The following is a 57,671-nucleotide window of genomic DNA, read 5'->3' as shown; positions in this document are numbered from 1 at the left end:
TGTTAAAGTTAATAATTTTAGTATAAATCTTCTTTGCATAACTTTTAATATCTGTATACGTATGCTTAAAAGTTTTCATATTTTGTATGCCTACAAGTTTACCCCAAATACCTTTATTCTTCGCCAATTCATGCAATAAATTAGCAAAATAATCTATTTCATTATTCGTATCCAAATGAAGAATAGCGGTAACAAAATGTTCATTATCTCGCACTTGAATTTCAATTAGCCAAAATGTTTTTCCGCAATATTCAATTTTACCAAATAAGACTTTACGTCTTGTCTTACTTTTGGAATCCAAATAAGACCATTGAGCTTTATTTCTTGAGCCAATAAAAGGAACAAAATCACAGCTTTCATTATTAAATAAATGAATAATAGCCTGAATATTGGCATAATGCTCATTCAAATATTCAATCGCTAAAACGGAATTTTCAAAAGTTGCAGCCAATACTTCTCTATGCTGCTTTTCAGGCAGTATATTGAGTGTACTAGGCGCAATTGTGGTGCACCCAGTTGTACCTAAATCAGTTCCTAAATCTATGGCGGAGGTTTCAATATTGACAATACAATAACTAGATTTGTACTGGTTAAATGGCTTTTCAGGTTTCTCAATTTCTTTATTTGCTAAATCTAAAAAGCAATCTTTATTCAATGTAAATTGTAGCGGTTTAGTATAAGCAGCAGATTCTTCTTCGCTTTGAATAGCAAGATTATCTTTTTGTTCTGCGGTAGGTTGCTCACGTTGATAAGTTTGCTTATCTTCATCAGAAATATCAGTTTCTTTATTGGCTTTACAACCGTCATTATCTCTATCTACTATTACATTAGGAAATGGCGCAGAACAAGAACAAATTTCTGTAACAAAAAATCTATCGTGTATCTTAATGCCACGAACCGCTAGCTTAGTTAAGCAAGTAAAAGGAAATTGGCTTTCCAAGAATGATATTGCTTTTGAGTTAATTCCTAATTTCATCAATGAATTTCTAATTTTTTCAAATCCTGCAAATGCAGTTTCATTAGACAAAATTCGTGCCAAAATAAAGGCTTCATTATCGGTGTATTTTTGTGGAAGTTTCAGAGTAACTTTATGATTTTCTTCATCTACTGAATAATAAATTTTTGAAATTTCATGAGGACTGGAAAATGCCAAATGTGCTAATCTAGTAGAGCAAGCATAATAAAAACGGATTATTTCCGTTACTGGAATAATAATACCGTCTATATAATCATCATGTTGGATTTGTAAACATGAAATTGGTTTTGAATAATCCAGCCCAAAATAACTGAAAGGAATTAACCGACTGTCTTTTTCTTGGTTATATCTGTCAAAATATTTAATTTTTTTATTGCTATCAATAAATTGAATATTTTGGTTGGTAATGTTTACATTTTGAACAGAAACAGTTTGACTAATGGCGTTATAAGATTCTAATTGCCCATTTTTCCATATAGAGCCAACTATTAGAATAGGTAATTGCCCAATATTCACTTGGCAAGAGATACGTTATTGCCAGTCTTCATAAATAGTTGTTTTTTTATCTTGATAGTAAGTACTGGCGAATTGATTAAGTGTACTTTGTAAAACTGGGCGCAAATTGACTTCAATCATAAGATTATTATTGTTTCCCAGTTTAGATGAAATCGTACCTAAACTGTCTATCCGCCACAATCTATTGTCATGTGGAAATTCGGCAATTTCAATAATTGGTTGTTGAGTCATATTTACACCCAGTCGCATTTGTCGTTGTTAAATTCGCAAATAGCGATGTTTAGTCGCAAATAGCGTTAGAGTTTACAGCCGTGGCTTTCGCGCAAGGCTTCCGCCGCCTGTTCGTCGGCGTGGTAGCTGGAACGTACCATCGCGCCGATGGCGGCATTGGTAAAGCCCAATTCGTATGCTTCTTTTTCAAAAACCTTGAATTGGTCAGGCGTTACATAGCGCAAGACGGGCAGGTGGCCGTCTGAAGGTTGCAGATATTGGCCGATGGTAATCATCTCGATATTGTTGGCACGCATATCGCGCATGATTTCGCGTACGTCCTCGTCTGTTTCACCCAAGCCGACCATGATGCCGGATTTGGTCGGGATATGGGGCATCATTTCTTTGTAGCGGCGCAGAAGCTCGAGGGAATGTTGGTAGTTGGCACCCGGACGGGCTTTTTTATACAGGCTTGGATGGGTTTCCAAGTTGTGGTTCATCACGTCGGGTGGTGTTTCTGCCAAAATTTCCAGTGCGATATCCAGACGGCCGCGGAAATCGGGAACAAGGATTTCAATTTTGGTATTCGGGCTGGTTTCGCGGATGGCTTTAATGCAGTCGGCGAAGTGTTGGGCGCCGCCATCGCGCAGGTCGTCACGGTCGACGGAAGTAATCACGACATAGCGCAGGTTCATGGACTTGACGGATTCGGCCAAGTGTTTAGGCTCGTCAGGATCCAACATATTGGGGCGGCCATGGCCAACATCGCAGAACGGGCAGCGGCGGGTACAAATATCGCCCATAATCATGAATGTAGCCGTACCCTTGGTAAAGCATTCGCTGATATTTGGACAAGATGCTTCTTCGCACACGGTATGCATTTTTTGTTCGCGAAGAATATTTTTGATTTCAAAAAATTTCTTGCCCGGTAATTTGGCGCGGATCCATTCGGGCTTTTTCAATTTTTGTTCCAATGGAACAACTTTAATCGGAATGCGTGCAGTTTTGTCTGCGCCTTTTAGTTTGATGCCGCGTTTAGGGTCATTTTTTACTTCTTCACTCATGGTGATGTGTTCTTTCTGTCGTTATAAAGGCCGTCTGAAAAGCTTATCGTAGTCTTTATGACCTAAGGGCTTGTGGGTTCAGAGGGGCAGTTAAAAGGTGGCGTTGGGGCTGAATATTTTCAGACGGCCTTATACCAGCTCTTTTTGTAAATGCTTGGTCAGTTTGTCTGAAACTTCTGTCAAACCGGGTGCCGGAGAGACGTAGTCGGCAATTTGGGTCATTTCCATACCGGCATAACCGCAGGGGTTGATATGGGTAAACGGACTTAAATCCATGTTCACATTAAGCGCCAAGCCGTGGTAAACGGAGCCGTCTTTGATACGCAGGCCAAGGGAAGCGATTTTACGCTCGCCGACATAAACGCCGGGACGTTTGGGGTCGGCGGCTGCTTCGATGCCGTATTCTGCCAAGGTGGCGATGATGCTGTTTTCAAGTGCGGAAACGATATGGCGGACACTGGTTTTACGGCGCTTGAAATTGATCATTGTATAGACGACCAGTTGACCGGGTCCGTGATAGGTAATTTGACCGCCTCTGTCAATTTGGACAACGGGAATATCGTCGCGGATGAGGAGGTGTTCGGGTTTGCCGGCCAAGCCTTGGGTAAATACGGGCGGATGTTCGACCACCCATAATTCGTCTTCGGTATTTTCGTCACGTGAGGCATTAAATGCCTTCATGGCTTCGAAAGTCGGCAGGTAATCGACCAAGCCTTTGTGCACGATTTTCATTACAGCACCACTTTTACCAATTCGTGTGAGGTCAGGTCGCGGTAGATATTGTCGAGCTGCTCTTGGTTGTCGACATTTACTTTGACGGTTGCGCCGGTGTAGTTGCCTTTGCTGCTTGGGCGCGTAGTAATGTGGTGCGGCTCGGTATCAGGAGCGTGTTTGCGCACGGTTTCCAAGATGGCGGATTCAAATTCGGGATGAACTGCGCCCATAACTTTCAAGGGGAAAGTGCAGGGAAATTCAATCAGTGATTTTTTTTCAGTTGAGTCTGTCATGGTTTACTGCCTTGTTTGGTTTGCTCGGGCTGTCTGAAAAGTTTTCAGACAGCCCGAAATCCGATATATTTTATCGTAAACGTTCATATCGGGCTATTAAAAATGATGTTTTCGAAAATAGGTGCGGATAAGCTGTTTTCAAGTCTTGAAATGCAGCGCTTCAGCCCAATTTTGAGCTACATTCTGATTTAACAATGATTGAGATTTCTAACTATGCCGACAAAAGACAAATATTTCGAGGAATACAGTGCGCTGGCTACCTTGCCTTTACGCGATGTCGTGGTGTATCCGCATATGGTATTGCCGCTGTTCGTCGGTCGTCCTAAATCGATTGCGGCCCTTGAGACGGCAATGGCCAATGATGATCCGGTTTTCCTGTTGGCCCAGCTTGACCCTAATACAGAAGACCCTAAAGCTGAAGACTTGCACCAGACCGGTACAGTCGCCCAAGTTTTGCAGGTTTTGAAGCTGCCTGACGGCACCGTTAAAGTATTGGTAGAAGGTATCCGTCGTGCGCGCGCGTTGACGGTTGATGAAACAGGCGGATTGTTTTTGTCTCATGTTGAGGCGATTGATGAGAATAGCGACAAGGACAATCCTGAAATTGAGGCCTTGCGCCGTACTCTGCTGACTCAATTTGAGCAATATGCGAAGTTGAACAAAAAAATCCCTGCCGAAGTCATCAGTACCATCAGCAGCATTGATGACAACAGCCGCCTTGCCGATACCGTTGCCGCGCATTTGCAGCTGAAATTGGAGCAGCGTCAATATGTATTGGAGACTGCCGGCATTGTTGACCGTTTGGAATTTCTGCTGGCGCAGTTGGAAGCCGAACTCGACATTATGCAGGTCGAGAAACGCATCCGTGGCCGCGTGAAACGTCAAATGGAAAAATCCCAACGCGAGTATTACTTGAATGAGCAAGTGAAAGCGATTCAGAAAGAGTTGGGCGAAGAAGACGAGCGCGGCGAGCTGGATGCGCTGGAGAACAAAATCAAAGAAGCAGGCATGAGCAAAGAGGCTGAAGAAAAATGTCTGTCTGAATTGAAAAAACTGAAAATGATGCCGCCGATGTCTGCGGAATCGACCGTCGTGCGCAACTATATCGATACTTTGCTTGAGCTGCCATGGAAGAAAAAATCCCGTGTCAGCAAAGATATTGCCAAGGCTGATTTGATTTTGAATGCAGACCACTATGGTTTGGAAAAAGTCAAAGAGCGGATTTTGGAATATTTGGCCGTTCAAAAACGTATGGACAAGCTCAAAGGTCCGATTTTGTGTCTGGTGGGTCCTCCGGGGGTGGGTAAAACTTCCTTGGGTGAATCGATTGCCAAAGCGACAGGCCGCCAATATGTGCGTATGGCGTTGGGCGGCGTGCGTGATGAAAGCGAAATCCGCGGCCACCGCCGTACCTATATCGGCTCTATGCCGGGCAAAATCCTGCAAAACATGGCGAAAGCCGGCGTGAAAAACCCATTATTCCTGCTTGATGAAATCGACAAGATGGGCAGCGATTTCCGCGGCGATCCGGCCAGTGCTTTGCTTGAGGTGCTGGATCCTGAGCAAAACAACAAGTTCGCCGACCACTATGCCGAAGTCGATTATGATTTGAGCGATGTGATGTTTATTGCCACTTCAAACAGCTTGAATATCCCGACTCCGCTGCTTGACCGTATGGAAATTATCCGTCTGTCCGGTTATACGGAAGACGAAAAAATCAATATCGCCATGCAATACCTTGTGCCGAAACAAATGAAGCGCAATGGTGTGAAAGAGGGTGAGTTGGTGGTTGATGAAAGTGCGGTGCGCGATATTATCCGTTACTACACCCGCGAGGCCGGTGTCCGCTCGTTGGATCGCGAAATTGCCAAAATTTGCCGTAAAGTGGTCATGCAGGTTACCTTGAATGAGGACAAGAAAAAAGCGTCCAAATCCAAAACAGTAAGCAAGGCCAAGCCTAAAGCGATTAAAGTTACCGAGAAAAATCTGCATGACTATCTGGGCGTACGCCGTTTCGACTATGGTGTGGCCGAAAGTGAAAACCGTATCGGTCAGGTAACCGGTTTGGCTTGGACCGAAGTCGGTGGCGAGTTGTTGACTGTTGAGGCGGTTGCATTGCCGGGCAAAGGTACGATTCAATGTACCGGCCAACTGGGCGATGTCATGAAAGAATCGGTATCGGCCGCATGGTCGGTTGTCCGTTCCCGTGCTGAATCAGTGGGTTTGGCTCCTGATTTTTACGAGAAGAAAGACATTCACGTCCATGTGCCTGAAGGTGCGACGCCGAAAGACGGCCCAAGCGCAGGTATCGCTATGACTTTGGCGATGGTTTCTGCCTTCACCAAAATTCCGGTGCGTGCGGACGTGGCGATGACCGGCGAAATCACTTTGCGTGGCGAAGTCTTGCCGATCGGCGGTTTGAAGGAAAAACTGTTGGCTGCTTTGCGCGGCGGGATCAAGCATGTATTGATTCCAAAAGACAACGTCAAAGATTTGGAAGAAATCCCTGAAAATGTCAAAACCGGTCTGACCATTCATCCGGTCAAATGGATTGATGAAGTGTTGGCTTTAGGCTTGGAAACTCAGCCTGAGCAATGGGCGGCTGAATTGGCGGTTGCCGAGACCCCGCAAACTTCTAAGGCGAAGTCAAGAACAAAAGCAACCAAGCATTAAGTTGGCCGTCTGATGTTGCAAAAAATGTGGTTTTGCCCTGAATGCCACAAAAATAGGGCAATTCCACATCTTTTACTTGACATGATAATTTCAGAATTGCTATAAAGTGCGTATGTGCTTTAAAAGTGCTTAAGCCCCGAGTATTCGGGCATTTCATCATTTTTTACGATAGGAAGGGACTAATTGTGAACAAGTCTGAATTGATCGAAGCAATTGCTCAAGAAGCCGGCATTTCCAAATCTGCTGCGCAAAAAGCTTTGGATGCTACTACTAATGCCGTAACCAACGCATTGAAAAACGGCGACACTGTTACTCTGGTCGGTTTCGGTACTTTCTACGTCGGCGAACGCGCCGAACGTCAAGGCCGCAACCCTAAAACCGGCGAGCCTTTGACTATTGCTGCCGCTAAAACTCCTAAATTCCGTGCCGGTAAAGCATTGAAAGACGCTCTGTAATTTAGAGTCTTTCCCTGAATGGGAATAAAAACCGATTTGATTCGGTTTTTTATTTTGAAGGCCGTCTGAAAGTTTTCAGACGGCCTTCAGTTTGTTGAGTGCATAAAAAGGCTGAAACCCTAATGATAAAAGGATTTCAGCTTTTTAGTTTATCTTGTTACATTTGATTTTATATTAATACGCCTTATCATTAGCGGAAACAATAACAGTATTCAAAACAAACCGCACTTATCGAAAGAAGAGGCAAATAGCCAGTCATAACCAATCTTTCAAATGCGCCGCACATTCGTCACACTTCTCACGTTTTTTCAATAATCTATATGACTCAATATATTATCGTCGGCTTGATTATGCTCGCCTGCGTATTCTTCCTCTTGCGAAAATTCGTGTTCAAACCGAAAAAACGCGATTACAGCAGCGGCTGCGGCAAATGCGGCGGTTGCGGTTAAATATGGATAACCGGAAAGAAGAAAGGTCGTCTGAAAAGAGGTTTCAGACGACCTTTTTAACGCAAACCGTTATAATAACGCCCCATCCGTTTCCACAATACATTCATTCCATAAAGTCATGAAAACCCTGCTCCAACTCCAAACCGCCGCACAAAACTTCGCCGCCTACTACAAAGACCAAACCGACGAACGCCGCGAGAAAGACACCTTCTGGAACGAATTTTTCGCCATTTTCGGCATCGACCGCAAAAACGTCGCCCACTTCGAATACCCCGTCAAAGACCCTGCCGACAACACCCAATTCGTCGATATATTTTGGGAGGGCATCTTCCTTGCCGAACACAAATCCGCCAACAAAAACCTGACCAAGGCCAAAGAGCAGGCGGAGCGTTATTTGCAGGAAATCGGGCGCACCAAGCCCTCCGCGCTGCCCGAATATTACGCCGTCAGCGATTTTGCCCATTTCCACCTTTACCGCCGCGTACCTGAAGAAGGCACGGAAAACCAATGGCAGTTCCCTTTGGAAGAATTGCCCGAATACATCACGCGCGGCGTTTTCGACTTCATGTTCGGCATCGAAGCCAAAGTCCGCCAAATTCAAGAAGAAGCCAACATTCAAGCGGCGGCGGCCATCGGCAGGCTGCACGACGCGCTCAAAGAAGAAGGCATTTACGAAGAACACGAGCTGCGCCTCTTCATCACGCGCCTGCTTTTCCTCTTTTTTGCCGACGACAGCGCCGTTTTCCAGCGCAACTATCTCTTTCAAGACTTTTTAGAAAGCTGCAAAGAAGCCGACACGCTCGGCGACAAGCTCAACCAACTCTTTGAATTTCTCAACACACCCGACCAAAAGCGCAGCAAGACCCAAAGCGAAAAATTTAAAGGTTTCGAATACGTCAACGGCGGCCTGTTTAAAGAACGCCTGCGCACCTTCGACTTCACCGCCAAGCAGCACCGCGCCTTAATCGACTGCGGCAATTTCGACTGGCGCAATATCAGTCCAGAAATCTTCGGCACGCTCTTCCAATCCGTCATGGACGCGCAAGAGCGGCGCGAAGCAGGCGCACACTACACCGAAGCCGCCAACATCGACAAAGTCATCAACGGCCTTTTTTTAGAAAACCTGCGTGCCGAATTTGAAGCCGTCAAAGCCCTCAAACGCGACAAAGCCAAAAAACTCGCCGCCTTCTACCAAAAAATCCAAAACCTGCAATTCCTCGACCCGGCCTGCGGCTGCGGCAACTTCCTTATCGTCGCCTACGACCGCATCCGCGCCCTTGAAGACGACATCATCGCCGAAGCGCTCAAAGACAAAGCAGGCGGCCTGTTCGACAGCCCGTCCGTCCAATGCCGTCTGAAACAGTTTCACGGCATCGAAATAGACGAATTTGCCGTCCTCATCGCCCGCACCGCCATGTGGCTCAAAAACCACCAATGCAACATCCGCACGCAAATCCGCTTCGACGGCGAAGTCGCCTGCCATACGCTGCCGCTCGAAGACGCCGCCGAAATCATCCACGCCAACAGCCTCCGCACACCTTGGCAGGCGGCGGACTACATCTTCGGCAATCCCCCCTTTATTGGCTCGACCTACCAAACCAAAGAGCAGAAAAACGACCTCGAAAGCATCTGCGGCCATATCAAAGGCTACGGCCTGTTGGATTACGTCTGCAACTGGTACGTCAAAGCCGCCGGCATCATGGCACAGAATCCCCAAGTTCAGACGGCATTTGTTTCCACCAATTCCATCTGCCAAGGCCAGCAGGTCGAAATCCTCTGGGGCAGCCTTTTAAACCAAGGCATCGAAATCCACTTTGCCCACCGCACCTTCCAATGGACGAGCCAAGCCGCAGGCAAAGCCGCCGTCCACTGCATCATCGTCGGCTTCCGCCAAAAGCCGCAAATGCCGTCTGAAAAAACCCTCTACGACTATCCCGACATCAAAGGCGAACCCGTAAAACACACCGCGGCCAACATCAATCCGTATCTGATTGACGCGCCCGATTTGATTATTGCCAAGCGCAGAAGCCAAATCAGCGGGGAAATTGAAATGCTTTATGGTAATAAGCCAACCGACGGCGGCAACCTTATCCTCTCAACCGCCGAAAAAGACGCCCTGATTGCCGCCGAACCCTTGGCGGAACAATACACCCGCCCCTTTGTCGGCGCAGAGGAATTTATCAACGGCAAAACCCGTTGGTGCCTGTGGTTTCACGGCGTCCCCGATGTTAAACGCAACCATGACTTGAAACAGATGCCCCAAGTTCAAGCCCGTATTCAGGCGGTCAAAGCCATGCGCGAAGCCAGCAGCGACAAACAAACTCAAAAAGATGCAGCAACCCCGTGGCTTTTTCAAAAAGTCCGCCAGCCTTCAGACGGCAATTTCCTGATTATTCCACGCGTTTCATCCGAAAGCCGCCGTTTCATCCCCATCGGTTATCTGTCGTTTGAAACAGTTGTCAGCGATTTGGTATTTACCCTTCCAAACGCCACCCTCTACCACTTCGGCATCCTCAGCTCCACCATGCACAACGCCTTTATGCGTACCGTTGCCGGCCGTCTGAAAAGCGATTACCGCTATTCCAATACCGTCGTGTACAACAACTTCCCATTCCCCGAAAGCTGCCGGATGCCGTCTGAAAACGACCGCCCCGACCCGACCCGCGCCGCCGTCGAAGCCGCCGCCCAAGCCGTCCTCGACGCGCGCGGACAATACCGCCGAGAAGCGCGGGAAGCCGGTTTGCCCGAGCCGACCCTCGCCGAACTCTATGCGCCCGACGCAGGCTATACCGCCCTAGACAAAGCCCACGCCGCCCTCGACAAGGCAGTCGATAAAGCCTACGGCTACAAAACAGGCAAAAACACCGACGACGAAGCCGAACGCACCGCCTTCCTGTTTGACCTATACCGAAAGGCAATAGAAAGCGAAAACACCAAGCCGCCCAAAAAATCCAAATAAAGGCAAACGGCAAATCCGGCTTGGTTTATAACCAAACCTGATTCGCCGGAAATATCGGTTTTTCCCCATCTCATTACTTCACAACCAAAAGGCCGTCTGAAAACCAAATTCCGGTTTTCAGACGGCCTCAATCATTCAAAACTTTCAATAAACCATTATTTCAACGCTTCCAGCAGCTTTCCGTGTATTCCGCCGAAACCGCCATTGCTCATGACCAAAATATGGTCACCGGCTTCGGCATTTTTCACGATTTCGGCAACAAAGGCATCGAAGTCTTTGCCGACGTGCAGCTTGCCGCCCAAAGGTGCGAGGGCTTCGGCGACGTCCCAGTCCACGCCGCCGGCGTAGCAGAACACTTGGTCGGCATCTTTGAGGCTTTCGGGCAGGGCAGCTTTCATGGTGCCGAGTTTCATGGTGTTGGAACGCGGCTCGAGGACGGCGAGGATGCGGGCGTTTCCGACGCGCTGGCGCAGGCCTTCGATGGTGGTTTCGATGGCGGTCGGATGGTGGGCAAAGTCGTCGTAAACGGTGATGCCGTTCACCGTGCCTTTGATTTCCATGCGGCGTTTGACGTTTTTAAACGCGCTCAAGGCTTCGCAGGCCGTCTGAATATCGACGCCGGCATGGCGTGCGGCGGCGATGACGGCGAGCGCGTTCATGCGGTTGTGTCCGCCCATCAAATCCCAAGCGACGTGTCCGGCTTTTTTGCCGTCAAGCAACACATCAAACGAGCCGTCGGCATTGACTTCACCGACCTGCCAGCCGTGTTCCGTGCCGAATTTTTCCACCGGCGTCCAGCAGCCTTTGTCCAAAGTGTCTTGCAGGCTTTGCTGCTGTCCGTTGCAGACGATTAAGCCTTCAGACGGTACGGTGCGCACGAGGTGGTGGAACTGGGTCTGTATCGCGCCTAAGTCGGCAAAGATGTCGGCGTGGTCGAATTCCAGATTGTTCAACACGGCGGTACGCGGACGGTAATGCACGAATTTGGAGCGTTTGTCGAAAAAGGCAGTGTCGTATTCGTCGGCTTCGATAACGAAAAACGGCGACTTGCTGTTCGAGTCTTGACGTGGCGTTTGCGGCAGACGGGCGGAAACGCTGAAGTTTTCCGGTACGCCGCCAATCAGGAAGCCCGGCGCGAGTCCGGCATATTCCAAGACCCAGGCGAGCATGGAGGCGGTGGTCGTTTTGCCGTGTGTGCCGGCTACGCCGAGTACCCAATGATGGTGTAATACGTTTTCAGCAAGCCATTGCGGGCCGGAAATATAAGGCAGGCCTTTGTTCAAAATCGCTTCAACTACATCCATGCCGCGTTTGGCAACATTACCGATAACGTAAATATCGGCTTTAAATTCGTCTAATTGAGCGGCATCAAAACCTTCGTGTACGTCAATGCCCAAGGCTTCAAGCTGGGTACTCATCGGCGGATACATCTTCGCGTCGCAACCGCTGACTTTAAAACCTGCTTCTTTGGCAATAGCCGCTACGCCGCCCATAAATGTGCCGCCGATACCGATAATGTGGATGTGTTTCATGATAAGACTGTCTTGGGAATGAATTAATTTTAAAGCCGTCATTATAACGGAGTTTGGATAAAGGGGTCGTCTGAAAAGTAAAGCGGCAATAAGAATGGGGGAGAGATAGATGCTTTGAAAGTAGGCGGAAAAAATCTGCTCGAATTTCTTAATGCTTGATGGCGTGGGATTTTGGGTAGATTGAGCCTAAGTCAATCATAGAAAACTGATACATAAAATGCCGCTTGAGTGATAAGCGGCATTTTTATTATCTATGGTTTCTATGTTTATTCATGTAGATAGTGATGGTTTTGGATCTTAGAAAAGTTGTGGCTGTAATTGTGAAAATAATGCCGTCTGAAAAATAAGTCCTGAGCAAACCACGCTACGACTTATTTTTTCAGACGGCATTTGTATTCTGTATTTTGCGATTTCTATTAAAGCGCTGCTTCTGAGCGTTCTCCTGTACGGATACGGATGGCTTCTTCAACCGGATAAATGAAGATTTTACCGTCACCGATTTTGCCGGAATGTGCGGTTTCTAAAATGGCGTCAACAGCCTGATCGACTTTGTCGTCAGCCAATACCAATTCAATTTTTACTTTAGGCAGAAAATCGACTGCGTATTCCGCGCCGCGATAAATTTCCGTATGGCCTTTTTGGCGGCCGAAGCCTTTGACTTCGCTGACGGTCATGCCGGTAATGCCGATTTCAGTCAGGATTTCGCGTACATCGTCGAGTTTGAAAGGTTTGATAATAGCTTCGATTTTTTTCATATTGAGTCTCCTTGTTTGCGAAAAGGCCGTCTGAAACATTCAGACGGCCTTTGTTCCATCAAGTTCGTTCAAATTTTATTTGAGTGAACTTATTTCTTTTTCTGAGCAGGCAGGTCGGTACATACGCCCAATGCCACTTCCGCAGCCATACCGATGGATTCGCCAAGGGTTGGGTGTGGGTGGATGGTTTTGCCGATGTCGGCCGCGTCGCAGCCCATTTCGATGGCCAAGCAGACTTCGCCGATCATGTCGCCGCCGTTAGGACCGACGATACCGCCACCGATGATGCGGCCGGTTTCAGCATCAAAAATCAGCTTAGTGAAACCATTGTCGCAACCGTTGGCAATCGCACGGCCGGAAGCAGCCCATGGGAAGTTGGCTTTGGTGATTTTGCGGCCGGAGGCTTTGGCAGACAACTCGGTTTCGCCCACCCATGCCACTTCAGGAGAAGTGTAAGCAACGCCCGGAATAACGCGTGCGTCGAAGTAGGCTTTGTGGCCGGCGCAGTTTTCAGCGGCAACGTGGCCTTCGTGAACGGCTTTGTGCGCCAGCATAGGCTGACCGACGATATCGCCGATAGCGTAGATGTGCGGCACGTTGGTACGCATTTGTTTGTCCACTTCGATGAAGCCGCGATCGGTTACGGCAACGCCTGCTTTTTCCGCGCTGATGAGTTTGCCGTTGGGCGCGCGGCCGGCAGCAACCAATACGGCATCGTAGCGTTGCGGCTCTTTCGGTGCGTTCGCACCTTCAAAGGTAACGTAAACGCCGTCTTCTTTAGGCTCGACGGCAACAGTTTTGGTGTTGATCATGATGTTGTCAAAACGGTATTCGTTTTGTTTTTGCCATACTTTCACTAAGTCGCGGTCTGCGCCTTGCATCAGGCCGTCCATCATTTCAACAACATCCAGGCGAGAACCCAGCGTGCTGTAAACCGTACCCATTTCGAGACCGATAATACCGCCACCGATAATCAGCAGTTTGCCCGGTACTTCTTTCAGAGCCAATGCGCCGCTGGAGTCGAAAATTCGAGGATCTTCAGGGATGAAAGGCAGTTTGGTTACGCGGCTGCCTGCTGCAATAATACAGTTTTTGAAGGCAACGATTTTTTTCTCGCCGGTAGGCGTAGCTTGTTCGTACACTTCGCTGGATGTCAAAGAAACTTCCAAGTGGTGTGGATCCAAGAATTGGCCGTCGCCTTGGATAACGTCCACTTTACGGCCTTTCGCCATACCGGCCAAACCGCCGGTCAGGCGGGAAACCACGCCGTCTTTGTAGGCGCGCAGCATATCGATATCAAGTTCCGGCTCGGGGTATTTGATACCGTTGGCAGCCAAGTGGCGCACTTCGTCGATAACGGCGGCATTGTGTAACAGGGCTTTGGAAGGGATACAGCCGACGTTCAGGCAAACGCCGCCCAAAGTTTTGTAACGTTCAACGATGGCAACTTTCAAGCCTTCATCGGCAGCGGCAAATGCAGCAGAATAACCGCCGGGGCCGCCGCCCAATACGACCACGTCGTACTCGGCATCGGCAGAACCGCCGAATTGAGCAGCTTGAGGAGCTGGAGCGGCTGCTTTAGGTGCTTCTTGTGTAGGAGCGGCAGGCGTTTCGGCTTTAGGAGAGGCAGCTGCACCTTCGGCCTCAACGACAACAATCAAACCGCCTTCGGAGATTTTGTCGCCGACTTTAACTTTAACTTCTTTGACTACGCCTGCAACTTCGGCAGGTACGTCCATAGTCGCTTTATCGGTTTCCAAAGTAATCAGGGTATCGTCCACAGCAATGGTATCGCCCACATTTACTTCAACCGCAATAATATCTACATTTTCGTGACCGCCGATGTCGGGCACTTTCAATTCAACTAAGCTCATGTCTAATCTTTCTGAATGATGTTCGGACTTCTTTTTTCAGACGGCCTTTTTATTCAGGCCGTCTGAAAATGCTCGGATTACAGAGTAATGCGGCGGAAGTCTTTCAACAGGTTAGCCAGGAATACGGTGAAGCGCATACCGGCAGCACCGTCGATGACACGGTGGTCAAAGGACAGGCTCAACGGGCACATCAGGCGAGGAGCAAATTCTTTGCCGTTCCAAACCGGTTTGATTTGGGATTTGCACACGCCCAAGATAGCAACTTCAGGAGCATTCACAATCGGCGTGAAGCCTGTACCGCCGATACCGCCCAAGCTGGAAATGGTAAAGCATGCGCCTTGCATTTCTTGTGGTTTGAGCTTGCCTTCGCGGGCTTTTTTAGACAATTCGGTCAACTCTTGGCTGATTTGTTTCAAGCCTTTTTGATCTACGTCTTTAATCACTGGAACAACCAAGCCGTTTGGCGTGTCTGCTGCGAAACCGATGTTGAAGTAGTTTTTCAGCACCAAGTTGTCGCCATCCAGAGAAGCATTGAATTCAGGGAAGGCTTTCAGCGCAGCAACAGAGGCTTTGATAATGAACGCCAATGGGGACAGTTTCACGCCTTCGCGTTCCCATTCTTTGTTCAGTTGTTTGCGGAATTCTTCCAATTCGGTCATGTCCGCTTCTTCGTGTACGGTAACGTGAGGAATCACAACCCAGTTGCGGGACAGGTTTTGACCGGAGATTTTCTTAATGCGAGACAGTTCTTTAACTTCGACATTGCCGAATTTAGAGAAGTCCACTTTAGGCCATGGCAACAAGTCCAGACCGCCGCCCAAAGAAGCAGCGGCAGGTTTGCCTGCACCGCTTTGCATAACGGATTTAACGAAGGCTTTAACGTCTTCGCCCATGATACGGCCTTTCAGACCGGTACCTTTAACTTGACCCAAGTCCACGCCCAATTCGCGCGCCAGTTTGCGTGCGGAAGGACCTGCATGAGCTTTTGCGAATGCAGCTTCGTCGATTTTGGCAGCAGCAGGTGCAGCAGGTGCAGGCGCGGCGGCCGGAGCGGCAGGAGTCGGAGCGGCAGCCGGTGCAGGTGCGGCAGCTTGAGCGGCAGGAGCCGGAGCTGCTGCGGCAGAGCCGGCGGTTTCTACCTCGATAATAGCAGAGCCTTCGGATACTTTGTCGCCGACTTTCAGGAATACGGCTTTAACGACACCGGCGGCGGTACAAGGTACGTCCATTGTCGCTTTGTCGGTTTCCAAAGTAATCAGGGTGTCGTCAACGGCAACAGTGTCACCAACTTTAATTTCAACGGCAATAACGTCTACGTCAGAGTGGCCGCCGATATCCGGTACAACAACTTGTACGGTAGCGCCACCGGCAGGAGCAGCTGCAGGCGCAGCAGCTGGAGCAGCAGGGGCTTCTGCTGCAGGAGCAGGAGCGGCATCAGCAGCGGCAGCACCGGTTTCAACGGTCAGAATAACGCCGCCTTCAGAGATTTTATCGCCCACTTTAACTTTAACTTCTTTAACAACACCGGCTGCATCAGCAGGTACGTCCATAGTGGCTTTGTCGGTTTCCAACGTAATCAGGGTGTCGTCAACGGCAATAGTGTCGCCTACTTTAACTTCTACAGCGATGATGTCGACGTTTTCATGACCGCCGATATCAGGGACTTTGATTTCTACGATACTCATTTGAGTTCCTTTAATATTTTCAGTTTGATGCCGTCTGAAAATTTGTTTCACACGGCATCGGTACAGTTTGTTCAAACCATTCAAGCATTCGGTTTTCAGACGGCCTGATGTCTGAATGAAGCAAACAGGCCGTCTGAAACATCAATTAGCGTTTCCAGCTAGGAGCTGAATCGGCTTTGATACCATATTTTTCAATGGCTTGTTGAACGGTTTCTTTGCTGACTTTGCCTTGATCGGCCAATGCGCTCAATGCAGCAACGGCAACGTTGTAGCGGTCAACTTCGAAGAAGCTACGCAGGTTGGCACGGCTGTCGGAGCGGCCGAAGCCGTCAGTACCCAAGACGTGGTAGTCGTTAGGGATGTAGGCACGGATGCGGTCGGCATAGCTACGGATATAGTCGGTAGCGGCAATCACCGGGCCGTCATGACCTTGCAGTTGAGAAGTAACAAACGGTACTTTTGCAGTTTCCAAAGGATTCAGGCGGTTGAAACGTTCTGCTTCGACAGCGTCGCGATGCAACAGGTTGAAAGATGGGCAAGACCAGATGTCTGCTTCTACGCCGAAGTCGGCTTTCAGCAGATCGGCACCGGCAATCACTTCTTGCAGGATGGTACCGGAACCCATCAGTTGGACTTTCTTGTCACCTTTGCCGCCGGCTTTCAGCAAGTACATACCTTTGAGGATGTCTTGTTCCGCACCTTCCGGCATATCCGGGTGAGCGTAGTTCTCGTTCATCAGGGTGATGTAGTAGAACACGTCTTCATTATTGGCATACATACGGCGCAGACCGTCTTGTACGATGACGGCGACTTCGTATTGGAAGGTCGGGTCGTAAGAAACGCAGTTCGGAATCAAATCTGCTTGAATATGGCTGTGGCCGTCTTCGTGTTGCAGACCTTCTCCGTTCAGCGTCGTACGGCCGGCAGTACCGCCCAACAGGAAGCCGCGTGCGTGCATATCGCCTGCCGCCCAAGCCAAGTCGCCGATACGTTGGAAACCGAACATAGAGTAGTAGATGTAGAACGGAATCATCGCAAAGTCGCTGTTGGCGTAGCTGGTCGCAGCCGCAATCCAGTCGGCCATCGCGCCCGGCTCGTTAATACCTTCTTGCAAGATTTGACCGTCGACGGATTCTTTATAGAACATCAGTTGGTCTTTATCTTGAGGGGTATATTGTTGGCCTTTAGGATTCCAAATACCGTATTGGCGGAACATACCTTCCATACCGAAAGTACGGCTTTCGTCAGGAACGATAGGTACAACGCGCTTGCCGATTTTTTTGTCTTTCAACAGAGTAGACAGGATGCGTACGAAAGCCATAGTGGTTGAGAATTCACGGTCACCGCTGGATTTCAGTTGAGCATCAAATGCAGACAGTTCAGGAACTTCCAGAACGTCTTGGGTGGGGTTGCGTTGAGGCAGATAGCCACCCAAAGATTCGCGGCGTGCGTGCAGGTATTTGTATTCTTCGCTGTCGGGGGCAAAGGTCAGGTAAGGCAGGTCGCCGCTGTCGATTTGCTCGTCGGTAACAGGAATGTCAAAGCGGTCGCGGAATTGTTTCAGAGACGCTTTGTCCATTTTTTTGGCTTGGTGGGCAACGTTTTGACCTTCTCCGGATGCGCCCATACCGTAACCTTTAATGGTTTTCGCCAAGATGACGGTAGGTTTGCCGTCTGCATGGTTCGCTGCACGGTCGTAAGCGTTGTACACTTTTTGCGGGTCGTGGCCGCCACGGTTCAATGCCCAAATTTCGTCATCGGTCATATCGGCGACCAATGCTTTCAGTTCGGGCGTATTGAAGAAGTGTTCGCGAACGTATGCACCGTCTTTGGATTTATAAGTTTGGTAGTCACCATCCAAACATTCTTCCATGCGTTTGCGCAGGATGCCGTCTTTGTCTTTAGCCAAGAGGCGGTCCCAACGGCGACCCCAGATGACTTTGACGACATTCCAACCGGCGCCGGCAAAGTTGCCTTCCAATTCTTGAATGATTTTGCCGTTACCGCGTACCGGACCGTCCAAACGTTGCAGGTTACAGTTGATGACGAATACCAAGTTGTCCAAGCCTTCGCGTGAAGCCAGAGCAATAGCACCTTGGCTTTCAGGTTCGTCCATCTCGCCGTCGCCACAGAATACCCATACTTTACGGCCTTTGGTTTTAGCCAGACCGCGAGATTCCAAGTATTTCAGGAAGCGTGCCTGGTAGATTGCCATCAATGGGCCAAGACCCATAGATACAGTTGGGAATTGCCAGAAGTCAGGCAACAGGTGAGGGTGAGGGTAAGAAGGCAGGCCTTTACCGTCAACTTCTTGACGGAAGTTGTTCAATTGGTCTTCGGTCAGGCGGCCTTCGACAAAGGCGCGGGCATAGATGCCCGGGGAGGCGTGTCCTTGGAAAAAGACCAAATCGCCTTCTTCGCCTTCGCCTTTGGCTTTCCAGAAGTGGTTGAAGCCGACTTCGTACATGGTGGCGGCAGATTGGAAAGATGCGATGTGCCCACCCAGCTCCAAATCTTTCTTGCCGGCGCGCAATACGATGGCGGCGGCGTTCCAGCGCACGAATGCGCGGATGCGGTGTTCGATGTTTTGGTCGCCAGGGATGCCTTTTTCGTCTTCAACGGAAACGGTGTTCAAGTATGGAGTAGTGGTGCCGTGAGGCATACGGATGCCTTTATCACGGCTGTATTTGACCAAACTTTCCAGCAGGTATTGGGCGCGCTCGCTGCCTTCATATTCTAAAACAGAGCTTAACGCGTCTAACCATTCTTTGGTTTCAATTGGGTCAACATCGTGTAATTGGGTGGACATAATATCTATCCTTGTGTTGAGTGTTTTTCAATGACGGAGTATTACTCCGATATTTTCGTTTGCGAACAGATGTGAGTTAAAAACGAAAATTCCTAGAGTCAAATCCGAAAAAGTTTTAATTACTGAAATATTTTCAATACGTTATAACCATTGATGAAAAATCAGAAAGAATTGAACTTTTTGCGAATTGGCTAACCTGCAAATGCTATCAGTAATTGGGCAAACTGGCAAATCATGCTGTAGATATTGATAGGATGTAGAGGTTGGAATTAGGATTTTTTAAAAGAGTTATGGAACTTGTTTTTAAATCGAGATATTAAGTGAATACAGTAAAAAAAGCATCAGATATTTGAGAAAGTTTATTCGAATACGAAAAAATATTTTTCAAATTTTGTTGTAAATTGAAAATTTGGATTGGATTTAGGGTTTGAAAGGGAAGATTTTGATTATCTGATTCTTTACAAAGAGAATAGGCCGTCTGAAGACTTTAAAGAGATTAAGAGGGAATGGGATTTGAAGATGACGATTATTGAGGAAGGGTGAATGAAAAAATGACATGTACAGGCTGTTTAGTTTAGCTCTGACATGTCATTTATGTAGGAAGTTAGAATTTTAGACGGCCTTTAAGCAGCAGAGGTTTTTTGAGCGAATTGTTTCCATTGAGCCAAAAGCTCTTTAAGAACGTCTTGCTGTTCATGTCCATGTTGGATGGCTTCTTGCAGCCAGAAACAAGCACTATTGATGTCTTTTTCTACACCCATACCGTGATAATACAGGCAGGCAAGATTATATTGAGCCATCGTGTCTCTTTGTTTGGCCGCTGCTTCAAACTATTTTGCAGCTTGGGCATAGTCGACAGGTACACCTTATCCACTGTAATACATCATGCCAAGATTGGTTTGGGATTTGCTGTGCCCACGTTCTGCGGATTGGTGGTATAAATCCAGTGCTTCAGTGTAATTTTGTTGGCGTTTTAAGCAATAGTGCGCTGCAAATGCCAGCTTGTACAAACGTTCAGCCTCCTGACGTTGGAGGGAGATTTCTTTCGTCAATACCGGATTATACTTGGCATCATCATCAGGATACCGGACGTATGCAGCTTGTACCTGAAGAAAAACATTCACCGACCGGGCATATCGGCAGTAGGGCAATGGATAAAGGAAAATGATTATGTTGGGGCTTACACGGAACAATTGTTATGATTTGGGATTTGCTATATTGTGTTATGAATGCAATGCAGCCGACAAAAAAGAATTCTTGGATTGGTTATATGGAATTGTCAGGACTGTCCCTGTCGAAAGTTTTCCAAGGTATCTGATAGAGTTAATAGATTGTTTGGAATCAGATGATTGTTCTATAAATATATACGATATTATTGGCTTTGTTCCAACTACCGGTATGACGAAAAAGGAAAAAGATGCCGTATATGGCATTACCTATATACGGAATCAAGAGTTTTATGATATTCCGATTACCAGGGAGAAGGCGTTAAAAGCCTTAGAAAAACATCCTGAAATTTATCAGAAGTTTCAGCATTTCTTCCCATTTGTAGAACTGCCTCCGCTTTAAACAGTCAAAATGCCGTCTGAAATGATATTCGGCGTTCAGACGGCATTTTTTGATACAAAGCAGGTAACCAAAAGAGTGTTTGACGGCAAAGGAAGATAATTATGTGGAAAATTATAAAAGAGGATAGTAATGATTTAGGATTCGCAATTAAATGCTTATTCTCTCAATCTATTGATTTAAATGAATTCAAAAGCTCATAGTTTTGCTGGTTATTCAATGCGCTGTCAGACAGAAGTTTTTGGTAAGCGACAAGATTACCTAAATCAGCCGAGCGTTGATAATATTGACGCGCGGTGTCTGCATCAACTGCTTGTCCCAATCCGTAGCGATAGATATCACCTAAAAGGCGCAATCCTTCCGGATCATTTTGATCCGCAGCAAATTTAGCGTGCTGATAGGCCTTTTGAGGAGCTCGTTAGGTATTTTTGCCCAAAAGATAGATTTCGGCAAGTGCTACATGCGCGTTGCTGTCACCTTGTTCGGCAGCTTTTTCAAACCATTTCAGTGCTTCAGCAGGATTTGATGCGGCTAAGAGTTCTGCAAGAGAAGTTTGCGCTGGAACAATGTCGTACTTCCGTGGCCGAAGCAATGCGCCCCACCAATCCGTCCTGTGCGGCACGTTTGGCCAGCGCAGCGAAATGGCGCACCAGCAGGAACAGCAGCATTTCGCGCTCTTCCGGTTTTTTCCCGCGCTTCCGCCTTGGTGTTCTTGGCATCTTCGTGGGCGAAAACGAAGCCGTTTTTCACCATATCGCGGTCTTGGTATGATTTTGTAATTTTGAGGTTATTTACAAAAACAGGCAACCGTATTTGTATTTTTATACTTAGAATAATGGAATAATTTGTTTTATGCTGCATAAATACAACAGAAGGATATGATAAAGTAGATTGAGAAAATACTTCTGCTGTTTATTCGGTTTAAATTATTCATCGTCCGGTTTTTTACGCCACAAAACAAGTAATTTGCCGATATGTTGCACCAGTTGAGCCCCCAGTGTTTCACACAGGGCATTGCAAATTTCAATACGTTCGGCGCGATCATCGCCAAAAACACGGACTTTAATCAATTCATGCGCTGTCAATGCGGCATCGGTTTCTTTGATGACTGAGTCGGTCAAGCCTTGTTGGCCAACCATAACGACAGGGTGAAGGTGGTGTGCTTGGGCTTTCAAGGCCAAAATTTCTTTGGTGCTTAATTTGTTGTCGCTCATATTAATAAGTATCCAATTAAAAAGTATAATGGCCATATTGTACGCGATTTAGAACATTTACGGGGGAAATAACGTACAATACTGATTTTAACTTAAGCATTTCAAATCAAGATGGCTGTACGCTCAAAATCTTCAAAAGCATGGCTGCATGAGCACGTCAACGATCATTATGTCCATATGGCACAAAAGGACGGATATCGTGCCAGAGCGGCTTATAAATTATTGGAAATCAATCAAAAAGACAAATTAATCAAACCAGGTACGGTTTTGGCAGATTTGGGCAGCGCTCCGGGAAGTTGGTCACAGGTTGCGGCCAAGCTGGTCGGTAAAACAGGGGCAGTGTTTGCTTTGGATATTTTGCCGATGGATGCTATTGAAGGCGTGTCGTTTATTCAGGGCGACTTTAGGGAAGATGCTGTTTTGGAGCAGTTTGAAGCCTTATTGGATAATCGTCCGTTAGACCTTGTAATCTGTGATATGGCACCCAATATGTCAGGCAATGCCGTAACCGACCAGGCACGCAGTTTTTATTTGTGTGAACTGGCTTTGGATTTTGCCTCCCAGCATTTGAAAACCGGAGGCAGTTTTTTAGTGAAGGTGTTTCAAGGCGCGGGTTATCAAGAGTATACGGCGACTATGCATGAAATTTTTGCCAGTGTACAAACTCGAAAGCCGGATGCTTCCCGCAATCGTTCCAGTGAGATTTACCTATTAGGTAAAAATAAACGCTGACAATGTAGGGTGGGTGCTTTAAAATTCTTTCCCTTGATTTTATTTATTTTGTAACCATGGAGCCTGTTCAGTGGGGAATACCATTAAAAACATATTAGTCTGGGTAGTGGGTGGTGCTATGCTTTTAGCAGCATTCAATGCGCTCAGCGATAAGCAGGAAGATAAACAGCAAATCGAATATTCTCAATTTATTCAGCAAGTTAATAGTGGCGAAGTATCCAATGTCAATATTGAAGGATCTGTTTTCAGCGGCTATCTGATTAAAGGTGAGCGCACCGATAAAACTGCCTTCTATACCAATGCGCCTTTGGATGACAACTTGGTTAAAACACTGTTGGACAACAAAGTACGCGTCAAAGTGACTCCGGAAGAAAAACCAAGCATGCTGGCCAGTCTGTTTTACAGCCTGCTGCCTGTTTTGTTGTTGATCGGTGCATGGTTCTACTTCATGCGCATGCAAAGCGGTGGTGGCGGTAAAGGCGGTGCATTCTCTTTTGGTAAGAGCCGTGCACGTTTGTTGGACAAAGATTCCAATAAAGTTACTTTTGCCGATGTTGCCGGTTGTGATGAGGCTAAAGAAGAAGTACAAGAAATCGTGGATTACCTGAAATCGCCTAATCGTTACCAAAGCCTGGGTGGTCGCGTACCGCGCGGTATTTTGTTGGCCGGTAGCCCTGGTACGGGTAAAACATTGCTGGCTAAAGCGATTGCTGGCGAGGCCGGTGTGCCATTCTTCAGTATTTCAGGTTCTGACTTCGTAGAAATGTTTGTCGGTGTCGGTGCGAGCCGTGTCCGCGATATGTTCGAGCAGGCTAAGAAAAACGCGCCATGTATCATCTTTATCGATGAAATTGATGCGGTTGGCCGTCAGCGCGGTGCCGGTTTGGGTGGTGGCAATGATGAGCGTGAGCAAACATTGAACCAATTATTGGTTGAAATGGATGGTTTTGAAAGCAACCAAACCGTTATTGTGATTGCCGCAACCAACCGTCCTGATGTACTTGACCCAGCGTTGCAGCGTCCGGGCCGTTTTGACCGTCAAGTCGTTGTTCCATTGCCTGATATCCGTGGCCGTGAGCAAATCTTGAAAGTACACGCTAAAAAAGTACCTTTGGATGCATCCGTAGATTTGACTTCTTTGGCACGCGGTACACCTGGTTTTTCAGGTGCGGATTTGGCGAACTTGGTCAATGAAGCAGCTTTGTTTGCCGGTCGTCGTAATAAAGTTAAAGTCGATCAAAGCGACTTTGAAGATGCTAAAGACAAAATCTACATGGGTCCGGAGCGTCGCAGCATGGTGATGCACGAAGATGAAAAACGTGCGACAGCCTATCATGAGGCCGGCCATGCAATCGTAGCGGAAAGCCTACCGTTTACCGATCCGGTTCACAAAGTAACGATTATGCCTCGTGGCCGTGCATTGGGTTTGACTTGGCAGCTGCCTGAGCGTGACCGCATCAGTATGTACAAAGACCAAATGCTGAGCCAGCTCTCAATCTTGTTTGGTGGCCGTATTGCTGAAGATATTTTTGTCGGCCGTATTTCTACCGGCGCATCTAACGACTTTGAGCGTGCAACTCAAATGGCACGCGAGATGGTAACGCGTTATGGTATGAGCGACAAAATGGGTGTGATGGTTTATGCTGAGAACGAAGGTGAAGTATTCTTGGGTCGCAGCGTAACCCGTTCTCAAAATATTTCCGAGAAAACCCAACAAGATATCGATGCGGAAATTCGCCGTATTTTGGATGAGCAATACCAAGTGGCTTACAAAATCTTGGATGAAAATCGCGATAAGATGGAAACCATGTGTAAAGCACTGATGGATTGGGAAACCATCGATCGAGACCAAGTTTTGGAAATTATGGCCGGTAAACAACCTAGTCCGCCTAAGGATTACAGCCACAATGTCCGCGATGACAAAGTAGAAGAGCCTGAAGCACCTGTTGCTGAAGCTGCCGAACCTGTTGAGCAAAATGAGGTTCAGAATACTGAGTCAGTAGAAGCAAACAAAACAGATAAATCTGTATAAGGTTTGAAACAGAAAACGGTAGCTTTTAAGCTACCGTTTTTATTTTGAAGATAATCGAAAGGCCGTCTGAAAATTTTCAGACGGCCTGATTTTATTTGGTTAATTACAAAACAGCCAAAGCAGCTTCGTAGTCAGGCTCGTTCGCAATTTCAGATACCAACTCGGCGTGGAGAACTTGGTTTTGCTCGTTCAAAACCACCACTGCACGGGCGGTCAGGCCGCGTAATGGGCTTTCTGTCAGTGTAACACCGTAATCGTTAGAAAAGCTGCTACGGAATGTAGAAAGTGTCACTACATTTTCCAAACCTTCTGCGCCGCAGAAACGGGCTTGTGCAAATGGTAAATCGGCAGAAATGCACAAGACGACGGTATTGTCCAAAGATGAGGCACGTTTGTTGAAAGTGCGGACGGACTGGGCACATACGCCGGTGTCAATGCTGGGGAAGATATTCAACACTTTGCGTTTGCCTGCAAAGTCAGCCAATGATTTCTCAGATAGGTCTGCCGCTACTAATGTGAAATCAGGTGCAACTTGGCCGATGGCAGGCAAATTGCCGTTTGTAGAAATAGGTGAGCCTTGGAAAGTAACTTGAGCCATGATTCAGTCCTTGTGTCAGGGGAAAATAGGATGGTCAGGAGTTTAGTAATGACGACGACGGAAATAGAACATGCCTTCGCTGTCAATTTCTAAAATATAGCGGCCGTTTTGTACGGCGGCATAGCCGCTTTTGCCTTCGGTATAAGGTTGCAAAGCAGCGTGTGAAATCAGATAGTCGGTCAGTTTGCTGCCGTCTTGGGCAATATTGTCCACCATTTTTGCAAAGGTAGTGTGGCAAACTCCGTTGACTGACCAGCCGGCTGAAACGCCTTTTTCATTTTTTTCCATACATTGGCCGTTGATGACTTCTAAGTCGGTAGGGTGTTTGCCAATCAGATTGATGACGCCGCCCTCTATACCGTTAATCGGATATGTGCGTTGTTTTTTACCTTCTTTTGTTTCGCCTTCTTGAGCTGTACCTAAATCCAAACCGGCTATGGTTTGTTCATTGATATATTTAACTTTGAAGGTAGGCTTGGGCGCTTTGCCTGAAGCAGCATCATTGGCTGCTGTATCTTCAGATTTACCACCGCAGGCAGCCAATGAAAGGCTGAGCAAGATAAGGGGGAAGGTTTTTTTCATATGAGAAACCCTAGAAAAACGATTATATTTCAAATGATAAACGATATTATGGCCGTCTGAAATTTTCAGACGGCCTTACTATTATTATTTCAACGGACGAATACCTACTGCATCGCGTACTTTATCCAACAATTCACGTGCTTCTTTACGCGCTTTTTGTGCGCCGGCATGCAAAATGTCTTCAATTTGAGATGGTTTGGCGGTCAATTCATTGTAACGCTCACGCGGCTCTGCGAGTTCGGCATTGATTTTTGCGCCCAAGAGTTTCTTGGCCTCACCCCAAGCAAGGCCTTCGGCCAGCATTTGAGTGAACTCGGCAGTTTCAGACGGCGTGGAGAAGGCTTTGTAGATTTCAAACAAAGGACTTTCATCAGGCTGTTTCGGCTCGCCGGGCTCTTTCATATTGGTGATGATTTTATTAACCGATTTTTGGGTTTTCTTGTCGTTTTCCCAAAGCGGAATGGTGTTGCCGTAGGATTTGGACATTTTGCGTCCGTCCAAGCCGACCAAGAGTTCGACGTTTTCGTCGATTTTCACTTCGGGCAGGGTGAAGAGTTCTTTGAAGCGGTGGTTGAAGCGGCCGGCGATGTCGCGCGCCATTTCAACGTGTTGGATTTGATCGCGACCGACTGGAACTTCATGGGCATTGAACATAAGGATGTCGGCAGTCATGAGGATAGGGTAGCTGTACAGGCCCATTTCCACGCCGTGATCCGGATCTTCCTGACCGTTTTCGGTATTTGCCTGTACTGCGGCTTTGTAAGCGTGGGCGCGGTTCATCAGGCCTTTTGCAGTGATACAGGTCAGAATCCAGTTCAACTCCATCACTTCGGGAATGTCGCTTTGACGATAGAAAGTAGTCTGTTCCGGATTGAGTCCGCAGGCGAGCCATGTGGCGGCAACAGCTTGAGTAGATTGATGAATCATTTCCGGCTCATGACATTTGATGATACCGTGATAGTCGGCCAAAAAGAGGAATGATTCGGTATTGGAATCTTGCGCTGCGCGGATAGCCGGGCGGATGGCACCGACATAGTTGCCCAAGTGTGGAATACCTGTTGTGGTAACGCCTGTTAAAACTCGTTTTTTGCTCATGAAAGTATCCTTCGGCACAAAGGCCGTCTGAAAATAAATATGGTGCCGATTATACCTGATTATTCTTGATTTTTCAGACGGCCTTTTGAGTAAAGGATAACTGGATAATAAAAGTTATACACACAAAATTATAAAAATTAAATCATATAAATCAATAATATAATAAAAATTTGTTTCTTGGTGGAGTAAATGGCTATTGAGTTATCCACATTTGCGCTTATATAGGCTCTAACAGAATATATTTGAAGAGGAACGTAAAATGAGATTTGATAAATTGACTGCCAAATTTCAGCAAGCTCTGCAAGAAGGTCAAAGTTTGGCTTTGGCTGCGGACAGCAGCTACCTTGAGGCCGGCTTTATCTTAAAAGCGTTGCTTGATGATCAAAACAGTGGTGCTGCTGCGTTGCTGGCTCATGCAGGTGTGAATGTGCCTCAAGTAAAACAACGTTTGCAGCAACATTTGAGCAGCTTGCCAAAAGTATCCGGTCAAGGTGGCGATATTATGCCTAGCCGTGAGCTGCAAGCTGTATTGAACTTGATGGACAAAGCCGCAACCAAGCGCGGCGATGTCTATATCGCCAGCGAACTTTTCCTGCTTGCCTTGGTGCAGCAGAACGATGCAACCGGCAAAATTTTGAAAGAAGCCGGTGCGACCGAACAAAACATTAATGCCGCGATTGATGCGGTACGAGGAGGACAAAACGTGAATGATGCGAATGCCGAAGACCAACGCGATGCTTTGAAAAAATACACACTTGATCTGACCCAGCGCGCCCGCGACGGCAAACTTGACCCCGTTATCGGCCGTGATGATGAAATCCGCCGCGCGATTCAGGTATTGCAACGCCGTACCAAAAACAACCCCGTGCTGATTGGTGAGCCGGGTGTGGGTAAAACCGCTATTGTCGAAGGTTTGGCGCAACGCATCGTCAACGGCGAAGTGCCTGAATCCCTGCGCAACAAACGCCTGCTGGTTCTGGACTTGGCGGCTTTGATTGCCGGCGCGAAATATCGCGGCGAATTTGAAGAACGCTTGAAAGGCGTGTTGAACGACTTGGCGAAAGACGATGGCAACACTCTGATTTTCATCGACGAAATTCATACCTTGGTTGGCGCAGGTAAAACCGACGGCGCGATGGACGCGGGCAATATGTTGAAACCGGCTTTGGCACGCGGCGAACTGCACTGTATCGGTGCGACTACCTTGGACGAATACCGCCAATACATCGAAAAAGACGCGGCACTTGAACGCCGTTTCCAAAAAGTATTGGTTGGCGAGCCAAGCGTGGAAGACACCATCGCTATTTTGCGCGGTTTACAGGAGCGTTATGAAATCCACCATGGTATCGATATTACCGACCCTGCTATCGTTGCCGCAGCGGAGTTGAGCGACCGCTACATCACCGACCGCTTCCTGCCCGATAAAGCGATTGATTTGATTGACGAAGCAGCCAGCCGCATCAAAATGGAACTGGACAGCAAACCTGAGCAAATGGACAAACTCGACCGCCGCATTATCCAGCTCAAAATGGAAAAAATGCACGTTGCCAAAGAGAGCGATGATGCCAGCAAAAAACGTCTGGAATTGATAGATGAAGAAATCGACGGCCTGCAAAAAGAATACGCCGATTTGGACGAAATCTGGAAAGCTGAAAAAGCAGCATCATCCAGCACTGCCGACATCAAGAAACAGATGGACGACATTAAAGTCAAAATCGAACAGGCCAAACGCCAAGGCGATTTTGCCCGTGCATCTGAGCTTGAATACGGTGAGTTGCCTAAATTGAGCGCACAGTTGCAAGCGGCAGAAAGCAATCCTGACGGCAAAAAACAAAACAAACTTTTCCGTACTGAAGTCGGCGCGGATGAAGTGGCTGAAATCGTTTCCCGTATGACCGGCATTCCTGTGTCAAAAATGATGGAAGGGGAACGAGACAAGCTGCTGAAGATGGAAGAAGTATTGCACCGCCGCGTGGTCGGTCAAGATGAAGCCGTGCGTGCTGTGTCTGACGCTATCCGCCGCAGCCGATCAGGCCTAGCCGATCCGAACAAGCCTTACGGCAGCTTCCTGTTCTTAGGTCCGACCGGTGTGGGTAAAACCGAATTGTGTAAGGCATTGGCAGGCTTCCTGTTTGACAGCGAAGATCATCTGATTCGTATCGATATGTCCGAATACATGGAAAAACATGCTGTTGCCCGCTTAATCGGTGCGCCTCCCGGCTATGTCGGCTACGAAGAAGGCGGTTACCTGACTGAGCAAGTCCGCCGCAAACCATACAGCGTGATTCTTTTGGATGAAGTGGAAAAAGCCCATCCCGACGTGTTCAACATCCTGCTGCAAGTATTGGATGACGGTCGTTTGACCGACGGGCAAGGCAGGACGGTAGATTTTAAAAATACCGTGATTGTGATGACTTCCAACATCGGCAGCCAGCACATCCAACAAATGGGCATTCAGGATTACGAAGCGGTGAAAGAAGTTGTGATGGAGGATGTGAAAGAACATTTCCGCCCCGAAATGATCAACCGCATCGACGAAGTAGTCGTGTTCCATGGTTTGGATCAGGCCAATATCCGCAACATTGCGAAAATCCAGCTTAAAGGTTTGGAAAAACGTTTGGAAAAACAAAACCTGCGCCTGACTGTTTCCGATGCCGCACTGGACATCATCGCCAAAGCCGGTTTCGACCCCGTTTACGGCGCACGTCCGCTCAAACGCGCCATCCAATCGGAAATCGAGAATCCGCTGGCCAAAGCATTGCTTGAAGGCAAATATGCACCTGATAGCACAATCCATGTTAAAGAAGAGGGTGGTAAGCTTTTGTTTGCATAAGGTTAAAACAATGTAGTATGCTGTTGTAAAAGGCCGTCTGAAAGAATTCAGACGGCCTTTCTTAATTATTGATTCATATCATATATTTGTTATGTAATTTGATTATTCATTGAATTTTAGAGAATATTAATCGAAAATCTTGTGCCATCGGTTGATAAAGAATGCGATATAATCCGACCTGTTTGCCGAGGTTCTTGCTAAATATCTCATTTTATGTAATAATACTACAATGCAAAAACTGACTAATCAAAATCTTCACATTATTTTGTCGGAGCGCTTAAATGATACCGACTTTGTTCTTATTCTCAATGCATTAATCAAATTTTTGCGCCGAGGAGGCAAAAAACAGGCTTCCGAACGTTTCGATTTGATTTTATCTACTTTAAAACAAGACGATGCTTTATGCCGTCAATTCAGCCTGCGCTTCTATGCCTGGTTGTCTAAAGTTCACATCTATCCTGCGCTGATTAAGCTGGGTATTTTCTCGCGCCATAGCTTTACTCGGGAAATGGGCATACGGATTTACGAACGTTTCAGTCCGTCTTATAAAGATTTTTCCAATCTGCGCGAAGTGTTTTTGTATCTTTTCCATTCGAAAAACGATGATAAATGGTTGCAAACCCTGAGTTTGCGCCAATGGTTGAGCATGTATGAATTGTTGCAGGGTAAAGCCGATCCTGCGTTGCTTCAGACGGCCAGCCGACAGTTGGCAGATGCCCGTTTGCGAGCGGTAGAAATGCTGTCTATTTGGATTGCTTCCGAAGCAATTGAGCCGGATTTAATACGGATTGCTCCCCGTTTGTTGGAGGCAGATTCGGCATTTGTCGCTTTGCAACGTGAAATTGCAAAATTGGTAGAACACTATCGCCACAGTGAAGAAATTTACGACACGGCGCACTTGGAGGTCATGTTTGACCAGTGCGACAAGCAAATTGAGTATCTGCGTCGTCGTGGTACAGGGGCGGGGTCTGGTTCGTCAGTGAAAGTGGCGCACTTGTTGGAGCGCCTGCAACAAACCCTAGGCCGTCTGAAACTGTTGACCAATATTCAAATCGAAACCGGCAGCCGCACCCGCTTAACCATCAATCTGATGAATGCGATGATTTACGCGGCGGTAGAGCAATACAGTACCAGCCACTTGCGTAAAAGCAGTATCCGAATGCTGGCACGCAGTATTACGGAAAACAAAAGCCATTATGGTGAGCATTACATTACGCGCAACCGTAGTGAATATTTCAAAATGTTTTATTCCGCAGCAGGCGGTGGCGTAATTATTGCTTTGATGGCATTGAATAAAATCCATATTGCGTCTTTGGGATTCGGCGAGTTTACTACTTCATTCCTTGCCGGACTTAACTACGGCTTAGGCTTTATGCTGATTCATATGCTGCACTGCACCGTTGCGACCAAGCAGCCTGCCATGACGGCGGCGAGCTTTGCCGAGCAGGTGGACTCAAATGAAGGCAGTAAAGCGGTGGACAACAAATTGGCAAAACTGCTGATTGACGTGTGCCGTTCGCAAAGTGTTGCCGTGTTTGGCAATGTATCGATTGCCGTATTGTTGGCGGCGGGGATCGCTTGGGGTTATGTCTACACGCATGATCAGCCTTTATTGAATGAGGCGGTTACAGCCTACCAGCTTAAATCTATTGAGATTTTTACTCAGCCTACCTTGTGGTATGCCGCTATTGCCGGTGTATGGCTATTTTGCTCGGGGATTATTGCCGGCTTCTTTGACAACCGTTCCGATTATCTGAACTTGCGTCAGCGCCTGCCGTTTAATCCGTTTTTACGAAAAATCATGCGTCCTCAGCCACGCCGCCGTTTGGCCGCTTATATTCATAAGCATTACGGCTCGCTTATGGGCAATTTTATTTTCGGTATGCTTTTGGGTATGACCGGCTATTTTGGCCACCTTTTCGGCTTACCACTGGATATTCGCCATGTGGCGTTCTCTTCGGCAAATTTGGGTTATGCCGCGATTAGTGGTCATGCAGATATATTCACTTTTATGCTTGGCTTGGCAAGTGTATTGGCAATCGGCATGGTGAATCTGGTGGTCAGCTTTTCTTTGGCTTTGGCTGTTGCGCTTCGTTCTCGCGGCACGCGTTTGGGCAGTATGCGCAATTTGCTGAAAAGCTTCTGGAGTCAAGTGAAAGCCAATCCTTTGATTTTGCTGTATCCGGTTCAGGTGAATAATAAAGACAACGCGAAGTAAGATTGAAGAAAGGCCGTCTGAATATATACTTTTCAGACGGCCTTTTGATTTAAAACCGATAAAGATTAGGCTTGTAGAGAGGCGCGGTTTTCCAAAACTTGGTCAATCAAACCATATTCTTTAGCTTCATCGGCAGACATATAATTGTCGCGGTCGGTATCGCGTTCCAAGTCGGCCAAATCGCGATCACAATGTTTGGCGAGTAAGCGGTTCAGTTTCTCTTTGATTTTCAGCAGCTCTTTAGCGTGAATTTCAATATCGGAAGCCTGACCGGCCAAGCCGCCGCTGATGAGCGGTTGGTGAATCATGATGCGGCTGTTTGGCAGGGCAAAGCGTTTGCCTTTTTCGCCTGCGGACAACAAGAATGCACCCATACTTGCTGCTTGGCCCAAGCATAAAGTAGAAACATGAGGCTTGATGAAGTTCATGGTGTCGTAAATCGACATACCGGCAGTAACCGAACCGCCCGGAGAGTTGATATAGAAGAAGATATCTTTATCTGGATTTTCGCTTTCCAAGAACAGTAATTGCGCAACAACCAAGTTGGCAGATTCGTCTGTCACCGGGCCGACCAAGAAAACGATGCGCTCTTTCAAAAGGCGTGAGTAGATGTCGAATGCGCGCTCGCCACGACCGCTTTGTTCGATAACGGTAGGGACAAGGTAATTATTGAAATCGAAGGACATTTTTGTCTCCTGTTAATGATGGAAAAGCACCAAAGCCATTTAAAGCGCTTCGGTGCTTTTGATTGTCTGTTTCAGACGGTCTTAGAGCAATTAAGCTTGTGCGCCCATTACTTCGTCAAAAGACAGCGCTTTTTCAGTTACTTTAGCTTTGCTCAGAACGAAATCAACAACGTTGCTTTCTACTGCCAAAGAAGTCGGGCCTTGCAGGCGGGAAGGCTCTGCGTAGTACCAGTCGATAACTTCTTGAGGATCTTCGTAGCTCTCAGCGAAGTTGGCGACAACGGCTTTGATTTGGTCTTCAGTTGGCTCAAGTTTGTTTTCTTCAACCAATTTAGCCAAAATCAGGCCCAAAGAAACGCGGCGTTCTGCTTGTTCTTTGAACATGTCCAAAGGCAGATCCAAGTTGGCAGCATCAGCCATACCTTGGTTAACGAAGTTTTGTTTCATTTCGTTTGCCAAGCGGGCGGCTTCTTCGTTGACCAAAGCAACGGGAACTTGCAAATCGGCTGCTTTGAGCAGGGCGTTCATTACAGATTCTTTGGTTTGTTCACCGATACGGCGCTCAACTTCGCGGCCAACGTTTTTCTTCACTTCTTCACGCATTTTGGCAACGTCGCCGTCTTCAATGCCCAGAGCTTTAGCGAAGTCTGCGTCAACTTCAGGCAAAGTAGCTTCAGAAACGTTGTTCAGAGTGATGGTGAATACGGCAGATTTACCGGCAACATCTTTACCGTGGTAGTCTTCAGGGAAGTTTACGGTAACATCTTTGCTTTCTCCGGCTTTCATGCCGACAACACCGGCTTCGAATTCAGACAGCATTTGACCTGCGCCCAATACGAAAGCGTAGTTTTTAGACGCGCCGCCAGCGAAAGGTTCGCCGTCGATTTTGCCTTCAAAGTCAATGATGACGCGGTCGCCGTTTTGGGCTTCACGTTCAACATGGTTGAAGCGGGTGCGTTGTTTACGCAGGATTTCTACAGTTTGGTCAACTTCGGCATCGCCAACAGTCGCAGTAACTTTTTCTACTTCTTGGACAGACAGGTCGCCAATAGTTACTTCAGGGAAAACTTCAAAAATAGCGGCAACTTTGAAAGACTCTTGATCGTCTTGTTCTTCAACGCCTTCAAAGCGTGGGTAACCGGCAACTTTCAATTCTTGAGCAACGGCAACTTCGTAGAATTCGCGTTGTACCAATTCGTTGATAACGTCGTTTTGTGCGCTTGCGCCGTACATTTGGGCAATCATTTTGAACGGTGCTTTACCCGGACGGAAGCCGTCAATTTTTGCACGGCGTTGGGTTTGTTTCAGTTTTTTCTCAGTTTCTGCGTTGATTTTGGACCAAGGCAGAGACAATACTACTTTGCGTTCCAGATTTTCTAAAGTTTCAACAGTTACGCTCATCGTAAGCCCTTAAATTTGTTGTGTTTAAACGGTTATCCTTCTGCTCGGCATTCCGAAGAACTTCGGAAGCGTGCATAAGGTCAAAATTTAGCTGCTTAGTATAACACAATGTTTCACGAATAACATAAAAAGGCCGTCTGAAAAGTGGGAAATTCTTTTCAGACGGCCTTTGCGTTTCGATATTGTTGTTTTTTACAGCTGGTCTTTTTGTGCCAGAATCCGTCGGCTGCCGTTGATGTCTGCCGGAGAGAGAACACCGGCATTTTCAAGCGCATCTATCAAATTGGCGGCACGGTTGTAGCCGATGCGCAATTGGCGTTGGAGGGCGGAAATGGAAGTTTTCCGGCTCTCCAATACGAAGGCAACGGCTTGATCGAATAGCTCATCGCTGTTTGCGTTCGGATTGACAATATTGGTGGTTTCGATGGCCGCTTCGCCACTGAGCAGGCCTTCAACATAATTGGTCGGAGCCTGTTCTTTGACAAAATTGACGACCTGATGCACTTCATCATCGGAAACAAACGCACCCTGCAGGCGTGTCGGTTCTGCGCTTCCCGGTTGCAGGAATAACGAGTCGCCATATTTGAGCAATTCGTCCGCACCCGTTTGGTCAAGAATGGTGCGGCTGTCGATTTTGCTTTGTACGGTAAAGGCCATGCGTGTCGGAATGTTGGCTTTAATCAGGCCGGTAACCACATCGACACTCGGACGTTGGGTGGCGACAATCATGTGAATGCCTGCTGCACGCGCTTTTTGGGCAAGACGTGCGATTTGCTGCTCAACGGATTTGCGTTCGGTCATCATCAAGTCTGCCAACTCGTCAATGACGACCACAATCAACGGCAGTTTTTCCAGAGGCTCAGGATCGTCAGGATTTAAGCTGAACGGATTGAGTAATGGTTTGCCTGCTGCTTTGGCTTGTTCGACTTTTTTGTTGAAGCCGTCCAAATTACGCACACCGGCGTGAGAGAGCAGGCGATAGCGTTTTTCCATTTCGGCAACACACCAGTTCAACGCTTGTCCAGCCTCGCGCATATCGGTCACAACCGGGCAGAGCAGGTGCGGAATGCCGTCGTAAATGCTCAATTCCAGCATTTTCGGGTCAATCATAATGAAACGGACTTCGTCGGGCGTGGCTTTGAAGAGCATGGACATAATCATGCCGTTCACACCGACGGATTTACCCGAGCCGGTCATACCTGCGACCAAAAGATGCGGCATTTTTGCCAAGTCGCCGACAACGGGCGTACCCGCAATATCTTTACCCAAAGCAACGGTCAGTTTGGACTTGGCGTCGGTAAACACGGATGAAGAGAGGATTTCGCTCAACATCACGTCTTGGCGTTTCTCATTGGGCAATTCAATGCCCATGGTGTTTTTACCGGCAATGGTTTCTACGATGCGTACTGCTTGCAGAGACATCGAGCGCGCCAAATCTTTGGACAGGGCAACAATTTGGCTGCCTTTGACACCTTGTGCCGGTTCGATTTCGTAGCGGGTAATCACAGGGCCGGAAGTGGCGGAAACAACCTGTACGCCGATGCCAAATTCAGCCAGCTTGGCCTCGATTAATTCTGCGGTCTGTTGCAATTCATCCGGATTGACGGCAACCGGTTCTTCAGACGGCATACGCAACAGGTTCATGTTAGGCTTGTGGTATTCGCCGTTGTTTTTAGGTTCAGTATCGTCAAATAGGGAAGTTTGGATTTTAGGAGGCGGCGCAACGGATACGGCAACGGTTTTACGGTTGCTGCTGCTGCCTGCCAACGGAGCAACCGGAGTGGCGGTAATGGTTTTTGCCTCTTTAACCATGCGGCGCGTATTTTGGCTTTCCAAAGCTTCGGTGTGGACATCTTCTTTTTTACTTTGGAATTGAGACAGTTTTTTCATCAGGCTGCCAAACAGGCCACCCATATGGCTGCCGGATTTGGCCATGACTTCCAACCATGACACCTGAGCCAACAGGGAAATGGATAAAAGCAACATCACCAGCATAATCAACAGGCTGCCCGACTTACCCAACAGCCAAGCCAAGCCTGAACCGGCCAACAAGCCGACCAAGCCGCCTGCACCGACGGGAAGGGATTCGCTCAATGCATTGTCAAACAGGAAATGTTCGATAATCGGGCTGCACACCAGCAGGAGAAACAATGCTAAAGCGGCTACGCCGTGATTGTAGGGCTTGTGGTTTTCCTGCTTTTTCATGGGACGGAAATTTTTGTAGAGGAAAACGCAAGAGGCGGCTATCCACCACCAAAACGATAAGCCGAACAGATAATATCCAACATCGGAAAGATAGGAGCCAAAGAGACCGCCGAGGTTGGCGACATCGTTGCTTTTGGGAACGCTGCGCGACCATGCAGGGTCGTCCATGCTGAAGCTGGCCAGGGAAATGGCCAGATAAATGGTGATAACCAAGCCAAACAGCCATAAAGCATCATTAATCAAGTTGACGACATGCTCGGGACGCGCTTTTTTTTCTTCGTTTCTTTGCAGCTCTTTGGCGGCTTTCAGGCGTTGGGAGACTTTATTGTCGGCTTGAGTTTGTGCTTTGGTGGATTTGCGTGTGGTCGGTTTGGCTGCCGGTTTGGTAGAGACGCGTTTTTTTGTTTGGGTTTTAGAAGATTTTGCAGTCATGAGATAAAGGCTGTCTGAAAAGACTGGAGGTAATGTGCGTAAAGGGTAAATTATACCGTATTTACTAGGCACAAGAAATTGAAACGGGCGTAATCATTATAGGATTCAGGCCGTCTGTTTGGCGTAACGAAAATTTCGGATTTCGTTTCCACCTGTTCAGACGGCCTGATGTTTTGATTGATTTGGACTTACATTCTGCCCAGTTCACGCTGGAGGGCTTGAATGTTTTTCTCCCTATCCAAAACCGCACTTTGCAATGTGCTGATGGCCTGTTGATTGACGCTGCCGCCTTTGGCTGTCCGCGCTTGGCTCAGTTGCTTTTTGGCATCGGCCAAAGCCGCGCGTTCATTGGATAACTCGGTTTCCAAAATAGAGCGGCGGCTGTTGACGCCGGAGGATTTGGGAATCGGAGGAGGAACCGTTTCAGAAGCGGTGCGGACAGGGGCAGGTTTGGGCGTTGCCTTATGGTTGGATTTTGTCGCTGTGTTTTTGCTTTTTGCCGGAGCAGTTTGTGATGTCGGCGCATTGAGTGTAGGCGCATCACTAACCGGAGCGTCGTATCGGCTGCTGCTGTATTTGCCGACAATCGGCAAATCGTTGACGGCTTGGCAGTTGCCGCTTGGGCGCGAGGTATAGACAATCGAGCCGTTGACTTCACAGGTATAGATTTTTGCGGCGTGGGCTTGGCTGTTGAAAACAGCAAGCGGCAGCAGGGATAGGGTAAGCAGATATTTTTTCATGATTCAGATAGGGCTGATTCGTTGCACTTGAGCATTTTATTCTTGTTCAGACGGCATGTGCTGCTGTTTTTTAGCTTTTATACCGTTTTTGTTTTTACTCGGTTTGTCGGCTTTTTTCTCTTGTTTATTGGATTTTTCCGCGCGTGCCTTTTTCTTAGGCTTTGCACTTGCGCGTTCATCAGAGGTATTGAGGCTGCGGATGTTGAGGTGGTAACCGCTGCCTTGATGGCCGCTGATTTTAGGCAATTCGGCCTGTGCGCAGGAGGAGTTGGGTTCGGAAGTATAGCTGCCGTTACCGCAGGAATAAACTGCGGCGGCTGCGTGAAGAGAAATGCCCAAGACGAAAGAGGATACGAGGAAGTATTCGGCTTGTTTGATGGTTGAAGTCATGTTTTTCCGTATTGTGTTTTATTTCAGACGTCCTGATGGCTCTATTTTTATTGGGAAAACTCGGCTTCGACATCAACTTGGATTTGCTCAAGCTCTTCCTGCCATTGCAGCCAGTTTTCTTCCAGTTGCGTTAATTTTACTTTAGTTTCTGTTAATTGTGCGAGTGTCTCTTGCAATTTGTGTTTATTTTCTTCTGAATAAGCAGATTCTTGTGCCAAAAATGCTTCACAGGCCGTCTGAGTATCAGTCAATCGTGCGATTTCTTTTTCGGCTTTGTCGATTTTCTGCTGAATCGGTTTGCTGCGTTTGGCTTTTTCCTGACGGATTTGTGCTTCTATGCGCTTGGTGTCTTTGCGGCTTTGGCTTTGTACTGAAGCGGCGGGGGCTGCTGCGGCGTTTTCTTGTGCCAACCGCCATTGACGGTAGTCGTTCAAATCGCCGTCGAAGTTGTTCAGACGGCCTTTGTCGATAAGGAGGAAGCTGTCGGTAGTCGCTTCAAGCAGGCTGCGGTCGTGCGAAACGACAATCAATGCGCCTTGGAAACTTTGCAGGGCAAGTGTCAGGGCGTGGCGCATATCCAAGTCTAGGTGGTTGGTTGGTTCGTCAAGCAGCAGCAGATTAGGTTTTTGCCAGATAATCATAGCAAGGGCGAGCCGCGCTTTTTCCCCACCGGAGAACGGCTCGGTCTTTTGAACCGCCATATCGCCGACAAAGTTGAAACCGCCTAAAAAGTTGCGGATTTCCTGTTCGCGGACTTCGGGTGAAAGCTGCTGGATATGCCAAACCGGACTTTGGTCAGCGCGTAAGGTATCCAGTTGGTGCTGGGCAAAATAGCCGATATTGAGCTTCTCGGAGCGGACGATATTGCCGGAAAGTAAATCGATTTTTCCTGCCAATGCTTTGATAAATGTGGATTTGCCGCTGCCGTTAACGCCCAGCAGGCCGTAACGCGCGCCGCTTTCCAGAGACAAGGTGATATCGTGCAAAACGGTATTGTCGCCATAACCCAAGTCGGCATGGTCAAGTTTCAATAATGGATTGGGCAGATGGGTCGGATTGGCAAACTCGAAGGAAAACTCGCTATCCAAATGCGCAGGGGCGATGCGCTCGAGTTTGGCTAATGCCTTCATGCGGCTTTGGGCTTGTACGGCCTTTGTGGCTTTGGCTTTGAAACGGTCGATAAAGGATTGCAAATGTTTGATTTGTGCCTGCTGTTTGACGTAAGCGGCTTGTTGTTGCGCCAGACGTTGGGCGCGTTCGGCTTGGTAAAAATCGTAATTGCCGCCGTATTGGGTCAGTTTTTGTTGCGACAGCTCGATGGTTTGCGTTGTAGTGGCATTCAAGAAGTCGCGGTCATGGGAGATGATGATTTGCGTACAGGGCAGGGAAGCGAGATGGTTTTCCAGCCACAACACGGTTTCTAAATCCAAGTGGTTGGTCGGTTCGTCCAAGAGCAGCAAATCGGCACGACAAATCAAGGCTTGGGCAAGATTGAGGCGCATACGCCAGCCGCCTGAGAAGGACTTGACGGGACGGGTATGTTCTTCTTGTGAGAAACCCAAGCCGTTAAGCAGTTTGGCGGCGCGTGCCGGAGCGGTATAGGCATCGATTTCTTCAAGTTTGGCGTGATATTCGGCTTGCTTCATGCCGTCGTTTTGTGCTTCTGCTTGGGCCAAGGCCGTCTGAAAAGCCTGTAATTCGGCATCGCCTTGTAAAACGTAGTCTAAAGCGGAAATATCTAAATCAGGCGTTTCTTGAGAGACGGAAGCCAGCCGCCATGTTTTGGGAATAAGGATTTCGCCGCCATCTTGAGTGATTTCACCTTTTATCAGCGCAAACAGGCTGGATTTTCCCATACCGTTTTTACCGATTAAACCAACGCGTTGGCCGGGGTTGATTATGGCATCGGCTTTATCGAGCAGGACTTTCAAACCGCGTTGCAGGGTGAGTTTTTTAATTTCTATCATGATGGCAGGCAAGGGGGTAAGTAAAACGAAAGGCGTTATTTTACCTGAAAAGATATATAAAAGGCCGTCTGAACAAGTATGAAAACGAAATCAACGATTTCTATTTCACTTATTCAGACGGCCTTTATGAAATGACAGTCGGAAATGCTTTCAAATTGTCTGTCGTTTCAATTAAATTTGAAGATCGCCATTGTCCGCACGGATTTGGCGCAGGAATTTTTGTGTCCGCTCATGTTTGGGATGGTTGAACAAATCTTGCGGGCTGCCTTGTTCGACAATAACGCCGCCGTCCATCACGACAACGGTGGTTGCCACTTCCAAGGCAAATTTGATTTCATGCGTAACGACAACCATGGTCCAGCCTTCTTGCGCCAATTCCTTCATGGTATCCAAAACATCTTGTACCAATTCAGGATCGAGCGCGGAAGTCGGTTCGTCAAACAACATCAGTTCAGGCTGAATCGCCAATGCTCGGGCAATGCCGACGCGCTGCTGTTGACCGCCGGAAAGCTGGTAGGGATAAAGGTTAACCTTATCGCTCAAACCGACTTTTTCAAGCAATTTGACAGCCTCTTCACGCGCTTGGGCGGCAGGCTTGCCTTGTACGGCAACCGGCCCTTCCATTACGTTTTCCAACGCAGTTTTGTGCGGAAAGAGGTTGTATTGCTGGAACACCATGCCGGACTTGCGGCGCAGTGCCAAGATATCGTGTTTGCTTGGTTTTTTGGAAAAATCGATGCTTAACGGCTGAGCATTGTCAAACTCGATCTGACCTTGTTCAGGCATTTCTAAAGCGTTTAAACAGCGTAAAAACGTCGTTTTGCCTGAGCCGGACGGGCCTAGGATAACCACTACTTGTCCTTTGCCGACATCCAAATCAATGCCGCGCAAAATGGTATTTTTGCCAAAGGTCTTATGGATATTGCGGATTTTAATCATGACAACTCCTTATTTGGCGACATAGCGGTCGAAACGTTTTTCCAAACGCGCCTGAATCAAAAACAGCACTTTGCAGAAACACCAATAAACCAATGCGGCTTCGATATAAACCGGCAAGAAGTCATAAGTACGGTTTGCTGTCTCTTGAGCGACACGGAAAAGCTCCGTTACCGTTACCACGGCGGCAAGCGAGGTGTTTTTGAACAAGCCGATAAACTCGTTGCTCAAAGGCGGAACGGCAACGCGGAATGCCTGCGGCGCGACGATGCGGCGGAAGGTCTGCATATAGGTCATACCGATGGAGAAACCGGCTTCCCATTGCCCTTTCGGCACGGACAAAATTGCCGCGCGTATGGTTTCGGAAGCATATGCGCCGACATTGAGCGAAAAGCCGATAATGGCGGCAGGAATCGGATCGATATAGATGCCGACGGAAGGTAATCCATAGAATACGATGACCAACTGCACCAAAAGCGGCGTACCGCGAATGACGGAAATATAAAATTCCACCAGCTTCAGCAAGCATTTTTGGAAAATGCCACCGGAGGGCATAATCCGCACCAAAGCCACGGCTACGGCAATAATCATGCCGATGGCGAAAGAAGCGATCGCCAAAGGCAAAGATACTGCGAAACCGGCTTTGACCATAGGCAAAAACGCGCTGACAATCATATCGGCGCGTGTTTCCGTCATAAACGGCAGAGAGGCAAGGAAATTATTGAACACTGATGTCTTTTCCGAAGAATTGTTCGCCCAGTTTTTTCAGCGTGCCGTCGGCTTTCAGCTCGTTGATTGCCGTGCTGAATTTCGCCACGGCTTCGTCATTGCCCTTGTTGACAACCAGGCCGGAACCGACTTTTTCATCGGCAGGCGCGTACCAAACGATTTTCACGCCGGCATTCGGATTTTTCTTCAGATAGTCCAAAACCGCTAATTCATCGTTCAGGGTCGCATCGGCGCGTTTTTGTTCAATCAGGGTCAGCGATTGCGCCAAACCGTCCACCGGCACGAGTTCCGCCCCCGCCGCTTTGGCTCTTTCGCCGTAGTTGCTGGTCAGGGATTGCGCGGTTTTCACGCCTTTGATGTCGTCGATAGATTTGATGTTGCTGTCGTTACGCGCTACCAAAACCGCACCGCTCCAGCTGTAAGGCTCGGATTTGTCGAATGTCGCCTGGCGTTCGGGGCTGGTCAAACCGACTTGGTTTGCCACCACGTCGAAACGGCCGGCTTTCAAACCTGCCATCATCGAATCCCATTGCGTTTCTTTAAACTCGACTTTGACACCCAGTTTTTCCGCCACGGCGCGGGTTACTTCCACATCGTAGCCGGTCAATTTGCCGTCTTTATCGTGGTAGGTAAACGGCGCGTAAGTGCCTTCCGTGCCGACGGTAACCGTACCTTTATTGTTGATGCGCTCGATTAAAGAACCGGACGCGCCGGCAGATTGGGCCGAAGCAGAAGAAGACGCGCTGCCGCCCTCTCCGCCGCAGGCTGCCAAAACCAATGCGGCAATGCCGCCGAGTACGAATTTTTTCAACATCATATTCTCCTGAAAAAGTGTGCAAGTGCGGCATTCTAAGTGAAATTGCGGCAAACACAAAGAATACTTTTTTATATGGATATTCCAAACCGGAATAGGAAAGATGTGCCGAAGCCACCGCAAGCAGCCAAAACTACTGCAGTGATGCTGCCAAGTACGAATTTTTTCAACATGGATTTTTACTCCTGACTTTATCAAAATCCATTTAACGCTCCGTCAAATAATTGTTTGAACAATGGCAGACATTATAAAACCACACTCCCGCCGCGCCAACTTCGGCACGCGCCGCCCGCCTGTTTTTCCAGTCTCAAGCCGCCTGACGCGAAGCCTCAAACCGCTTTTCCAAAATCTTTGCCAGTTCGCCCAAATACAAAGCATCCGTCTCATCAAACTGCGCCGGATGTTCGCTGTCCACGTCCAACACGCCGATACAGAGGCCGTCTGAAAACAGCGGCACGACGATTTCCGAACGCGACAAAGACGAGCAGGCAATATGGTCGGGATGCGCGTCGACATCCTTGACCACCATCGTCCCGCCCTTCGCCCAAGCCTGACCGCACACCCCGCGCCCGAACGGAATCCGCGTACACGCCAAAGGCCCCTGAAACGGTGCCAAAACCAATTCGTCCGAACGCGTATCGACCAAATAAAAACCCACCCAAAACCAGCCGAACGCCTCCTTCAAAACCGCCGCCGTGTTCGCCAAATTCGCCACCCAGTCCGTCTCGTCCGCCACTACAGACCCAATCTGCGGCAACACCTCCCGATAAAGCGCGACCTTGTCCGAAGCCGAAAAATGAAGCTCGTGCATCACATCTCCTATATTTTCATACATATCAGGCAGCCATTATAAAACAGCCTGCCCGAAACAACATTCCAAACCGCCCCGGCCGGCCGCTTCAAGTTGCGAACCCGCCGCATATCCACTAAACTTCACGTTGCACCGCGCCACACGCGGCAGACAGAAAAAACACGACAAGTGTGTCATTTAGTATTAAAGCGTGCATTCTAAGCGGAACTGCCCAAAATACAAAATACATCTTATGCCTTAAAAGGCCGTCTGAACGCTGATTTGTTCAGACGGCCTTGAATGATGTATAAAAATTCAGCTTATGCAATTTCAAGCCACATGACTTGATAGGGTTGCAGTACCAAGTCCTGATTCAGAGAAACGGTTTGGCCGCTAATCAAATCGTGTGCTTTAAACGGCATGGCCTGCAGGGTGTGCGCACTGATGGTTTGCGCATGTTCGCTGAAGTTGCCGAATGCCAAAAGCGCGTTGTTGCGCATATAGCCGATAATGTGTTTGTTGTTGGTGTTGAAGGTAACCAGCCTGCCGCCATTAAAGCGCGGATTGCTTTGGCGGATGGAAATCATATGGCGCAAACCTTGGAAGATTTGACCGGCAGTGGTCGAGCTGTCATGACGTTGCTTGTACAACTCCTCATTGTAACGAGGACGGTGTGCCCAGCGGCTGTCGTCGCTCTTATTGCTGTCTTGCAACCAGTCATCGTCATTGAGCGTACCTACTTCGTCGCCTAGGTAAATCAGCGGCAGGCCGCCGGTACTCAAAGCAATGCTGTACAAGAGTTTGATGCGGTCAACGGCATGCGGATCGTTTTGAGCCAAGCCAACCAATGCCGCGGCTGTACCGCTGACACGGCAGTCGCCGGTGTTGGGGTTGTATTGGAAAGGTACACCGCGCGCGAAGCTGCCGTCGAAATGGTTGACGAAGAAGCGGTTGAGGAATTGTCGGTGGTTGTAGCCGTGAATACCGAACTGCCATGCGTCCTCATCGGCAAACGTCCAGCCGATATCGTCATGGCTGCGGACGTAGTTGACCCATGCAGTATGGTCGGGCAGGTTGTGGCGGTAGGTCAGTGCTTGATGGAGTAGGTTGACTTCGCGTGTGGCGAGGGTGTTCCACAACAATGCCATTTGCAGAGGGTTGTAGCCGATTTGGCATTCGTCTTGGCTGATGTATTGGACAACTTGGTCAGGATGGACGATGGCTTCGGATTTGAAGAACACGGCTGGTGCTGCGATACGCATTACAGAGTTAAACGCGCGAATCAGAGCGTGTGCCTGAGGCAGGTTTTCGCAGCTTGTGCCCATTTGCTTCCAAATAAAGGCAACGGCATCCATGCGCAGAATATCAACGCCCAAGTTGGCAAGGAACATCATTTCGCCTGCCATGGCACGGAATACCCATGGGTTGCTGTAATTCAAGTCCCATTGGAAGGAGTTGAACGTCGTCCATACCCAGCGTCCGTCTTCCAATTGGGAGAAGCCGCCCGGATGTTGGTCGGGGAAGATTTCACGCAGGGTGCGGTCGTATTGGTCGGGCATCCAGCGGTCGGGGAAAATATAGTAGAAGTTATCGTAGAGTGGATCACCGGCGGCGCAGCCTTTTGCCCATTCGTGTTCGTTAGAAGTATGGTTGAAGATGAAATCGACGACGGCGGAAATACCTGCTTCGTGCAAGGCAGCAATGACATCGCGCAAGTCGCCTATCGTACCCAAAGCCGGATTGACATCGCGATAGCTGCTGACTGCATAGCCACCGTCGCTTTTGCCTTCAGGGCATTTAAACAGGGGCATCAGGTGCAGATAGGTCAGGCCCAACTCTTGGAAATAAGGGATTTTGGCTTTCAAGCCTTGCAGATCGCCTGCAAACAAATCGACATAACACACGCCGCCAACCTGTTTGTTGGACAAAATCCAGTCAGGATCGTTTTCGCGCGCGATATCGATATCTTTTAAGGATGAGTTGCGTTGGGAATAGCTTTGCCATGCTTGGGCAATCAGTTGCTCCAACATGGGGAGGACGGCTTCGTTGTTGTTGTAAACATTGTCCAGCTCATGCATCAGTTTGGGAAAGTGTTCCTCAAGTCGTCTGTCAAACTGTTTCCAGTCTTCAGATGTCTCGATGCTTGCACGCTGTTCGGGGGTATAAATCGATAGGGTACGTTCTTTAAGGTGATGCAAGGTCAAATCAACCTGTTGAGTCTGGGTCAACATAATGCCTACTCCGAAGTTAAGGTGAAATTGTTTTGAAGCTTGGTTTCACTTCTTTTGCAAATCCATGCCGATTGTGGGCGGCTAAGATTGTAATTTTGCGTCAAGAAACTGTCTCAATGATACTGGAAGTGCTTGAGTGTGCATAGGGTTTTCAAGGTTAGGGATGATGATTTTTCAAGTGTTTGATTTTGATTAAAAGTAGGATTGAGTATATGGAAAGCGGCCTTTTGACGAACTTATCTTTCAGACGGCCTGAGTCTTGTGAGAAAAGCTTTTATTTTTATTGTCTTAGACATCATTTTATGCCAAGTATGGCCGTCTGAAACATATGTACAGCATAACGGGTTGCTTATTTTGTTTAAAAATGAGTCATAGAGATTAAGTTCATGACTTCTGATGTAAATCAAGATTCTATAAAGAGGCAGTTATTGTGTTTTGAAGAGAGAGGGAATAGTTGAATTTCATTTATTAAAAAATGAATCCATAAGGTTTCTTATTGATAGTGGTTATTATATAGATTATCAAGTCAATAAGGGAAAGGTATTTGTCTGGTTTGTCATGCTTTTTTAATATTATTTTTTAAAATTAGACTTGACCCATTACAAGCAATTACTTAAAGTATCCATCTTATTTTTACACAAGAAAATGGGTTATCCCGTTCCAAAAAAATGAGCGCAATCAAACCACCACAAATCACCGTATTCGACAGCAAGCCAACCGATGCTTATTTCTTCGGTACTTGCGTTCTCGACCTTTTCATGCCCGAAGCAGGCATGGATGCCATCACGTTAATTGAACAACAGGGCATCCGTATCCATTATCCGATGGAACAAAGCTGCTGCGGTCAACCTGCCTATTCGTCAGGCCATCCTAAAGAAGCCTTTGATGTTGCCAAAGCGCAACTGGATTTATTCCCTGAAAATTGGCCGATTGTCGTGCCTTCCGGTTCTTGCGGCGGCATGATGAAACACCACTGGCCGACTCTGTTCAAAGGTACCGAGTACGAGCAAAAAGCCATTGATTGCGCCAACCGTATTATTGAATTTACCCACTTCCTGCTGGCGATTGGTTACAAACCTGAAGATAAAGGCGAGTCGGTTAAAGTGGCCGTTCATACTTCTTGCGCGGCGCGTCGTGAGATGAATGTCCATTTGTCAGGCTGGCAGTTGATTGACGGCATGGAAAATGTTGAACGTATCGTTCACGACCATGAAAGCGAGTGCTGCGGTTTTGGCGGTACATTCTCTGTGAAACAGGCCGATATTTCCGGCGCGATGGTAACCGACAAAGTCGCAGCCTTAAAAGAAACAGGCGCAACTGAAATCATCAGTGCGGACTGCGGCTGCATGATGAATATCGGCGGCAAAATTGCCAAAGACGAACCCAATATGCCACGTCCGAAACATATTGCATCTTTCCTGTTGGAACGTACCGGAGGTAAAGCATGAGCGCGCGCGAAAATATTTTAGCAAAATTGAAAAAAGCCGATGCCTTGCCGATGGAAGAGCCACCTGTTTTCGATTATTACCGTGAAATGGGTGTTTCTTGGGCAAACGATGTCGAGCGTTTGAAACATTGGGCGGCTGCCATGCGTGCCGTCAAAACTGAAATTTATTGGGTTACCAAATCCAACTGGCCGCAAGTATTCCGTCAAGCAGCCGAAGGTAAAGGCTTGAAAAATATTCTGCTCCCATTGGAAACAGAACATGGTCAGCTGGCCCGTGCAGCTTTGGCTGATACCAATATTGAACCTCGTGGTTTTGAGCGAAAAATCGACGATTGGAAAAACGAATTCTTTACCGATATCGAGGCTGGTTTTAGCGGTTCTAAATGCGGTATTGCCCGTACCGGCACGATTATGCTGGAGTCCAGCCCTGTCGAGCCGCGCAGTCTGAGTTTGGTTCCGCCCGTGCATTTCTGCCTGTTTGACACCAGCAAAATGTACAACGAATTCCATAATGCTGTTGAAGGCGAAAAACTGGTAGAAAAAGGCATGCCTACTAACGTTATTTTGATTTCCGGCCCGTCTAAGACTGCCGATATTCAATTGACTTTGGCCTATGGTGCACACGGCCCGCGCGATTTGGTGGTTTTGGCCGTTCTGCCTGATCATATTTCCCCTGCCGATTTGGAGGAAAAAGCATGAGTTCCCAAACCATTAAATTCCATATGAAGCCGGAAACATTCAAGCAAAACGCTGCGATTTCTTTGCAAGACAAGCCTCTGCGTAAAAGCTTGCGTACAGCGATGGATATGCTGATGACTAAGCGCAAAGCCGTTTTGACAGATGAAGAAGAGCTGCAAAGCCTGCGTGACTTGTGTGAGCATGTCCGTCAACGTTCGTTGTCCAAATTGCCTGTATTGCTGGAACAGCTGGAAGAAAATCTGACCAAGCTGGGCGTTAAAGTCCACTGGGCGGAAACCTCTGCCGAAGCCTGCCAAATCATTCACAACATCATTACCGATAAAAGCGGCAAGCTGATGGTGAAAGGTAAATCTATGGTCAGCGAAGAGATTGAGCTGAACCATTATCTGCAAGACCAAGGCATTAAAGCGGTTGAGAGCGACTTGGGCGAGTTTATCGTTCAAATGGCCGGCGAGAAACCAACCCATATCGTGATGCCTGCCATTCACAAGACCAAAGAGCAGGTTAGCGAGCTTTTCCATCAAAACCTCGGCACGCCGTTGACAGACGATGTAGACCAACTGACCGGATTTGCGCGTAAAGCCTTGCGCGATATTTACAGCACTGCTGATGTCGGTTTGAGCGGTGTGAACTTTGCCGTTGCTGAAACGGGCACTTTGTGTCTGGTTGAAAACGAAGGCAACGGCCGCTTGAGTACCACTATACCGCCTGTGCACATTGCCATTACCGGTATTGAAAAAGTGGTTGCGAAGCTGTCGGATGTTCCGCCTTTGTACAGCCTGTTGCCACGCTCCGCCATCGGTCAGAACATTACCACTTATTTCAATATGATTACCGGCCCTCGCCGTAGCGAAGAGCTGGACGGCCCTCAAGAAATGCACCTGGTACTGCTTGATAACGGCCGTAGCCAAGCGTATGCAGAAGATCAAATGCGCCGTACTTTGCAATGTATCCGTTGCGGTGCGTGTATGAACCACTGCCCGGTTTATACCCGTATCGGTGGCGCGGCTTACGGTACAACTTATCCCGGCCCGATTGGCGAGATTATCTCTCCGCATTTGTTGGGCTTGGATGCGACACGCGATCTGCCGACTGCGTGTACCATGTGTGGTGCCTGTGTTGAGGTTTGTCCGGTACGCATTCCGATTACCGAACAAATGCAACGTCTGCGTGTTGAAGCACAACGTTCGCCAACAGAAATTGTTCCGCATCCTATCCGCGGTCAAGGCGCATCGCATACTTTCGGCGAACAAATGGCGTGGCGTACGTTTGACGGTATTTTCAGCGGCAGTAAAGCTTACCGTGCATTCGGTTGGACAGCCTCTAAATTCCGTGCATTGACGCCTAGCAAGCAGTTGGGCTGGACGGATAACCGTGTTCCGATGAAACCGGCTAAGAAAACGCTGCATCAACTGATGGCAGAGAAACTCCAGAACGAAAAAGCATAAGGCTTGATAAATAAAACCTGAGGAATAAAAGGCCTCAGGTTTTATTTTTATTGAATGCTGCTGGTGTGGCATCGCTATTTGTAAAGGCGTTTGATTTGATTATTTTATCTTGATTCTTTTGAATAAAAAGGCCGTCTGAAAGATTTTCAGACGGCCTTTATTACAGCCAAAAGTTTTTGTCTAAGTCCTTAGAGCAATACTTTTTCTACGCCGCCGTTATTGGCTTTTTTTACAAACTCATCCAGCCAGTTTTCGCCGAGGATGTGTTTCGCCATTTCGATAACGATGTAGTCGGCGGGCATATTGTTGTCGTCGGCATAGCGGCTCAGGCCTTGCAGGCAGGCGGGGCAGGAGGTGAGCATTTTGACGGGTTCGCCCTGCGGCAGCTCTTTGAGGTTTTTCTCAATTTCCTCTTGTTTGCGGAACTTGACCTGTGTGGCGATGTCGGGGCGTTTGACGGCGAACATGCCGGATTCGCCGCAGCAGCGGTCGCTTAAGACGACTTTCTGCCCCATCAGGCTACTTGCCATTTGGGTGGCGTTCATGGTTTTAATCGGGGTGTGGCAGGGGTCGTGGTAGAGGTATTGCTGACCTTTCACGCCGTCGAGTTTCACGCCTTTTTCGAGCAGGTATTCGTGGATGTCGATGATGCGGCAGCCGGGGAAGATTTCTTCAAAGCGGTATTTTTCGAGCTGGTCGTAACAAGTGCCGCAACTGACGACGACGGTTTTGATGTCGAGGTAGTTGAGGGTGTTCGCCATACGGTGGAAAGCCACGCGGTTGTTGGTGCTCATTTCTTCGGCTTTTGCCTTATTGCCGCCCGCGTCTTGCGGATAGCCGCAACACATATAGCCGGGCGGCAGGACGGTTTGTACGCCGACGTGCCAGAGCATGGCTTGGACGGCAAGCCCGATTTGGCTGAACAGACGCTCCGAACCGCAGCCGGGGAAGTAGAACACGGCTTCGGCATCTTCGGGTGCGGCAGGATTGCGGATGATGGGGATGCTTTTGTCGTCTTCGATGCCCAATAAGGAGCGCGGTGTTTTGGCAGGCACGTTTTTGGGCAGCGGACGGTTGATGAAGTGGATAATTTGTTCTTTAATCGGGGCTTTGCCGACGGTTGCCTTGGGTTCGGCTTTTTGCTTTTTCGTGCCGACGGGCAGCAGTTTGCCGATTTTGTAGGCGAAATTCTGCGCGGGGAAGCCGGTTTGTATCATCGCGGCACGTAGGGCTTTAATGGTTTTCGGGCCGGTCGCGTTTAGGAATGCCATACCCATTGAAGCTGCCGGCGCAAAGCGTTTGTGGCCGGAATCGGCAAGGTAGTTGCGGACGGCTACGGTTACGTCGCCGAAGTCGATATTGACGGGGCAGGGTTTGACGCAGCGGTGGCACACGGTGCAGTGGTCGCCGATGTCTGCCAGTTCTTCAAAATGTTTGACGGAAACGCCGCGACGGGTTTGTTCTTCGTATAAAAAGGCTTCGGTCAAGAGCCCCACGCCGAGGATTTTGTTGCGCGGGCTGTACAGCAGGTTGGCACGCGGAACGTGGGTGGAGCAGACGGGTTTGCATTTGCCGCAGCGCAGGCAGTCTTTGACGGAATCGGCAATCGTGCCGAGGTCTGATTTTTCCATAATCAGCGATTCCGCGCCCAAAAGCTCGAAAGACGGCGTATAGGCGTTGCGCAGGTCCGAGCCTTTCATCAGTTTGTGGCGGTTGAAGGTGTGTTTGGGATCGACTTGGTTTTTGTAGTCCCAAAACGGCTGCATTTCTTCGTCGCTTAAAAATTCGAGCTTGGTAATGCCGATGCCGTGTTCGCCGGAAATCACGCCGTTAAGCGAACGGGCGATTTTCATAATGCGTTCCACAGAACGGTATGCCGTCTGAAGCATTTCGGCATCGTCTGAATTGACGGGGATATTGGTGTGGACATTGCCGTCGCCGGCGTGCATATGCAGGGCGACAAAGACTCTGCCGCGCACGGTTTTGGCGTGGATTTTGCCCAAGCCTTCGATGATTTTGGTGTCGGTTTTGCCGCTGAAGATTTCAGAAAGCGGCTTCATTACGTCTGCTTTGACAGACACGCGCAGGCGGAAATCGCGGAATGCGGTAAAGCAGCTTTCATTGTCTTTGGCTTCGGGCGCGGCGTGGACGGCTGCACCGTAGCGGGCTTTGTAGTCGGCAAGCGGCGTGTCCAAATTGGCAAGCAGCCATTCCCAACGCGCTTTGACGGCGGAAACGTGGGCCAGGGCGTGTTTGCCGCGTTCGCCCAACAGTTCGGCGGTCGGCAGGTCCGTACCCATTTTGTCGATGGGGAGTTTGCCCGAAAGATATTGCTCTAATTCAGCACAGAGTTTGAGTTTGTTTTGAATGGAAAGCTCGATGTTGATGCGCTCGATACCGTCTGAATACTCGCCCAGCCGCTCCAGCGGAATCACCACGTCTTCGTTGATTTTAAAGGCGTTGGTGTGTTTGGCGATGGCGGCGGTGCGGCTGCGGTCGAGCCAGAAGGTTTTGCGCGCTTCGGGCGACACGGCGATAAAGCCTTCGCCGTCGCGGGCGCGGGCGAGTTCGCAGATGTGTTCGGCGGCTGCCTGCACGGCGGCTTCGTCGTCTGAAACCACGTCCGCCAGCAAGACCATTTTCGGACGTCCTTTACCCGCTGCTTTGGTGGCGTAGCCGACGGCGCGGACATAACGCCAGTCCAAATGTTCCAAACCCGCCAGACGTACGCTGTCGTGGGCGAGCAGGAAATCGCGGATTTCGACGATGGACGGCGTGGCGGTGGCGACCGTGCCGAAAAACTCCATACACACGGTGCGCGTGTATTTCGGCATTTTGTGCAACACGAAGGCGACGCTGGTGATGATGCCGTCCGTGCCTTCTTTCTGCACGCCGGGCAGGCCGCTCAAGAATTTGTCGGTAACGTCTTTGCCCAAACCAACTTTGCGGAATTTGTGGCCGGGGATTTCCAAACGTTTGGTATTGACGATATTGCGGCCGTCTGAATCCAATGTATGTACGTCAAACAAGGCGATTTCTTCATCGTGGATTTTGCCAAAATTGTGGCACACGCGTTCGATACGCAGCCATTCGCCTTGAGGATTGACCATGTTCCAGTAGGCGAGGTTGTCCAAGGCAGTACCCCACAGTACGGCTTTTTTACCGCCTGCGTTCATCGCCACATTACCACCCACGCAAGACGCATCGGCGGAAGTTGGATCAACGGCGAACACCAAACCTGCCTGATGCGCGGTTTCTTCTACTCGGCGGGTTACCACGCCCGCGCCGCAATGGATAATCGGATGTTTGCCGTCCAAGCCCGCCAGTTCGACAAATTCGACGCCGCGATGCTTGTCCAGCTTTTCCGTATTGATGACCGCGCTGTTCGCATCCAAAGGCACGGCGCCGCCGGTATAACCCGTGCCGCCGCCGCGCGGGATAATGACCAAGTCCAATTCGATTAAGGTGCGGACCAAAGGCGCGATCTCTGCTTCGGTATCAGGATTGACGACAACAAACGGATACTCTACGCGCCAGTCGGTTGCATCGGTAACGTGTGTTACGCGAGCCAATCCGTCAAACATGATGTTGTGCGGCTTGGTGATTTTGCTTAAGCGTTCCAAAATCTGATGGCGTTTTTGGATGGTTTCATCAAAACTACTATCAAAACGCTCGACTGCTTTTTCTGCTGCGGCAACCAAGACATCCACTTGCTGATTGTCGTCGCGGCGTTTGCGGATTTCGTTCAGGCGGTGGCGCATTTCCCGCACCAGCGCGGCGCGGCGTTTCGGATGCTCCAGCAAATCATCGACCAGATACGGATTGCGCACGACCACCCAAATATCGCCCAATACTTCAAACAGCATTCGTGCTGAACGCCCGGTTTTACGCTGTCCGCGCAAGTCTTGCAGGATTTGCCACGCCTCGTCGCCCAATAATCGGATGACGATTTCGCGGTCGGTATAAGAAGTATAGTTGTAGGGGATTTCCCGAATACGCTGCGGGGCGGTAGTCGTGGTCATGGTTGTGTTCCGTTGATGGATGTAATGTTTTTATATTAAAGGCCGTCTGAAAAATGCAATTTCTTCTTGATGGCGTAAAGTGTTAATGTAGTGTAATTTTCGATATTTTTCAACGGAAAAGACGATAAACATCTCAATGGGAATGATTTGCAACTCGGTAATATTGTTTACAATCTTGTCGTGTAAATGGTTTTCAGACGGCCTGATAGATTTTATCGCTTGAGTTTTTCTGTAAAACCGCTATAATGCGTTTCTTCTATGGCGGGTCTCCCCGCATGGTAATTCGGAACACCGGGTCAGGGGCGGAAGCCAGCAGCCCACTCTGATGAGCCAGTGCCGGGGGTTCGGCTCGCCACCTTATTCAAAAATGCCGGAGATGATTAAGTCTCCGGCATTTTTTATTGTATAAAGCGTAATAAAAAGGCCGTCTGAAATCTCATTTTCAGACGGCCTTTGAGTTTATGAGCCAGCTATTTATGCTTCTTCTGATTTTGTATTGGGCAAAACGCAGTTCAGGATAATGGCCAATACGGCGCACAAACCTACACCGGCGAAGCTCAAAGTACCTACTTTGATAATCATGCCGCCGATACCGGTCGTCAATACGGAGCTGACGATAACCAAATTTTTCGGCTGCATCAAATCGACTTTCGCATCAATCAATGTTTTGATGCCCAAAGAGGCGATTGTACCGAACAGCAGCAACATAATGCCGCCCATAACCGGCATGGGAATTGAAGCCAAAAATGCGTTGAACTTACCGAAAAACGCCATGAAAATCGCAAAAATTGCCGCCCAAGTCATGATGACGGGGTTGCTGTTTTTGGTAATCATCACCGCGCCGGTTACTTCGCCGTAAGTGGTCACAGGAGGGCCGCCAATCAAACCGGCCACGCAAACGCCCAAGCCGTCGCCGGCGAGGGTTTTGTCCAAGCCCGGGTCTTTGGTGTAGTTTTTGCCAGTCACATTACCGATGGCCATAATGCCGCCGATGTGTTCGATGGCTGGGGCAATGGCGACGGGCAACATAAATAAGGCAGCCTGCCAGTTGACTTGAGGCGTTTCAAAATGAGGGACGGCAAACCAAGGAGCGTTGATGATGGCGCTGGTATCGACCAAGCCCATGATTAAAGCCAACACATAACCGGAAGCCACGCCGATCAGAATCGGAATCAGCTTCATCATTTTGCTGCCGAAGACAGAAACAATGACGGTTACCGCAAAGGTAAAGCCCGACAGAATCAGCGAGTCGATATAGTCGATGACCTGTTTTCCATCTGCCTGACCCATGGCCATGCTGCTGGCTGCAGCGGCCACGGACAAGCCGATTACCATAATCACCGGGCCGATAACCACGGGCGGCAACAGCTTGTGTACCGCATCCAGACCGCGCCATCTGATCAATGCGGCAAAGACAAAGTACATGAAACCTGCTGCAAACAGGCCGAACATGGTGGAAGGCAGGCCCCATTCGCCGATGGAGTAGATAATCGGCGCAATAAAGGCAAAAGAAGAGCCGAGGAAAATCGGCACTTTACGTTTGGTAACCAATTGGAACAACAAAGTGCCCAAGCCTGCGCCCAATAATGCCAAAGCCGGGTTCAGTCCCGTCAAAAGCGGCACAAGTACCATGGCACCGAATGCGACAAACAAAATCTGCGCACCGGCTACCGCCGTTTTAAGCTGGTTCATAAAAGCTCCAGAGAAAATTCAAACGGCGCAGATTATACTGATTTATCCTAGTCGTGAACATTTATTTACAAAAGGCCGTCTGAACAAATGTAACGATGACACCTGTTCAGACGGCCTGGTTCGATAGCGAATAGTTAATAACTTATCAAAATCGATTAGGAAAATTTTTAGCCGCGTGTTTCGCGCCAAACCAGATAATCGCGCAGGGGCGGCATGGGCGGATTGATGCAGTGCGGACAGATGCCGGTTGTGTCTTCATCATCGCTGTCGATATGGTAGTCGTTTGGATCGAAGCGCACCTGCTGCATGACGGCTTGCGCCAAAGCCTGCGCCTGTACGACATCAAAGCGGAATTTTTCAAGGATTTCGTTTAATAGGCGGATTTCGCCGTCGCTGAAAGATTCGCTGTGTTTGACAATGAGGCGTTGATAATCTTCATTGCTGATTTTTTCGTGAAGTAAATCGGTCTGGATAGTCATGATTTTTATTGTTGAAATAAGATGGTCAAGGTGCAGATTATAGCGGATATTGTTGCGGCTGTTTCAAAGGTCGTCTATACCATCAATAGCCTCCTATTTTTTCAGCCTGATACGCTTTTTGCAGCGGTGTAATTTGTGCCAAGCGTGCATGATCGATTTGTTCGGCAATTAAATGGGCTTTGTCTTGTGCGCGGCACTCGGCGGCAATTTTGCCTGCATCTACTTGATTGGCGGCCTCAAGTAAGTCCAGCCAGTGTTCGCGTTGTGGGTAGGGCGTGTTTTCAAGGTTCAGACGGCCTTGTTTGTCGGCCACGCAGACGTTTAAGGCCGTCTGAAAACGTTCGGGGCGGCGGAATGCGTCGGTTTTTTTCAAAACATTCAAAATGGTTTTGCTTTTGAACTGCCCGACTTGATGGAGCATGATGTGCCAACGGCAGACAAGTTCGGCAAGCTCGGCGCAGTGTTTGGGGGTGCGCAGGCGTTGATTGACTTCGCGGACGGGTTCGACGCCGTTGACGTCGTGTCCGTAGTGTTTTGGCAGGATATCGGCCGGTGTTTTTGCCTTGCCCAAGTCGTGCAATAAGGCGGCATAGCGTTCGGCGAGAGAGAGGTTCATTTCTGCGGCTCGTTGTACAACCATCAGCGTATGAATACCGCTGTCGATTTCAGGATGATAATCGGCGCGTTGCGGTACGCCGAAAAGGGCATCAAGCTCGGGCAGCAAAACTTTGAGTGCGCCGCATTCGCGCAAAACTTCAATCATTCGGCGCGGATTTTTCTCCATCAGGCCTTTGGCCAATTCCTGCCAGACGCGTTCGGCAACCAAGGCATCCGCTTCGCCGTTTTCTACCATTTGCCGCATCAGAGACATGGTTTCATCGGCAATTTGAAAACCATAACGCGCGGCAAAACGGGAGATACGCAAAATCCGCACGGGGTCTTCGGCAAAGGCAGGCGAAACGTGGCGCAGGATGCCGGCCGCCAAATCTTGTTGTCCGCCAAAGGGGTCGATGATTGTGCCGTCTGAATCCTGGGCCATGGCATTGATGGTCAGGTCGCGACGCATCAGGTCTTGTTCCAGCGTAACGTCTTTATCGGCATGAAAGCTGAATCCGGCGTAGCCTTTGGCGGTTTTGCGCTCGGTACGGGCGAGGGCGTATTCTTCGTGGCTGTCCGGATGGAGAAAGACGGGAAAATCCTTGCCGACAGGTTGATAGCCTTGAGCCAACATGGTTTGCGCATCTGCACCGATGACTACCCAATCACGGTCTTTGACGGGTAGGCCTAACAGATGGTCGCGGACGGCACCGCCGACAAGATAGGTTTTGATGGTTTGTGTATTCATATCAAGCCGATAAGTAAAGGTTGTCTGAAACAGTTTCCTAGTTTTCAGCCAACCTTTATTGAATAATGGGGGATGTAATATCTTAAATAACCAAGTATCCTCAATTATAATTTAGAAAAATTATTTTTTCAGAGTCTAACTCTGTCAATATAATTAACTTATTAACTTTATCTATTTCCCAGTCTGATATTATATCGGCAGATACTGAATTCTCTCTTGTGAAGTTTTTATCTGTAATGATTGCACCCAACTCATGAATAATACAAATTTTTTGATTCTCCAATAAATAAATATCAAAAAATATTCCATCTATATTTAGCATGTTAACTTTTAAATTTTGTATAGAAATACAAAAAACAACTGAATCAAATCCAATAAAAATATTTTCATCATCAAACATTAATACTTTTGGGGGGATGCTTATACAGGAAACGGCTAATCCAATACCTATATTGAATTCTTTATGAAAAGAAAGAATAAAACATCGATAAATCTCCTTACCTTCCTCTTGTAGAATAATATATTTTTGATAGGTGTTTAGTAAATAGTCTTCTAACTCTCTTATGGAGTTATAAGGATATTTCGTTAATCTCATTATTTTGCTCCATGCCTAAAGCGTCCTGTTGGTCCATATATTTCACCCGTTATGGGTCTGTTTCCATCCATATAGTTTCAAATTTAGTGGGATACGGACTTAGCTAATGAGCTAAAATCAACGAATAGAAGGAACTCCTCCATTTTTAGAAACAAATATAGGCCAATTTCCAATAATAGATTTGTTTATATTCATTGTTTCTAAATATTCTTTTGACTGATATGGGAAAAACCACCCATCATCATTTTCTCGTACATGAGATTCAGCTATTAATAATGACATTCCCCTTTCTTGCTCTATTTGACTTAAAAAAGATACTGCAATTTTCTTTGCTTCTTGATAATTAATTATCATGGCAATACTCCAAATTGAAAATGTTTGAAGGTAGTAAAATTGACTTTTCCTCCTTTTTTGTATTTGCCTATCACTATACCTTTTTGGATAACTGCGTTTTATGGCCTGCTGGATTGGTGGCGTTAAACAAAGGCCGTCTGAAACAGTTTTTCTTTTTTCAGACAGCCTCTTAGCTCAAACCCTTGAGCACCACATGTGTGTGCGTTCCACACACATCCTACTTGTTGAGTTTAGATTTCATATGGGCTACGGCTTGCTAATTTATGATTTATCTATATTCCTGATATCTAATAGAATTATATAAAATACCATTCTTATCAAAAATAGGTAATAATTTAATTAAATACCAGTTAACATCAACTATGTCTTTATCAAAATTTTTAATATTAATAGTGATGCTAAATGAGAATTCAAAATTAGGGAAAAATAAAACTT

At 48.1% G+C, this 57,671-nt stretch carries 46 protein-coding genes, 1 other RNA gene and 2 pseudogenes (2 of these 49 cut by a window edge); 15 read left to right on the top strand and 34 right to left on the bottom strand.

Going from position 1 to position 57,671, the window contains the following annotated elements; all coding sequences use genetic code 11:
* The 5 genes from FAH67_RS04405 to FAH67_RS04390 form a co-directional block, all read right to left on the bottom strand.
* Positions 1-1,492: the 5' portion of a hypothetical protein gene (locus FAH67_RS04405; protein ID WP_003679139.1), read on the bottom strand. 5 nt of this gene lie to the left of the window's left edge; only the first 1,492 of its 1,497 coding nucleotides appear in the window; the start codon lies at positions 1,490-1,492; its stop codon lies off the left edge, out of view.
* 15 nt (positions 1,493-1,507) lie between these two features.
* Complete coding sequence (locus FAH67_RS12045) at positions 1,508-1,723, bottom strand: hypothetical protein (protein WP_244284783.1); 216 nt, start codon at positions 1,721-1,723, stop codon at positions 1,508-1,510.
* A 65-nt stretch (positions 1,724-1,788) separates the two neighbouring features.
* Complete coding sequence (lipA, locus tag FAH67_RS04400; protein ID WP_003679144.1) at positions 1,789-2,766, bottom strand: lipoyl synthase; 978 nt, start codon at positions 2,764-2,766, stop codon at positions 1,789-1,791.
* A gap of 129 nt (positions 2,767-2,895) precedes the next feature.
* A complete protein-coding gene (lipB, locus tag FAH67_RS04395; protein ID WP_003679146.1) occupies positions 2,896-3,498 on the bottom strand; it encodes a lipoyl(octanoyl) transferase LipB in 603 nt (200 codons plus the stop codon).
* Positions 3,498-3,773, bottom strand: a complete 276-nt coding sequence (locus tag FAH67_RS04390) for an HP0495 family protein (protein ID WP_003679150.1) — start codon at positions 3,771-3,773, stop codon at positions 3,498-3,500. The genes lipB and FAH67_RS04390 overlap by 1 nt, the downstream gene beginning before the upstream one ends.
* 213 nt (positions 3,774-3,986) lie before the next feature.
* Between FAH67_RS04390 and lon the strand changes: the two genes are divergently transcribed.
* The 4 genes from lon to FAH67_RS04370 all read left to right on the top strand — a co-directional run bounded on the left by lon (position 3,987) and on the right by FAH67_RS04370 (position 10,309).
* On the top strand, positions 3,987-6,446 hold the full coding sequence (gene lon, locus FAH67_RS04385) for an endopeptidase La (RefSeq protein WP_112890790.1): 2,460 nt from the start codon (positions 3,987-3,989) through the stop codon (positions 6,444-6,446).
* A gap of 185 nt (positions 6,447-6,631) precedes the next feature.
* Positions 6,632-6,901, top strand: a complete 270-nt coding sequence (locus FAH67_RS04380; protein WP_003683413.1) for an HU family DNA-binding protein — start codon at positions 6,632-6,634, stop codon at positions 6,899-6,901.
* A gap of 320 nt (positions 6,902-7,221) precedes the next feature.
* Positions 7,222-7,350: a FeoB-associated Cys-rich membrane protein gene (locus FAH67_RS04375; protein WP_003679157.1), complete on the top strand. Its 129-nt coding sequence runs from the start codon at positions 7,222-7,224 to the stop codon at positions 7,348-7,350.
* 118 nt (positions 7,351-7,468) lie between these two features.
* Positions 7,469-10,309, top strand: coding sequence for a class I SAM-dependent DNA methyltransferase (locus tag FAH67_RS04370; protein WP_112890788.1), 2,841 nt, complete (start codon positions 7,469-7,471; stop codon positions 10,307-10,309).
* 155 nt (positions 10,310-10,464) lie between these two features.
* Here FAH67_RS04370 and mpl read toward each other — a convergent pair whose 3' ends face one another.
* The 6 genes from mpl to FAH67_RS12040 form a co-directional block, all read right to left on the bottom strand.
* Complete coding sequence (gene mpl / locus FAH67_RS04365) at positions 10,465-11,841, bottom strand: UDP-N-acetylmuramate:L-alanyl-gamma-D-glutamyl-meso-diaminopimelate ligase (protein WP_112890787.1); 1,377 nt, start codon at positions 11,839-11,841, stop codon at positions 10,465-10,467.
* Positions 11,842-12,257: 416 nt separating this feature from the next.
* Positions 12,258-12,596 carry a P-II family nitrogen regulator gene (locus tag FAH67_RS04360; protein ID WP_003683576.1) on the bottom strand — a complete coding sequence of 113 codons (339 nt, stop codon included), beginning with the start codon at positions 12,594-12,596 and terminating at the stop codon, positions 12,258-12,260.
* Between the two features lie 89 nt (positions 12,597-12,685).
* Positions 12,686-14,470, bottom strand: coding sequence for a dihydrolipoyl dehydrogenase (lpdA, locus tag FAH67_RS04355; protein WP_003679166.1), 1,785 nt, complete (start codon positions 14,468-14,470; stop codon positions 12,686-12,688).
* A gap of 77 nt (positions 14,471-14,547) precedes the next feature.
* Entirely contained in the window at positions 14,548-16,155 is a 1,608-nt protein-coding gene (aceF, locus tag FAH67_RS04350; protein ID WP_003679167.1) for a dihydrolipoyllysine-residue acetyltransferase, read from the bottom strand.
* A 145-nt stretch (positions 16,156-16,300) separates the two neighbouring features.
* Positions 16,301-18,964: a pyruvate dehydrogenase (acetyl-transferring), homodimeric type gene (aceE, locus tag FAH67_RS04345; protein WP_039863501.1), complete on the bottom strand. Its 2,664-nt coding sequence runs from the start codon at positions 18,962-18,964 to the stop codon at positions 16,301-16,303.
* A gap of 623 nt (positions 18,965-19,587) precedes the next feature.
* Entirely contained in the window at positions 19,588-19,764 is a 177-nt protein-coding gene (locus tag FAH67_RS12040) for an SEL1-like repeat protein (protein ID WP_003679175.1), read from the bottom strand.
* Between the two features lie 245 nt (positions 19,765-20,009).
* On the opposite strand from FAH67_RS12040, the pseudogene FAH67_RS04335 reads away from it, so the two are divergent.
* Together FAH67_RS04335 and FAH67_RS04330 are read left to right on the top strand one after the other, a co-directional pair.
* A pseudogene (locus FAH67_RS04335) lies at positions 20,010-20,132 on the top strand (HNH endonuclease); the annotation flags it as partial.
* A gap of 2 nt (positions 20,133-20,134) precedes the next feature.
* Entirely contained in the window at positions 20,135-20,533 is a 399-nt protein-coding gene (locus FAH67_RS04330) for a hypothetical protein (RefSeq protein WP_039863502.1), read from the top strand.
* A gap of 163 nt (positions 20,534-20,696) precedes the next feature.
* On the opposite strand, the gene FAH67_RS12310 is transcribed toward FAH67_RS04330, so the two are convergent.
* On the bottom strand, positions 20,697-20,852 hold the full coding sequence (locus tag FAH67_RS12310) for a hypothetical protein (RefSeq protein WP_003679181.1): 156 nt from the start codon (positions 20,850-20,852) through the stop codon (positions 20,697-20,699).
* Between the two features lie 203 nt (positions 20,853-21,055).
* Here FAH67_RS12310 and FAH67_RS11770 point away from each other — a divergent pair, with 203 nt between their 5' ends.
* The gene (locus FAH67_RS11770) at positions 21,056-21,301 is read left to right on the top strand and encodes a hypothetical protein (protein WP_172459144.1); all 246 of its coding nucleotides are present in this window, start codon (positions 21,056-21,058) and stop codon (positions 21,299-21,301) included.
* A gap of 155 nt (positions 21,302-21,456) precedes the next feature.
* On the opposite strand, the gene yhbY is transcribed toward FAH67_RS11770, so the two are convergent.
* Positions 21,457-21,744 (bottom strand): ribosome assembly RNA-binding protein YhbY, encoded by a 288-nt coding sequence (gene yhbY / locus FAH67_RS04315; RefSeq protein WP_039863504.1) that lies wholly within the window; start codon positions 21,742-21,744, stop codon positions 21,457-21,459.
* 111 nt (positions 21,745-21,855) lie between these two features.
* On the opposite strand from yhbY, the gene FAH67_RS04310 reads away from it, so the two are divergent.
* Together FAH67_RS04310 and ftsH are read left to right on the top strand one after the other, a co-directional pair.
* Entirely contained in the window at positions 21,856-22,476 is a 621-nt protein-coding gene (locus tag FAH67_RS04310) for an RlmE family RNA methyltransferase (RefSeq protein WP_003679189.1), read from the top strand.
* 70 nt (positions 22,477-22,546) lie between these two features.
* Complete coding sequence (gene ftsH / locus FAH67_RS04305; RefSeq protein WP_003679192.1) at positions 22,547-24,508, top strand: ATP-dependent zinc metalloprotease FtsH; 1,962 nt, start codon at positions 22,547-22,549, stop codon at positions 24,506-24,508.
* Between the two features lie 103 nt (positions 24,509-24,611).
* Here the strand turns inward: ftsH and tpx are convergent, their stop codons facing one another.
* The 3 genes from tpx to trpS all read right to left on the bottom strand — a co-directional run bounded on the left by tpx (position 24,612) and on the right by trpS (position 26,783).
* Positions 24,612-25,106, bottom strand: a complete 495-nt coding sequence (gene tpx, locus FAH67_RS04300; RefSeq protein ID WP_003679194.1) for a thiol peroxidase — start codon at positions 25,104-25,106, stop codon at positions 24,612-24,614.
* Between the two features lie 42 nt (positions 25,107-25,148).
* A complete protein-coding gene (locus FAH67_RS04295; RefSeq protein ID WP_003679195.1) occupies positions 25,149-25,688 on the bottom strand; it encodes a hypothetical protein in 540 nt (179 codons plus the stop codon).
* Positions 25,689-25,772: 84 nt separating this feature from the next.
* Positions 25,773-26,783 (bottom strand): tryptophan--tRNA ligase, encoded by a 1,011-nt coding sequence (gene trpS / locus FAH67_RS04290; RefSeq protein ID WP_003679196.1) that lies wholly within the window; start codon positions 26,781-26,783, stop codon positions 25,773-25,775.
* Between the two features lie 259 nt (positions 26,784-27,042).
* Between trpS and clpB the strand changes: the two genes are divergently transcribed.
* Complete coding sequence (gene clpB, locus FAH67_RS04285; RefSeq protein WP_003679197.1) at positions 27,043-29,616, top strand: ATP-dependent chaperone ClpB; 2,574 nt, start codon at positions 27,043-27,045, stop codon at positions 29,614-29,616.
* A gap of 229 nt (positions 29,617-29,845) precedes the next feature.
* Positions 29,846-31,834, top strand: a complete 1,989-nt coding sequence (locus FAH67_RS04280) for a site-specific recombinase (RefSeq protein WP_115287624.1) — start codon at positions 29,846-29,848, stop codon at positions 31,832-31,834.
* A 65-nt stretch (positions 31,835-31,899) separates the two neighbouring features.
* Here FAH67_RS04280 and clpP read toward each other — a convergent pair whose 3' ends face one another.
* The 11 genes and pseudogenes from clpP to FAH67_RS04225 form a co-directional block, all read right to left on the bottom strand.
* Positions 31,900-32,520 carry an ATP-dependent Clp endopeptidase proteolytic subunit ClpP gene (gene clpP / locus FAH67_RS04275; RefSeq protein WP_003679199.1) on the bottom strand — a complete coding sequence of 207 codons (621 nt, stop codon included), beginning with the start codon at positions 32,518-32,520 and terminating at the stop codon, positions 31,900-31,902.
* A gap of 90 nt (positions 32,521-32,610) precedes the next feature.
* Positions 32,611-33,921: a trigger factor gene (gene tig, locus FAH67_RS04270; protein ID WP_003679200.1), complete on the bottom strand. Its 1,311-nt coding sequence runs from the start codon at positions 33,919-33,921 to the stop codon at positions 32,611-32,613.
* A 192-nt stretch (positions 33,922-34,113) separates the two neighbouring features.
* A pseudogene (locus tag FAH67_RS04265) lies at positions 34,114-36,453 on the bottom strand (DNA translocase FtsK); the annotation flags it as partial.
* 293 nt (positions 36,454-36,746) lie between these two features.
* On the bottom strand, positions 36,747-37,298 hold the full coding sequence (locus FAH67_RS04260) for a hypothetical protein (protein WP_003679204.1): 552 nt from the start codon (positions 37,296-37,298) through the stop codon (positions 36,747-36,749).
* 36 nt (positions 37,299-37,334) lie between these two features.
* The gene (locus FAH67_RS04255) at positions 37,335-37,688 is read right to left on the bottom strand and encodes a nucleolar protein (protein ID WP_112890785.1); all 354 of its coding nucleotides are present in this window, start codon (positions 37,686-37,688) and stop codon (positions 37,335-37,337) included.
* Between the two features lie 47 nt (positions 37,689-37,735).
* Positions 37,736-39,655: an ATP-binding cassette domain-containing protein gene (locus tag FAH67_RS04250; protein ID WP_003679207.1), complete on the bottom strand. Its 1,920-nt coding sequence runs from the start codon at positions 39,653-39,655 to the stop codon at positions 37,736-37,738.
* A gap of 171 nt (positions 39,656-39,826) precedes the next feature.
* Positions 39,827-40,594 carry an amino acid ABC transporter ATP-binding protein gene (locus FAH67_RS04245; protein ID WP_003679209.1) on the bottom strand — a complete coding sequence of 256 codons (768 nt, stop codon included), beginning with the start codon at positions 40,592-40,594 and terminating at the stop codon, positions 39,827-39,829.
* Positions 40,595-40,603: 9 nt separating this feature from the next.
* Positions 40,604-41,320 carry an amino acid ABC transporter permease gene (locus FAH67_RS04240; protein ID WP_003679211.1) on the bottom strand — a complete coding sequence of 239 codons (717 nt, stop codon included), beginning with the start codon at positions 41,318-41,320 and terminating at the stop codon, positions 40,604-40,606.
* Entirely contained in the window at positions 41,310-42,137 is an 828-nt protein-coding gene (locus tag FAH67_RS04235; protein WP_115287625.1) for an amino acid ABC transporter substrate-binding protein, read from the bottom strand. The genes FAH67_RS04240 and FAH67_RS04235 overlap by 11 nt, the downstream gene beginning before the upstream one ends.
* 304 nt (positions 42,138-42,441) lie before the next feature.
* Complete coding sequence (locus tag FAH67_RS04230; protein WP_003679217.1) at positions 42,442-42,969, bottom strand: GAF domain-containing protein; 528 nt, start codon at positions 42,967-42,969, stop codon at positions 42,442-42,444.
* A 275-nt stretch (positions 42,970-43,244) separates the two neighbouring features.
* Positions 43,245-45,155 (bottom strand): alpha-amylase family protein, encoded by a 1,911-nt coding sequence (locus tag FAH67_RS04225; RefSeq protein ID WP_003679220.1) that lies wholly within the window; start codon positions 45,153-45,155, stop codon positions 43,245-43,247.
* Between the two features lie 668 nt (positions 45,156-45,823).
* Here FAH67_RS04225 and FAH67_RS04220 point away from each other — a divergent pair.
* Genes FAH67_RS04220 through FAH67_RS04210 form a run of 3 tightly spaced genes read left to right on the top strand, consistent with a single transcriptional unit; the run spans position 45,824 to position 48,749 of the window.
* Positions 45,824-46,603, top strand: a complete 780-nt coding sequence (locus FAH67_RS04220; protein ID WP_003679222.1) for a (Fe-S)-binding protein — start codon at positions 45,824-45,826, stop codon at positions 46,601-46,603.
* Positions 46,600-47,301, top strand: coding sequence for a LutC/YkgG family protein (locus FAH67_RS04215; RefSeq protein ID WP_003679224.1), 702 nt, complete (start codon positions 46,600-46,602; stop codon positions 47,299-47,301). The genes FAH67_RS04220 and FAH67_RS04215 overlap by 4 nt, the downstream gene beginning before the upstream one ends.
* Positions 47,298-48,749 carry a LutB/LldF family L-lactate oxidation iron-sulfur protein gene (locus tag FAH67_RS04210; RefSeq protein WP_003679226.1) on the top strand — a complete coding sequence of 484 codons (1,452 nt, stop codon included), beginning with the start codon at positions 47,298-47,300 and terminating at the stop codon, positions 48,747-48,749. The genes FAH67_RS04215 and FAH67_RS04210 overlap by 4 nt, the downstream gene beginning before the upstream one ends.
* 188 nt (positions 48,750-48,937) lie before the next feature.
* On the opposite strand, the gene FAH67_RS04205 is transcribed toward FAH67_RS04210, so the two are convergent.
* Positions 48,938-52,771 (bottom strand): DUF3683 domain-containing protein, encoded by a 3,834-nt coding sequence (locus tag FAH67_RS04205; RefSeq protein ID WP_003679228.1) that lies wholly within the window; start codon positions 52,769-52,771, stop codon positions 48,938-48,940.
* Between the two features lie 260 nt (positions 52,772-53,031).
* On the opposite strand from FAH67_RS04205, the gene ffs reads away from it, so the two are divergent.
* Positions 53,032-53,128: signal recognition particle sRNA small type (gene ffs / locus FAH67_RS04200), an RNA gene on the top strand.
* A 117-nt stretch (positions 53,129-53,245) separates the two neighbouring features.
* On the opposite strand, the gene FAH67_RS04195 is transcribed toward ffs, so the two are convergent.
* The 6 genes from FAH67_RS04195 to FAH67_RS04165 form a co-directional block, all read right to left on the bottom strand.
* The gene (locus tag FAH67_RS04195) at positions 53,246-54,463 is read right to left on the bottom strand and encodes a uracil-xanthine permease family protein (protein WP_003679234.1); all 1,218 of its coding nucleotides are present in this window, start codon (positions 54,461-54,463) and stop codon (positions 53,246-53,248) included.
* 167 nt (positions 54,464-54,630) lie between these two features.
* Complete coding sequence (locus FAH67_RS04190; RefSeq protein WP_003679235.1) at positions 54,631-54,942, bottom strand: hypothetical protein; 312 nt, start codon at positions 54,940-54,942, stop codon at positions 54,631-54,633.
* Between the two features lie 82 nt (positions 54,943-55,024).
* Entirely contained in the window at positions 55,025-56,287 is a 1,263-nt protein-coding gene (locus tag FAH67_RS04185; RefSeq protein WP_003679236.1) for a multifunctional CCA addition/repair protein, read from the bottom strand.
* Between the two features lie 100 nt (positions 56,288-56,387).
* Entirely contained in the window at positions 56,388-56,882 is a 495-nt protein-coding gene (locus tag FAH67_RS04180; RefSeq protein WP_003679237.1) for a hypothetical protein, read from the bottom strand.
* 117 nt (positions 56,883-56,999) lie between these two features.
* The gene (locus FAH67_RS04175; protein ID WP_003679238.1) at positions 57,000-57,236 is read right to left on the bottom strand and encodes a YrhB domain-containing protein; all 237 of its coding nucleotides are present in this window, start codon (positions 57,234-57,236) and stop codon (positions 57,000-57,002) included.
* A gap of 268 nt (positions 57,237-57,504) precedes the next feature.
* Positions 57,505-57,671, bottom strand: the 3' portion of a protein-coding gene (locus FAH67_RS04165) for a hypothetical protein (RefSeq protein WP_232500791.1). 268 nt of this gene lie beyond the right edge of the window; only the last 167 of its 435 coding nucleotides appear in the window; its start codon lies off the right edge, out of view — the gene reads right to left on this strand; the stop codon is at positions 57,505-57,507.

It is taken from the genome of Neisseria flavescens (assembly GCF_005221285.1).
Lineage (GTDB): Bacteria > Pseudomonadota > Gammaproteobacteria > Burkholderiales > Neisseriaceae > Neisseria > Neisseria flavescens.
The sequence above is the reverse complement of the archived record's forward strand: the minus strand, read 5'-3'. Positions and strand labels throughout refer to the sequence as shown.

Bases quoted from the DNA above. Each gene is read 5' to 3' on its own strand.
- FAH67_RS12045 (WP_244284783.1), bottom strand. From the start codon at position 1,723: ATGACTCAACAACCAATTATTGAAATTGCCGAATTTCCACATGACAAT.
- lipA (WP_003679144.1), bottom strand. From the start codon at position 2,766: ATGAGTGAAGAAGTAAAAAATGACCCTAAACGCGGCATCAAACTAAAA.
- lipB (WP_003679146.1), bottom strand. From the start codon at position 3,498: ATGAAAATCGTGCACAAAGGCTTGGTCGATTACCTGCCGACTTTCGAA.
- FAH67_RS04390 (WP_003679150.1), bottom strand. From the start codon at position 3,773: ATGACAGACTCAACTGAAAAAAAATCACTGATTGAATTTCCCTGCACT.
- lon (WP_112890790.1), top strand. From the start codon at position 3,987: ATGCCGACAAAAGACAAATATTTCGAGGAATACAGTGCGCTGGCTACC.
- FAH67_RS04375 (WP_003679157.1), top strand. From the start codon at position 7,222: ATGACTCAATATATTATCGTCGGCTTGATTATGCTCGCCTGCGTATTC.
- FAH67_RS04370 (WP_112890788.1), top strand. From the start codon at position 7,469: ATGAAAACCCTGCTCCAACTCCAAACCGCCGCACAAAACTTCGCCGCC.
- mpl (WP_112890787.1), bottom strand. From the start codon at position 11,841: ATGAAACACATCCACATTATCGGTATCGGCGGCACATTTATGGGCGGC.
- FAH67_RS04360 (WP_003683576.1), bottom strand. From the start codon at position 12,596: ATGAAAAAAATCGAAGCTATTATCAAACCTTTCAAACTCGACGATGTA.
- lpdA (WP_003679166.1), bottom strand. From the start codon at position 14,470: ATGAGCTTAGTTGAATTGAAAGTGCCCGACATCGGCGGTCACGAAAAT.
- aceF (WP_003679167.1), bottom strand. From the start codon at position 16,155: ATGAGTATCGTAGAAATCAAAGTCCCTGATATCGGCGGTCATGAAAAC.
- aceE (WP_039863501.1), bottom strand. From the start codon at position 18,964: ATGTCCACCCAATTACACGATGTTGACCCAATTGAAACCAAAGAATGG.
- FAH67_RS12040 (WP_003679175.1), bottom strand. From the start codon at position 19,764: ATGGCTCAATATAATCTTGCCTGCCTGTATTATCACGGTATGGGTGTA.
- FAH67_RS04330 (WP_039863502.1), top strand. From the start codon at position 20,135: ATGTTGGGGCTTACACGGAACAATTGTTATGATTTGGGATTTGCTATA.
- FAH67_RS11770 (WP_172459144.1), top strand. From the start codon at position 21,056: ATGCGGCTAAGAGTTCTGCAAGAGAAGTTTGCGCTGGAACAATGTCGT.
- yhbY (WP_039863504.1), bottom strand. From the start codon at position 21,744: ATGAGCGACAACAAATTAAGCACCAAAGAAATTTTGGCCTTGAAAGCC.
- FAH67_RS04310 (WP_003679189.1), top strand. From the start codon at position 21,856: ATGGCTGTACGCTCAAAATCTTCAAAAGCATGGCTGCATGAGCACGTC.
- tpx (WP_003679194.1), bottom strand. From the start codon at position 25,106: ATGGCTCAAGTTACTTTCCAAGGCTCACCTATTTCTACAAACGGCAAT.
- FAH67_RS04295 (WP_003679195.1), bottom strand. From the start codon at position 25,688: ATGAAAAAAACCTTCCCCCTTATCTTGCTCAGCCTTTCATTGGCTGCC.
- trpS (WP_003679196.1), bottom strand. From the start codon at position 26,783: ATGAGCAAAAAACGAGTTTTAACAGGCGTTACCACAACAGGTATTCCA.
- clpB (WP_003679197.1), top strand. From the start codon at position 27,043: ATGAGATTTGATAAATTGACTGCCAAATTTCAGCAAGCTCTGCAAGAA.
- FAH67_RS04280 (WP_115287624.1), top strand. From the start codon at position 29,846: ATGCAAAAACTGACTAATCAAAATCTTCACATTATTTTGTCGGAGCGC.
- clpP (WP_003679199.1), bottom strand. From the start codon at position 32,520: ATGTCCTTCGATTTCAATAATTACCTTGTCCCTACCGTTATCGAACAA.
- tig (WP_003679200.1), bottom strand. From the start codon at position 33,921: ATGAGCGTAACTGTTGAAACTTTAGAAAATCTGGAACGCAAAGTAGTA.
- FAH67_RS04260 (WP_003679204.1), bottom strand. From the start codon at position 37,298: ATGAAAAAATATCTGCTTACCCTATCCCTGCTGCCGCTTGCTGTTTTC.
- FAH67_RS04255 (WP_112890785.1), bottom strand. From the start codon at position 37,688: ATGACTTCAACCATCAAACAAGCCGAATACTTCCTCGTATCCTCTTTC.
- FAH67_RS04250 (WP_003679207.1), bottom strand. From the start codon at position 39,655: ATGATAGAAATTAAAAAACTCACCCTGCAACGCGGTTTGAAAGTCCTG.
- FAH67_RS04245 (WP_003679209.1), bottom strand. From the start codon at position 40,594: ATGATTAAAATCCGCAATATCCATAAGACCTTTGGCAAAAATACCATT.
- FAH67_RS04235 (WP_115287625.1), bottom strand. From the start codon at position 42,137: ATGATGTTGAAAAAATTCGTACTCGGCGGCATTGCCGCATTGGTTTTG.
- FAH67_RS04230 (WP_003679217.1), bottom strand. From the start codon at position 42,969: ATGTATGAAAATATAGGAGATGTGATGCACGAGCTTCATTTTTCGGCT.
- FAH67_RS04225 (WP_003679220.1), bottom strand. From the start codon at position 45,155: ATGTTGACCCAGACTCAACAGGTTGATTTGACCTTGCATCACCTTAAA.
- FAH67_RS04220 (WP_003679222.1), top strand. From the start codon at position 45,824: ATGAGCGCAATCAAACCACCACAAATCACCGTATTCGACAGCAAGCCA.
- FAH67_RS04215 (WP_003679224.1), top strand. From the start codon at position 46,600: ATGAGCGCGCGCGAAAATATTTTAGCAAAATTGAAAAAAGCCGATGCC.
- FAH67_RS04210 (WP_003679226.1), top strand. From the start codon at position 47,298: ATGAGTTCCCAAACCATTAAATTCCATATGAAGCCGGAAACATTCAAG.
- FAH67_RS04205 (WP_003679228.1), bottom strand. From the start codon at position 52,771: ATGACCACGACTACCGCCCCGCAGCGTATTCGGGAAATCCCCTACAAC.
- FAH67_RS04195 (WP_003679234.1), bottom strand. From the start codon at position 54,463: ATGAACCAGCTTAAAACGGCGGTAGCCGGTGCGCAGATTTTGTTTGTC.
- FAH67_RS04190 (WP_003679235.1), bottom strand. From the start codon at position 54,942: ATGACTATCCAGACCGATTTACTTCACGAAAAAATCAGCAATGAAGAT.
- FAH67_RS04185 (WP_003679236.1), bottom strand. From the start codon at position 56,287: ATGAATACACAAACCATCAAAACCTATCTTGTCGGCGGTGCCGTCCGC.
- FAH67_RS04180 (WP_003679237.1), bottom strand. From the start codon at position 56,882: ATGAGATTAACGAAATATCCTTATAACTCCATAAGAGAGTTAGAAGAC.
- FAH67_RS04175 (WP_003679238.1), bottom strand. From the start codon at position 57,236: ATGATAATTAATTATCAAGAAGCAAAGAAAATTGCAGTATCTTTTTTA.